General features: G+C 61.2%; 56 protein-coding genes and 1 tRNA gene (2 of these 57 only partly in view). 24 read left to right on the forward strand and 33 right to left on the reverse strand.

The window, feature by feature from the left end; translation table 11 throughout:
• The 3 genes in view from dnaG to HZ994_02925 are tightly spaced (at most 11 nt apart) and all read right to left on the reverse strand, a layout consistent with a single transcriptional unit that may run on beyond the window.
• Positions 1-904: the 5' portion of a DNA primase gene (gene dnaG / locus HZ994_02915; protein ID QTN31321.1), read on the reverse strand. Its footprint begins 989 nt before the window's first position; 904 of the gene's 1,893 nt are visible here — the first part of the coding sequence; the start codon lies at positions 902-904; its stop codon lies off the left edge, out of view.
• A 3-nt stretch (positions 905-907) separates the two neighbouring features.
• A complete protein-coding gene (locus HZ994_02920; protein ID QTN31322.1) occupies positions 908-1,477 on the reverse strand; it encodes an SET domain-containing protein-lysine N-methyltransferase in 570 nt (189 codons plus the stop codon).
• 11 nt (positions 1,478-1,488) lie between these two features.
• Positions 1,489-2,097, reverse strand: a complete 609-nt coding sequence (locus HZ994_02925; protein QTN31323.1) for a hypothetical protein — start codon at positions 2,095-2,097, stop codon at positions 1,489-1,491.
• A gap of 129 nt (positions 2,098-2,226) precedes the next feature.
• Between HZ994_02925 and hflK the strand changes: the two genes are divergently transcribed.
• Complete coding sequence (gene hflK / locus HZ994_02930; protein ID QTN31324.1) at positions 2,227-3,174, forward strand: FtsH protease activity modulator HflK; 948 nt, start codon at positions 2,227-2,229, stop codon at positions 3,172-3,174.
• A 35-nt stretch (positions 3,175-3,209) separates the two neighbouring features.
• Entirely contained in the window at positions 3,210-4,196 is a 987-nt protein-coding gene (gene hflC / locus HZ994_02935; GenBank protein ID QTN31325.1) for a protease modulator HflC, read from the forward strand.
• A gap of 6 nt (positions 4,197-4,202) precedes the next feature.
• On the opposite strand, the gene HZ994_02940 is transcribed toward hflC, so the two are convergent.
• Positions 4,203-4,952 (reverse strand): methyltransferase domain-containing protein, encoded by a 750-nt coding sequence (locus tag HZ994_02940; protein ID QTN31326.1) that lies wholly within the window; start codon positions 4,950-4,952, stop codon positions 4,203-4,205.
• A gap of 36 nt (positions 4,953-4,988) precedes the next feature.
• Complete coding sequence (locus HZ994_02945; protein ID QTN31327.1) at positions 4,989-6,140, reverse strand: DegT/DnrJ/EryC1/StrS family aminotransferase; 1,152 nt, start codon at positions 6,138-6,140, stop codon at positions 4,989-4,991.
• Positions 6,141-6,300: 160 nt separating this feature from the next.
• Between HZ994_02945 and HZ994_02950 the strand changes: the two genes are divergently transcribed.
• On the forward strand, positions 6,301-7,089 hold the full coding sequence (locus tag HZ994_02950) for a glycosyl transferase (GenBank protein ID QTN31328.1): 789 nt from the start codon (positions 6,301-6,303) through the stop codon (positions 7,087-7,089).
• A 23-nt stretch (positions 7,090-7,112) separates the two neighbouring features.
• Positions 7,113-8,174: a glycosyltransferase gene (locus HZ994_02955; protein ID QTN31329.1), complete on the forward strand. Its 1,062-nt coding sequence runs from the start codon at positions 7,113-7,115 to the stop codon at positions 8,172-8,174.
• Here the strand turns inward: HZ994_02955 and HZ994_02960 are convergent.
• The 14 genes from HZ994_02960 to lepB form a co-directional block, all read right to left on the reverse strand.
• On the reverse strand, positions 8,110-8,892 hold the full coding sequence (locus HZ994_02960) for a methyltransferase domain-containing protein (protein ID QTN31330.1): 783 nt from the start codon (positions 8,890-8,892) through the stop codon (positions 8,110-8,112). The genes HZ994_02955 and HZ994_02960 overlap by 65 nt on opposite strands.
• Before the next feature lie 43 nt (positions 8,893-8,935).
• On the reverse strand, positions 8,936-9,946 hold the full coding sequence (locus HZ994_02965; GenBank protein QTN31331.1) for a TIGR00180 family glycosyltransferase: 1,011 nt from the start codon (positions 9,944-9,946) through the stop codon (positions 8,936-8,938).
• Positions 9,947-9,976: 30 nt separating this feature from the next.
• Positions 9,977-10,756 (reverse strand): cephalosporin hydroxylase family protein, encoded by a 780-nt coding sequence (locus tag HZ994_02970; protein ID QTN31332.1) that lies wholly within the window; start codon positions 10,754-10,756, stop codon positions 9,977-9,979.
• Positions 10,757-10,826: 70 nt separating this feature from the next.
• Positions 10,827-12,065 carry a methyltransferase domain-containing protein gene (locus tag HZ994_02975; GenBank protein QTN31333.1) on the reverse strand — a complete coding sequence of 413 codons (1,239 nt, stop codon included), beginning with the start codon at positions 12,063-12,065 and terminating at the stop codon, positions 10,827-10,829.
• Positions 12,062-12,607 carry a dTDP-4-dehydrorhamnose 3,5-epimerase family protein gene (locus HZ994_02980; GenBank protein ID QTN31334.1) on the reverse strand — a complete coding sequence of 182 codons (546 nt, stop codon included), beginning with the start codon at positions 12,605-12,607 and terminating at the stop codon, positions 12,062-12,064. Before HZ994_02980 ends, HZ994_02975 begins: the two co-directional genes overlap by 4 nt.
• Positions 12,604-13,668, reverse strand: a complete 1,065-nt coding sequence (rfbG, locus tag HZ994_02985; GenBank protein ID QTN31335.1) for a CDP-glucose 4,6-dehydratase — start codon at positions 13,666-13,668, stop codon at positions 12,604-12,606. The genes HZ994_02980 and rfbG overlap by 4 nt, the downstream gene beginning before the upstream one ends.
• A 10-nt stretch (positions 13,669-13,678) precedes the next feature.
• The gene (rfbF, locus tag HZ994_02990; protein ID QTN31336.1) at positions 13,679-14,449 is read right to left on the reverse strand and encodes a glucose-1-phosphate cytidylyltransferase; all 771 of its coding nucleotides are present in this window, start codon (positions 14,447-14,449) and stop codon (positions 13,679-13,681) included.
• Complete coding sequence (locus tag HZ994_02995) at positions 14,446-14,775, reverse strand: hypothetical protein (GenBank protein ID QTN31337.1); 330 nt, start codon at positions 14,773-14,775, stop codon at positions 14,446-14,448. Before HZ994_02995 ends, rfbF begins: the two co-directional genes overlap by 4 nt.
• 13 nt (positions 14,776-14,788) lie before the next feature.
• Positions 14,789-16,066 (reverse strand): nucleotide sugar dehydrogenase, encoded by a 1,278-nt coding sequence (locus HZ994_03000; GenBank protein QTN31338.1) that lies wholly within the window; start codon positions 16,064-16,066, stop codon positions 14,789-14,791.
• Positions 16,067-16,118: 52 nt separating this feature from the next.
• The gene (locus tag HZ994_03005) at positions 16,119-17,219 is read right to left on the reverse strand and encodes a glycosyltransferase family 4 protein (GenBank protein QTN31339.1); all 1,101 of its coding nucleotides are present in this window, start codon (positions 17,217-17,219) and stop codon (positions 16,119-16,121) included.
• On the reverse strand, positions 17,216-18,952 hold the full coding sequence (locus HZ994_03010; GenBank protein QTN31340.1) for an Hsp70 family protein: 1,737 nt from the start codon (positions 18,950-18,952) through the stop codon (positions 17,216-17,218). The genes HZ994_03005 and HZ994_03010 overlap by 4 nt, the downstream gene beginning before the upstream one ends.
• Before the next feature lies 1 nt (position 18,953).
• On the reverse strand, positions 18,954-19,337 hold the full coding sequence (locus tag HZ994_03015) for a hypothetical protein (protein ID QTN31341.1): 384 nt from the start codon (positions 19,335-19,337) through the stop codon (positions 18,954-18,956).
• 26 nt (positions 19,338-19,363) lie between these two features.
• Positions 19,364-20,203: a squalene/phytoene synthase family protein gene (locus tag HZ994_03020; GenBank protein ID QTN31342.1), complete on the reverse strand. Its 840-nt coding sequence runs from the start codon at positions 20,201-20,203 to the stop codon at positions 19,364-19,366.
• Between the two features lie 6 nt (positions 20,204-20,209).
• The gene (gene lepB / locus HZ994_03025; protein ID QTN31343.1) at positions 20,210-21,427 is read right to left on the reverse strand and encodes a signal peptidase I; all 1,218 of its coding nucleotides are present in this window, start codon (positions 21,425-21,427) and stop codon (positions 20,210-20,212) included.
• Positions 21,428-21,561: 134 nt separating this feature from the next.
• Between lepB and HZ994_03030 the strand changes: the two genes are divergently transcribed.
• The 3 genes from HZ994_03030 (at position 21,562) to HZ994_03040 (ending at position 27,481) form a co-directional block, all read left to right on the forward strand.
• On the forward strand, positions 21,562-23,811 hold the full coding sequence (locus HZ994_03030; protein QTN31344.1) for an NAD(P)-binding domain-containing protein: 2,250 nt from the start codon (positions 21,562-21,564) through the stop codon (positions 23,809-23,811).
• Between the two features lie 105 nt (positions 23,812-23,916).
• A complete protein-coding gene (locus tag HZ994_03035) occupies positions 23,917-25,359 on the forward strand; it encodes a glycosyltransferase (GenBank protein ID QTN31345.1) in 1,443 nt (480 codons plus the stop codon).
• Complete coding sequence (locus HZ994_03040) at positions 25,343-27,481, forward strand: hypothetical protein (protein QTN31346.1); 2,139 nt, start codon at positions 25,343-25,345, stop codon at positions 27,479-27,481. The genes HZ994_03035 and HZ994_03040 overlap by 17 nt, the downstream gene beginning before the upstream one ends.
• Positions 27,482-28,060: 579 nt before the next feature.
• Here the strand turns inward: HZ994_03040 and HZ994_03045 are convergent.
• Positions 28,061-28,378, reverse strand: coding sequence for a hypothetical protein (locus tag HZ994_03045; GenBank protein QTN31347.1), 318 nt, complete (start codon positions 28,376-28,378; stop codon positions 28,061-28,063).
• A gap of 194 nt (positions 28,379-28,572) precedes the next feature.
• Entirely contained in the window at positions 28,573-28,752 is a 180-nt protein-coding gene (locus HZ994_03050; protein QTN31348.1) for a hypothetical protein, read from the reverse strand.
• Between HZ994_03050 and HZ994_03055 the strand changes: the two genes are divergently transcribed.
• The 4 genes from HZ994_03055 to HZ994_03070 are packed head-to-tail and all read left to right on the forward strand — an operon-like array spanning position 28,751 to position 31,946.
• Positions 28,751-29,686, forward strand: coding sequence for a hypothetical protein (locus tag HZ994_03055; protein ID QTN31349.1), 936 nt, complete (start codon positions 28,751-28,753; stop codon positions 29,684-29,686). The genes HZ994_03050 and HZ994_03055 overlap by 2 nt on opposite strands.
• 4 nt (positions 29,687-29,690) lie before the next feature.
• Positions 29,691-30,011, forward strand: a complete 321-nt coding sequence (locus tag HZ994_03060) for a hypothetical protein (protein QTN31350.1) — start codon at positions 29,691-29,693, stop codon at positions 30,009-30,011.
• Between the two features lie 30 nt (positions 30,012-30,041).
• Positions 30,042-30,983: a hypothetical protein gene (locus tag HZ994_03065; protein QTN31351.1), complete on the forward strand. Its 942-nt coding sequence runs from the start codon at positions 30,042-30,044 to the stop codon at positions 30,981-30,983.
• 18 nt (positions 30,984-31,001) lie between these two features.
• Positions 31,002-31,946, forward strand: coding sequence for a hypothetical protein (locus HZ994_03070; GenBank protein ID QTN31352.1), 945 nt, complete (start codon positions 31,002-31,004; stop codon positions 31,944-31,946).
• Positions 31,947-31,961: 15 nt separating this feature from the next.
• Here the strand turns inward: HZ994_03070 and HZ994_03075 are convergent, their stop codons facing one another.
• The 4 genes from HZ994_03075 to HZ994_03090 are packed head-to-tail and all read right to left on the reverse strand — an operon-like array spanning position 31,962 to position 35,450.
• Positions 31,962-32,546, reverse strand: coding sequence for a membrane integrity-associated transporter subunit PqiC (locus HZ994_03075; protein QTN31353.1), 585 nt, complete (start codon positions 32,544-32,546; stop codon positions 31,962-31,964).
• Positions 32,543-33,550, reverse strand: coding sequence for an MCE family protein (locus HZ994_03080; protein ID QTN31354.1), 1,008 nt, complete (start codon positions 33,548-33,550; stop codon positions 32,543-32,545). Before HZ994_03080 ends, HZ994_03075 begins: the two co-directional genes overlap by 4 nt.
• Entirely contained in the window at positions 33,547-34,329 is a 783-nt protein-coding gene (locus HZ994_03085) for an ATP-binding cassette domain-containing protein (GenBank protein ID QTN31355.1), read from the reverse strand. The genes HZ994_03080 and HZ994_03085 overlap by 4 nt, the downstream gene beginning before the upstream one ends.
• A complete protein-coding gene (locus HZ994_03090) occupies positions 34,329-35,450 on the reverse strand; it encodes an ABC transporter permease (protein QTN31356.1) in 1,122 nt (373 codons plus the stop codon). Before HZ994_03090 ends, HZ994_03085 begins: the two co-directional genes overlap by 1 nt.
• A gap of 190 nt (positions 35,451-35,640) precedes the next feature.
• Here HZ994_03090 and HZ994_03095 point away from each other — a divergent pair, with 190 nt between their 5' ends.
• Both HZ994_03095 and HZ994_03100 read left to right on the forward strand, forming a co-directional pair.
• Positions 35,641-36,393, forward strand: a complete 753-nt coding sequence (locus HZ994_03095) for a prepilin-type N-terminal cleavage/methylation domain-containing protein (GenBank protein ID QTN31357.1) — start codon at positions 35,641-35,643, stop codon at positions 36,391-36,393.
• A 110-nt stretch (positions 36,394-36,503) separates the two neighbouring features.
• Positions 36,504-38,090: an amidohydrolase family protein gene (locus HZ994_03100; GenBank protein QTN31358.1), complete on the forward strand. Its 1,587-nt coding sequence runs from the start codon at positions 36,504-36,506 to the stop codon at positions 38,088-38,090.
• A gap of 38 nt (positions 38,091-38,128) precedes the next feature.
• Here the strand turns inward: HZ994_03100 and HZ994_03105 are convergent.
• Positions 38,129-38,203: transfer RNA gene (locus HZ994_03105), tRNA-Gly, on the reverse strand.
• A gap of 124 nt (positions 38,204-38,327) precedes the next feature.
• On the opposite strand from HZ994_03105, the gene trpC reads away from it, so the two are divergent.
• Positions 38,328-39,113 carry an indole-3-glycerol phosphate synthase TrpC gene (gene trpC, locus HZ994_03110; protein ID QTN31359.1) on the forward strand — a complete coding sequence of 262 codons (786 nt, stop codon included), beginning with the start codon at positions 38,328-38,330 and terminating at the stop codon, positions 39,111-39,113.
• A 10-nt stretch (positions 39,114-39,123) separates the two neighbouring features.
• Here trpC and HZ994_03115 read toward each other — a convergent pair whose 3' ends face one another.
• A complete protein-coding gene (locus HZ994_03115) occupies positions 39,124-40,038 on the reverse strand; it encodes a UbiA family prenyltransferase (protein QTN31360.1) in 915 nt (304 codons plus the stop codon).
• A 106-nt stretch (positions 40,039-40,144) separates the two neighbouring features.
• Here HZ994_03115 and HZ994_03120 point away from each other — a divergent pair, with 106 nt between their 5' ends.
• Complete coding sequence (locus HZ994_03120) at positions 40,145-40,732, forward strand: DUF1080 domain-containing protein (protein QTN31361.1); 588 nt, start codon at positions 40,145-40,147, stop codon at positions 40,730-40,732.
• A gap of 33 nt (positions 40,733-40,765) precedes the next feature.
• Here HZ994_03120 and HZ994_03125 read toward each other — a convergent pair whose 3' ends face one another.
• Together HZ994_03125 and HZ994_03130 are read right to left on the reverse strand one after the other, a co-directional pair.
• A complete protein-coding gene (locus HZ994_03125; protein QTN31362.1) occupies positions 40,766-42,229 on the reverse strand; it encodes an NAD(P)H-hydrate dehydratase in 1,464 nt (487 codons plus the stop codon).
• A gap of 23 nt (positions 42,230-42,252) precedes the next feature.
• Positions 42,253-43,479, reverse strand: coding sequence for a hypothetical protein (locus HZ994_03130; GenBank protein ID QTN31363.1), 1,227 nt, complete (start codon positions 43,477-43,479; stop codon positions 42,253-42,255).
• A 174-nt stretch (positions 43,480-43,653) separates the two neighbouring features.
• Here HZ994_03130 and HZ994_03135 point away from each other — a divergent pair, with 174 nt between their 5' ends.
• The 4 genes from HZ994_03135 (at position 43,654) to HZ994_03150 (ending at position 46,584) form a co-directional block, all read left to right on the forward strand.
• Positions 43,654-44,010, forward strand: coding sequence for a hypothetical protein (locus HZ994_03135; GenBank protein ID QTN31364.1), 357 nt, complete (start codon positions 43,654-43,656; stop codon positions 44,008-44,010).
• Between the two features lie 69 nt (positions 44,011-44,079).
• On the forward strand, positions 44,080-45,162 hold the full coding sequence (locus tag HZ994_03140; protein QTN31365.1) for a GNAT family N-acetyltransferase: 1,083 nt from the start codon (positions 44,080-44,082) through the stop codon (positions 45,160-45,162).
• Between the two features lie 25 nt (positions 45,163-45,187).
• Positions 45,188-45,757 (forward strand): DUF1802 family protein, encoded by a 570-nt coding sequence (locus tag HZ994_03145; protein ID QTN31366.1) that lies wholly within the window; start codon positions 45,188-45,190, stop codon positions 45,755-45,757.
• Between the two features lie 380 nt (positions 45,758-46,137).
• A complete protein-coding gene (locus HZ994_03150) occupies positions 46,138-46,584 on the forward strand; it encodes a 3D domain-containing protein (protein QTN34302.1) in 447 nt (148 codons plus the stop codon).
• Between the two features lie 10 nt (positions 46,585-46,594).
• On the opposite strand, the gene cls is transcribed toward HZ994_03150, so the two are convergent.
• The gene (gene cls, locus HZ994_03155) at positions 46,595-48,040 is read right to left on the reverse strand and encodes a cardiolipin synthase (protein ID QTN31367.1); all 1,446 of its coding nucleotides are present in this window, start codon (positions 48,038-48,040) and stop codon (positions 46,595-46,597) included.
• A 95-nt stretch (positions 48,041-48,135) separates the two neighbouring features.
• Here cls and HZ994_03160 point away from each other — a divergent pair, with 95 nt between their 5' ends.
• From HZ994_03160 to HZ994_03170, 3 genes are all read left to right on the forward strand, one after another.
• Entirely contained in the window at positions 48,136-48,687 is a 552-nt protein-coding gene (locus tag HZ994_03160) for a shikimate kinase (protein ID QTN31368.1), read from the forward strand.
• Complete coding sequence (gene queG, locus HZ994_03165; GenBank protein QTN31369.1) at positions 48,684-49,709, forward strand: tRNA epoxyqueuosine(34) reductase QueG; 1,026 nt, start codon at positions 48,684-48,686, stop codon at positions 49,707-49,709. Before HZ994_03160 ends, queG begins: the two co-directional genes overlap by 4 nt.
• A 154-nt stretch (positions 49,710-49,863) precedes the next feature.
• Entirely contained in the window at positions 49,864-51,264 is a 1,401-nt protein-coding gene (locus HZ994_03170; protein ID QTN31370.1) for an L-serine ammonia-lyase, read from the forward strand.
• Between the two features lie 121 nt (positions 51,265-51,385).
• On the opposite strand, the gene HZ994_03175 is transcribed toward HZ994_03170, so the two are convergent.
• Both HZ994_03175 and HZ994_03180 read right to left on the reverse strand, forming a co-directional pair.
• Entirely contained in the window at positions 51,386-52,834 is a 1,449-nt protein-coding gene (locus HZ994_03175) for a DUF1501 domain-containing protein (GenBank protein QTN31371.1), read from the reverse strand.
• Positions 52,835-52,837: 3 nt separating this feature from the next.
• Positions 52,838-54,751 (reverse strand): DUF1553 domain-containing protein, encoded by a 1,914-nt coding sequence (locus HZ994_03180; protein QTN31372.1) that lies wholly within the window; start codon positions 54,749-54,751, stop codon positions 52,838-52,840.
• A gap of 133 nt (positions 54,752-54,884) precedes the next feature.
• On the opposite strand from HZ994_03180, the gene HZ994_03185 reads away from it, so the two are divergent.
• Positions 54,885-55,385 (forward strand): GNAT family N-acetyltransferase, encoded by a 501-nt coding sequence (locus HZ994_03185; GenBank protein ID QTN31373.1) that lies wholly within the window; start codon positions 54,885-54,887, stop codon positions 55,383-55,385.
• Between the two features lie 60 nt (positions 55,386-55,445).
• Here the strand turns inward: HZ994_03185 and HZ994_03190 are convergent, their stop codons facing one another.
• Positions 55,446-55,799: a cupin domain-containing protein gene (locus tag HZ994_03190; protein QTN31374.1), complete on the reverse strand. Its 354-nt coding sequence runs from the start codon at positions 55,797-55,799 to the stop codon at positions 55,446-55,448.
• A gap of 132 nt (positions 55,800-55,931) precedes the next feature.
• On the opposite strand from HZ994_03190, the gene purU reads away from it, so the two are divergent.
• Positions 55,932-56,471, forward strand: partial view of a formyltetrahydrofolate deformylase gene (purU, locus tag HZ994_03195; GenBank protein QTN34303.1) — the 5' portion only. Its footprint extends 303 nt past the window's final position; the window shows 540 of its 843 coding nt (coding positions 1-540); it begins with the start codon at positions 55,932-55,934; its stop codon lies off the right edge, out of view.

Consider the following 56,471-nt stretch of genomic DNA (forward strand, 5'->3'; position numbering starts at 1 on the left):
TCCTCGCCTGATGCGGGGTGAATGCCGTCCCCTGAGAGGCGATTGCGTTTTCGACACCGCTTTCATGGCACGCGATCGCATCGATCTGCCCCTCACAGATGATCACGGTCTTCTCTTTCAGGATCGCCTTTTTCGCCATGCTTAGCCCGAAGAGCACATTCGATTTCTTGAAGATATCGGTCTCCGGGGAGTTGATGTATTTCCCGGATCGCGGGTCTTCGCGAAGCTGCCTGCCACTAAAGGCGATCACATCGCCGACCTCGTTTCTGATCGGAAACATCAGCCTGTCGCGGAATCTGACATAAATCCCGGCCGCCGGCCTGCTCTCATCCTTGAGAGCGGCCAGGCCGGAGCCAACGAGATCCTTGCCCGTGTATTTCCGCTCCCTGGCCCAATCGAGGAAGGTCTTGGCATTCTCCGGCATCCAGCCGATCTCCCAGCGCTCCGCCATCTCGCGGCCGAAGCCGCGGCTTTTCAGGTAGTCCCGCGCGTGCTGGCAGTCCGGGTTTTTCCTCAGTTGCTCGTGGAAAAACGCGGAAGCCTCACGGTGGAGGTCGAGCAGTCTCCCACGGGATTTCCTAGCCGCCCGTGCGTTTGGATCATCAGGCTCCTCATCGAGATGGACGCCCGCCTTGGAGGCGAGTTTCTTGAGCGCATCCATGAAGAGAAGCCCCTCGTGCTCCATGACGAAGGAGATCGCGTTTCCGCTCTTGCCGCAACCGAAGCAGTGGTAGAACTGATTCTGCGCGCTGACGTTGAACGAAGGGGTTTTCTCATGGTGGAAAGGGCAGTTCGCCTTGTAGTTGGTGCCCGCGCGCTTGAGCGGGATATAGCTGTTGATCAGATCGACGATGTCCGTCGCCGCCAGCACCTGCTCAATCGTTTCCCTGGGGATCAGACCCACGGCTCAGCTCGCTTTCTCCGAGATTTTCCCGCGCCCCAGCTTCTCGTCGAGGATCTCCCATTGGCTGCGGCTGACGATGTAGCCGACGCAGCCGTCCTTTCCGCAGAGGCACGGATGGTCCTCGTAGCAATCGACGTCGAAGCCGTAATCGAAGGTCAGTTCCTCGCCCTCCGCGATGTCGCGCAGGGCATGGATAAATATCCTTTTCCCCTTCGACCAAGCCTCGCAGTTCGGATCGCAGGAGTGGTTGATCAGCCGGGCGTTGTTCCAGGGAACATTGCCGTCGATGTCGTATTTCTTGGTCAGGGTGAAAATGTAAACGGCGGCATCACCGCTGGCGATGGCGCGCTTGTGCTGGGCGGTGCCGCGTTTCGCGCTCTCCTCCTTGGAAATGATCTCACCGACGTATTCGATGATCTTTTCCTCGGGCGCGATGGCGCGCGTGGCATAAACGCCCCTGCCGTGGATTGTGGAACCGCGCACCTCGCAGAGATCGCTCTGCCCGCGCTTCCACATTTCAAGCATCCTCTTATGGAGTTCACGCTCCCCGATATGTTTCATGCCCTTCGCCATGCGCGTTATCCTTACCTGATCTGTTTTTTTTCCAAAGGAGGAAGTTCGAGATCCTGGGGCAAAGTGATGAAAAGGCTGCGCAGTTCGTTCACCGTCACAGCGGAGCCGTCGATGAAGGTCCAGTCGTCCTTGCCCTTGTCGCAGATCGCCACCTGGAAGCCGGTGCTCTCGATGTTCACCGCCACCGGATCGCCCTGGATCATCGCCCGGAATCTGGTGACTGTGGGAACCAGCACCAGCCACTTGGTGAAGCGGAGCTTCTCAACCTGCTCGCCGTCGATCACCTCCACCGTTTTCCCCGGATAAACCTCGAAAGGCCTGGGCTGGCCGGAGGGCTTGAAATCCGTGATCGAGATACCCTGCTGGAGCATCTGTTTCGCAACACCATCAAGCTGCTGCTGGAGCTTATCCATGCCTCCCATCCGCTTCGCACTCCTTTCCTTCCACACGGGATACATCCTCTCGATGGCAACCTGATACCTGCCGAGCACCACTTCCCGGCCAAGCTCCCCCACCGCCTTCACCGCAGCCGCCGTGACCTCGGGAGGCACCGGCTGCGTCTCCACATCCTGGGCGTGGATACCCGCAGACATGGCAAAAATAAGCAGCAGGCGTTTCATGCCAATACACATGCCCCCCTCCGCACCCGTCGTCAACCACCAAGCCGACGTTCCTCGGCGCACATTTTCCCACGGAGTTTTCTCGCAAAGAACCCGCACGGGACCTAGCCTTCTGCCAAACACAGAATCATGCCCCAGAAAATCAGCATCAACTTCGCGGTCATCCGCATCGCCTTCGTGGCGATCCTCCTCCTCATCGGCATCACCAGCAGCTTCTACACCGTTTCGGCGGACTCGCAGGCGGTCGTCCTCCGCTTCGGCAAGCCGCAGTTGCAAACGAAGGGCCCCGGCCTGCATTTCAAGCTGCCCTTCGGCATCGACCGCGCCCTCATCGTGGAGGTGGAGCGCCAGCTCAAACAGGAATTCGGATACGGCACAGACGGAGCAACCAACCAGTGGCAGTATTCCGATCCCGGCGAGCAGGAACTGGAGAAATCCATGGTCACCGGCGATCTCAACGCCGCCCTGGTCGAGTGGGTCGTCCAATACCGCATCGACGATCCCATCCAATACCTCTTCGCCGTCCGCGAGCCTGACGCCACCCTGCGCGACCTTTCCGAGAGCGTCATGCGTGAGATCGTCGGCGACCGCACCGTCGATGAGGTCATCACCGTCGGGCGCCAGGAAATCGAAGCCCTAGCCTCCGAGAAACTCCAGGAAGCCACAGTCGGCTACACCATGGGGCTGCGCATCGAGCAGGTGCAACTCAAGGATGTGAACCCACCCCGCGCCGTCCAGTCCTCCTTCAACGCGGTCAACCAGGCGCAGCAGGACAAGGAAACGGCGATCAACGTCGCCAACGGCGAATACAACAAGGAGATCCCCCGCGCGCGCGGTGAGGCCGACCGCATGATCTCCGCCGCAGAGGGATACGCGAAAAAGCGCGTCAACGAGGCCGAGGGCGATGTCGCCTCCTTCGAGGCTCTTCTCGTCGAGTACACCGCCGCCCCGGAAATCACCCGCCGCCGCCTCTATCTCGAAACCATGTCCGAGATCCTTCCCAAGCTCGGCAAGACCATCATCCTCGACGAGGAAGCCAAAGGCATCCTTCCCCTCCTCAACCTCAGTGAAAAATGAGATTGCGAATTTGAAGAATTGAAAATCGAAAATCCATGAAGAAGCCAATCATCACCCTAGTCGCCATGGCCATCGCCGCCATCGTCTTCGTCCTATACATATGCTCCTACACCATCTCGCCGACGGAGCAGGTCATCATCACCCAGTTCGGCGAGCCCCAGGGCGATCCGATCACCGAGCCGGGCATCCATTTCAAGACCCCCTTCATCCAGGTGGTGAACCGCATCCCAAAAAACATTCTCCCATGGGATGGCAACCGCACCGAGATGCCCACCAAGGACAAGCTCTACATCTCCATCGACTGCTTCGGGCGCTGGCGCATCACCGATCCGCTGGAATACTTCCGCCGCCTCCGCAACGAGCGCTCCGCTGAGTCCCGCATCGAGGACATCATCGGTTCCGCCACCCGCAGCATCATCGGAAAGCACGACCTCATCGAGGTCGTCCGCACCGACAAGGAAAGAAAGCCAGCCAAGGACGAAACCCTTGAGGAAATGACCGAAGGCCAATCCGGCAGCATCGGCATCCTGCCCAGCATCCGCAAAGGCCGCAGCGTCCTTGAGGAGGAGATCATGGCGGACGCAAAGAGCAAGCTGGAGGAACTCGGCATCGAGTTGCTCGACGTACGCTTCAAGCGCATCAACTACGAGCCGGATGTCGTCGCGAAAATCTACGGACGCATGATTTCCGAGCGCCAGCAGATCGCCTCCAAGTTCCGCTCCGAAGGCGAGGGCGAGGCCGCCCGCATCTTCGGCGACAAGGAGCGCGACCTCAATGGCATCTCCTCCGAGGCCTACAAGCAGGTACAGACCATAAAGGGCCAGGCCGATGCGAAGGCCTCCCAGATCTACGCCCGCGCCTACGGTCAGAACCCCAAGGCCGCAGAGCTCTACGAGTTCATCAAGACCATGGAGATGTATCGCAACACCATCGGCAAACAATCCACCCTCGTCCTCTCCACGGACTCGGACTTGTTCCGTTTCCTCAAATCCTCGGATGCCACGGCGGAGGGCGGGGAGTAGTTTCAGCTAACCGGCAGCGACCGCTGTGACCGCCAGCATCCGGTCTGAGCTGCCGGCTTGCTGCAATGAGGGCAGCGCACTGCGGACTACCACATCGGAAAAACCCGCCGCCGCCATCGCCCCCGCAATCTCCCATGGCATGAACAGCGTGATGGGATGACGGACGAGACGGGCCGGCTCCCCATCCACCGAAATGGAATAGCTGAGGGTGATGCTCTGGTTCATGAAGTCGCACTCCGGCGTGACCTCGCGGCGTATGAGACCTCCCTCAAAGCTGTATTCGCGGCAGACCACCGTGGGCGGCTCCGCGATCACGGCAACGGCATTCCATGCCTCCACCACAATGATCCCGCCATCCACCATCCGCTCCCTGGCCGCCCGCAGAAAGGCCAGCAGTTCATCATACGTTGGAAGGCAGTTGACCACATTGAAAAGGCTGGTCACGCACCGGAAATCCCCTTCTCCGAGATCCCTTGCATCCACGCAGTGGAACCGGACATCGGATTCCTTCGATTTCGCCACGGAAATCATATCCCCGGAGATATCGATCCCGGTGACATCGAAGCCTTCCCGGGAAAGCCGGATCGCGTGCGTCCCCGTGCCACATCCGAGATCGAGCAGGCGCACGGCACCTCCCCCGACGCGGCTCCGCAGGTAACCCGTCAGCGCGGCCACCTCGAGATCGTAGCACTTGTGGCCGGTGATGATGTCATAGATCTCTGCGAAAGATTTGCTGTAGGCGTCATCGGGATTCATCGGTGATCGGGCTTCGCGTTCAACAAGCTTCGGGGATCACCGGTTTCCTGCGAAATATCCGCTGATCGAGGCGCAAACCCTTTCCACCACGCTGTCGGGCATCAGGGAGTGGAGCGGCAGCGAAAGGATCTCATGCCCGGCCTTGTCCGTCACGCCCAGGTCTCCCCGGCGTTCTTCCGCAAGCAGGCTGAACCAGTGGCCGGGCTGCCAGTGGATGCCCGTATCGATGCCCTCCGCCTTGAGATGATCCCGGAGCGGCTGGCGGTGCTCCGCCGCAACTCGGATGTAGTAAAGGAACGGGGTGACTTCCGCAAAGTCGGATAGCGGCGTGCGGACTTGCTCCACGCCGGCCAGCAATTCGTTGTAAAGCTTGCAGGCGTCCTGCCTGGACCGGGATATCTCCGGCATCTTCTTGAGTTGCGAAAGGCCGATCGCGGCATGCAGGTTCGCCATGTGGTAGCGGTAACCGATCCTGCTGACATCATACGTCCATGCGCGCTGGTTGCCATACATGACCTTCGCCGGCTGGGACATCCCGATCAGGCGCATCTCGTGCATTTTCGCAACCTCCTCCTCCGTCCTGACCACCAGGGCGCCACCGTCGATCGTGGTGATGGTCTTGACCGGATCGAAGCTGAACATGCACAGGTCCGAGAACGAGCCGACTTTCTTGCCGTTGAGGTGCGAGCCGAAGGAATGAGCCGCGTCGTGAACAACCCGTATGCCGTGTTTCGCTGCGAGAGCGGAAACCGCCCCATGATCCGCAAGGCAGCAATCGTAATCCATCGCCACGATCGCCTTGGTGCGGGGGGTGACAAGCTCCGCCGCCTTCGCGACATCGATGCACAAGGTCTCGTCGAGGATATCGCAGAAAACCGGTTTCGCCCCGGTGGCGAGGATGGCCTGGAAATCCGCTATGTTATTGAACGACGGCGTGATGACCTCATCGCCCGGCCCCACATCGGCGAGAAGGAACGCGAGGTGCAATGCCGAGTAGCCGGTGTTCACGGCAACCACGTGCCGGTCTCGCAGCTCAAGGAACTCCGCCAGCCCGTCCTCGAAGGCACCGACACTCGCACCCATCCCGAGCCAACCTTGCTCCAGGGATTCACGCGCCGCTCCCAGCTCCTCCGGGCCTATCAGGGGCTTGAAAACCGGTATCGTCTCGTTGTTTTTTCCTTCAGCCATCTCGGCGCCGAGATTGAACGGGGCACCATGGCGTGGGAAGCCGAATTTTCCGATCGCGAATCCCGCCATCGCTTCCCGGATCCTGGCGGGCGCCCATTCGTACTTGAATTCATACCCGAACGGGGCGATCAACGCAGCCCACCGAAACATGAGCCACCCCATGCCTGACACGACCCGAAACATCGTCACCTTGAAATGGGGCAGCCGCTACGGTGCGGAATACGTGAACCGCCTCGCGGCTGCCGTCAGGAGGCACACGAAGTGCGAGACCAACATCGTCTGTTTCACCGACGACCCCGCCGGCATCGATGAATCCGTCAAAACATTCCCCATCCCGGAGATCGACCTTCCGCCGGAAAAGGCCGTGACCGGCTGGCGCAAGCTCTGCCTGTTCCGGACCGACCTGCCCATCGAAGGCCTTTGCCTGTTTCTGGATCTCGATATCGTCATCACCGGCCCGCTGGACGGTTTTTTCAGCTACGAGCCGGATCGCATCCCCATCATCCACAACTGGCTCGCCGCCCACAAGACATGGTTCCGCAAGCGCCCGGAAACCGGGAATTCCTCGGTCTTCCGATTTACCGCAAACGAATGCGGATTCGTATGGGATCAGTTCCAGGGCGAGAAGGAGTGGGCTTTGGAAAATTTCCAACCGCCGCAAACCTACCTCACCCACTGCATACGCCCGAAAATGTGCTACTGGCCCGAAAGCTGGGCGCGCTCCTTCAAGCGGCACTGCCAGCCGGTTTTCCCGCTCAACCTCATCGTCTCCCCGAAGCTTCCGGCGGACGCCAGCATCATCGTATTCCATGGCAAGCCGGATCCGGAAGATGTCATCGACGGATACCGTGGGAAAAAAATCCACCACCACACGAGGCCGACCCCATGGGTGGCGCGACATTGGCTCCTGCCGGATGACAGTCCGCAGGGGAAAAACACCGGGCGGTGATGCGTTCGGTGAAAGCCGCCCAAATGCCTGCCGAACATCCAGACAACAGCCCCGCCCAGGCTCCGCGCATCCGTGTGAAGCTCATGATGAAATGCGCGGATGGCGTTGAGACTGAAAACCTGCTGCGGCGTTTCCCCGGCGGGAAACCGAGCTGGGGACGCTGCGACTTCGTCCTAGATTACTCCTCCACGGACTACGACTGGCTGGTTGTCTACGACGACCTGCCATCCTCCCACCGGGAAAAACTCGCCTGCCCGAGGAACCATACGCTGCTGGTGACGGCGGAGCCTTCCAGCATCAAGACCTACGGCAGCGCTTTCCTCGGCCAGTTCGGCCACGTGCTGACAAGCCAGGAGCCATGGGCGATACGCCATCCCAACGCGGTTTTCTCGCAGCCCGCCCTGCTCTGGTTCTACGGGCGCAACGACAGGCGTGGAGCCTATGATACCATGGCCTCGCTGCCCATGATCCCGAAGACGAAGGATCTCTCGACGGTCTGCTCGGCGAAGCGCCAGACACACACGCTGCACCGCACACGCTATGATTTCATCCAGGCGCTGCGGACGCACCTGCCGGATCTCGATGTCTTCGGCCATGGCGTGCGACCCATCGTGGACAAAGCGGATGCGGTGGACGGCTACCGCTATCACATCGCCATCGAGAACCACATCGCGGAGCACCACTGGACGGAGAAACTCGCTGATCCGCTGCTAGGTTACTCGCTGCCGTTCTACTGCGGGTGCCCCAATGCGGCGGACTACCTGCCCGCTGACTCGTTCATCCCTATCAACATGGAAGATGCGGCGGGCACTGCAGAAACCATACGCCTGGCGATCAGGGATGACGAGTGGGCGCGGCGGCTTCCGGCGATTCGCGAGGCGCGGCGTCGCCTGCTGGATGAACTGGGGATGTTCCCCACGCTGGCTCGCCTGGTCGAATCGCGTCATGGCGGATCCGGCGTTGCCGGCGGCGTGATTTCCAGCAGGCGTGCATTGCGCAAATCAAACCCCACGGCGTTTTTCACGGAGATGTATGAGCGCATCCGCAACCGGTCCCACAACCGGCTTTCTTCCCTCCGGGCTTGATGGCGGTGGCCACCAGCTTCTTGCCCTTGGGGCTGCCGTTGAAAAGGCCCAGCAATTGGAAGGCCGCACCGAAAATCCCCTTCAGGGAAAAGGCCGCGCTCTTGTGGCTGCCGACAGAGATCTCCTCGAATCCGGCCTCTTCCAGCGCATCCCTCATCACAAACCATGGCACCGGGTTGATGTGTCCGTCCTTCACATAGTGCCGTGGCAAAAACAGGTCGAACCTCCCCGTAAGGAGGAACGTCATGGCAGACTTGGGGCTGTTGATGTTCGGCGTGGTGATCATCAGGAATCCGCCCGGCTTGAGCGCCGATTTCAGCAATCTCGTGAAATGCCTGGTGTTCTCAAGGTGCTCGATGATCTCGACGGCGACGACCGCGTCATAGGCTTCGCGTTCCGACTCCGGCAGGTCGGCGTTCAGGTCCGCCTGTTTGAAATCGATGTTATCGTGGGAGGCACGGAAATTTTCCGCGACGTAATCCACGGCGGTGACCCGGAAGCCGAGTTCCGCGAGGCGCAGTGAGAGCGCGCCGCTGCCACTGCCGAGTTCCAGAAGGTGGGAGCCCGGCTTGAGGCATTTCGAAAGGTGTGCGGCCACAAACTCGTGGATGCCCCGGTTCGCCAGGATGGGCAGTCCCTTGTAGTCCCGCCCCTTGCGCCCGCCGGTTCCGGAGGCCATTTCCTGATAGTGGGATACCTTGATCGTGGATTTGCTCATCACTGTTTTTTTCAGACATTCCCCCGCCGGACAACCGAAACTTTCACGGATCCATCCCATCCGGGTGCTTATCGATCAGCATCCGAGCGGCGATCCACGAGCGCTGGCTGCGGAAAGGGTGATCCGCACCGAGGCTGCGGCGCTCCAGGAAATCATCGGACTGGAAGCGGTCAGCGATCCTGCGCCAAGCGCGGGAAAGCTCCCTTGCCACCCGCTCGCCAATGCCCCGCTGCGGCTTGCCGGCGGCAAGGTGATGGTAATGCCTGGCGACGAGGGCTTCCGCATCTCCGATTCCCATGCCGGACGTTTCGACCAGGCGTTTCGCAAGCCCCTGAACGAACATGCAATGCTGCTGCCCGCGCGCACCGGCATCCTCGAAATTAGGCCGGTTCCCATAGTTCCCCCCGTGCATCTGGCGGATGCCGTAAAGTGTTGGAGAGAAATGCACCTTGCCGCCGAGGACGTTGAGCTGCGCCAGGAAATGCTCGGGATACACCCGCGCTTTTGCGAAATCCAGGCTATCGACCGTGAGCCGCAGGCTCTCGCGGATCTCATCCGTCCTCTGGACGAAGTAGAAGGTCGAGAACCAGTGCTTCGCGAAATCGCCGAACCTTGCCGCCGCATCATCCTTGGAGACGCTGTAACCGCGGCACAGCACCTCCTTGCTCCCACCCTCCCGCAGCCTGACCTTGGCCGTGGCACCACCGGAGCAAGAATAATCGGGATGGCCGTCCAGGAAAACGGCGCAAGCGGAGACCCCTTCGAAATCCAAAAAATCATCATCCGCACAGAAGACAAGGTAGGGTGTCTTCACCTGCTCGACCGCCCACAGGAACTTTTCAAGGATGGGGATTTCCTTCCTCATGTATTGGAGTTTCAGCGCCTCCCCGGCGGCCTTAACGGTGCTTTCGTTCTCCTTCCATCCGTCCCCGCCCGTCGAGTCCACGACGATGCTTTCAAAACCGCACTCCATCATGCCAAGGTAAGCGACCAGGCGCCTCAGATACCTCTGCCTCTCATGGGTGGGGACCACCACTGTGATGTCCGGATTCATGGTCATTCCTTGGAGCTTGCCCCCCATCATTCATCGGACGCGCTTCAGGAAACCGTGGGGAGCCACGGTGACCGCCAGCTTGTCCTGGATGGGCGTGTCGATCACGAACTCGGGGTATTTGGCGACGAACTCCATGACCGCGGTCTTGGGATTGTTGCCAGGATCCCATGGCCGGTCGCTGAAAAATCCGGCGGGCATGTCCTCGACGAAGGTATCGAACACCACGCAGTAGCTGCCCACGGACACCAGAGGAGCATACGCCTCAAGCTCCGCAAGAACGTGGTCATGGGTGTGCATGGAATCTAGGCAGACCATGATGTTGCCCGCACCGGATGCCATGCCCTTCACCTGCGCGACCGTTTCCGGGGCGACGGAGGAACCCTGCACCATGGCGATGCGGTTTGCGAAGGGATGCGCCTCGATCTCGGCGCGGTTGTGGTCGCGGATGTCTATGTCCACGCCGATGACCTTGCGGGCGGGCTTCGCGGTGTCCAGCGGCACACCGGCCTTGGTCGCCTCCGCAAGATCGAGCAGCGCCAGGAGTGACGCGCTCAGTATCAGCGAGCCGCCGTGCGCGATGCCCGTCTCGATGATCAGATCCGGCTTCACCTCCCAGACGAGTTCCTGCATCGCGACGATGTCCTGCGGATACTGGATGATGGGACGTCCCAGCCACTCGAAGTTGTACACATACTGACGGCTCATCGATTCCTTCAGCCATTGCTGGGAAAGCCGGAAGAAGTCCTGGTCTTCGCCCAGCCGGGCTATCCTTGCTTCTCTTTCTGTCTGGAAATCTTTGATCGGGTTCATGTCGTCTTGGGAAATTAGGGATGGGGCTTGCGGATGGCGAGCGCGATGTTGGTCCGGCGATCCAGAAGGCTTATGGAAGGGAATGGATCGCCAGGCGGGGGACTGCGGTCACGAAGGAGCCTCCCCATCCGCGGATTTCATGGAGCTGGGCGATCACCTCTTCCCTCAGGTTCCATGGCAGGATGACGATGTAATCCGGCTTTTCCCCCATGATGCGGGAAGGCTCCACGATGGGGATCCTGCTGCCGGGCATGAACTTGCCCTGCTTTGCGGGGTTGATGTCCGCGACGAATGAGATCAGGTCGCCGCGTATCCCCGCAAAGTTCATCAGCGTGTTCCCCTTGGCGGCCGCGCCGTATGCGGCGACGGTTTTCCCTTGGCGCTTCGCCTCGATGAGGAATGCGAGGAAATCGTCCTTCACCGTCTCGGCACGGGACTGGAAGGAGGAGTAGGTTTCCGCCAGGGTGAGCCCCGCCGATTCCTCGCGGGAGAGGATGTCATTCACGGACGGCAGCTCGGGCTGGTTCCCGGCGTTGCCAGCAAGCCCTGCGAACACCCGCAGGCTGCCGCCGTGTGTCGGGATTTCCTGCACGTCGAACACGCGCAGGCCGTTCGTCGCGAATACGCGGGCTACGGCGGTGAGGGAGAGATAGGAAAAGTGCTCGTGATATACCGTATCGAACTGGTTGTCGCCGATGAGATTGAGCAGATGCGGAAACTCGAAGGTGGCCACGCCGTGGGGCTTGAGCAGGCGTGCGAAGCCGGAGACGAAGTCGTTGATGTCGGGCACGTGGGCGAGCACGTTGTTGGCGGCGGTCAGATCCGCGCCAAGGCCTTGCCCCACCATTTTTTCCGCAAGCGCGAGCCCGAAGAACTCGCCGATCACGCTGATCCCCTTGGCGCGGGCGGCGGCGGCGGTTCCGGCGGTGGGCTCGACTCCCGTGCATGGGATGCCGCGCTGCTGCACGAATTGCAAAAGGTAGCCGTCGTTCGCTGCAACCTCGACAACGTGGGATGACGCATCCAAGCCCAGCCTGCCCTGCATTTCCGAGACATAAGCCTCGGCATGCGCCACCCAGCTGGCGGAGCAACTGCTGTAATAGGCATACTCCGCATCAAAAAGCTCGTCGGCGGAAGCGGTGTCCTCCGTCTGCACGAGCCAGCATTTGTCGCAGGCTAGCACTTTGAGCGGATAATGGATCTCGCGTTTCGACAAGCTGCCGAGCGTAAGGTACGCGTTGGAAGGCGGTGCGGCACCGAGATCGAGGAAGGGCAGCGTGAGGGGATTGTTGCAGTGGCGGCAGTTCATGGCACTTTTATGAGCGGGTGGGCTCCATCCCTTGCGGAGATGGCGCTGATGGGCAGCGGCCACTCGATGGCCAGCGCCGGGTCGCCGGGATTCAGCCCGCGCTCGGATGGCGCGTGATGTGCGGCGGTATGGAAGTAGAGCATTTCGCAGTCGTCTGTTAGCGTCTGGAAACCGTGGGCAAATCCCTCGGGGATAACCAGTGTTTTGTGATTTCCCGGGCTGAGCGTCTCGGCGTGCCAGCGGTGGAATGTCGGCGAACCGGGGCGCACATCGACGACGACATCAATTACCTCTCCGCGCAGGCAGGAGACGAATTTCATCTCGGCATGGGGCTCCGCCTGGAAATGCATGCCTCGCACGGTGCCCCGCGCTGCGGTGTGGGTCAGGTTGACCTGCAGGATGTGGCGCCCGCCCATGATTTCCGCAAGTTCGTCCGTGCATAGCAGTCGCTGGAGCGATCCCCGGTGATCCCCCAGGAGCCGCCGCTCCAGCACGCGGAGACCTTCCAGCGGGGTGTCGGTGATCTCGAAGCGGTCGCTCATGCGCGGGCTGATTCCTGGTAGTCGTTGATTTGCGCGAGAGTGACTTCATGCATCGCCTCCCCGGCAAGCCATGCGGTGTGCCAGGCGAGGGTTTTTCCCAAAGCCTCGCCCAGCGCCCAACGCGGGTGCCAAGCGAGATGGCGGCGCGCGGAGGAAATGTCCAGCGAGAGCAGACCCGCCTCATGCGGCACATCCGCATCCGCATTGCAGATGACCCGGGCGGTGCCACCCCACGCAGCGGCCAGCCTTTCGGCAACCTCCCCAACAGTGACATTATCGGCAGCTTCCGGACCGAAGTTCCATGCCCCGGCGGCGGCACGGCCAGGCTCCCGCAACAATGCCTCGGCTAGCGCCAGGTAGCCACCCAGCGGTTCGAGCACGTGCTGCCAGGGGCGCACCGCACCCGGGTAGCGGAGCCGAACCGGTTCGCCCGCTGCAAATGCGCGAAGGCAATCCGGCACCAGGCGGTCAGCCGCCCAATCCCCCCCACCGATGACATTGCCCGCGCGTGCGGTGGCGATCCTCACCGGTGAATCCCTGAAAAAGCTGTCGCGCATGGATGCGGTGACGATCTCGGCCGCCGCCTTGCTTGCGCTGTATGGATCATGCCCGCCGAGGCGGTCTCCCTCACGGTACGGATGCACCCATTCGCGGTTCTCATAGACCTTGTCCGTGGTCACGATGACAACGGCCTTGACCGATGGCACGGAGCGCACAGCCTGCAGGAGGTTGGCGGTTCCGATCACGTTCGTAACGAAGGTGCCGAGCGGATCCGAATAGCTAGCCCTCACCAGCGGCTGTGCCGCCAGGTGGAAAACGGCCTCCGGCTGCGCGTCCGACATGGCCTGGCTGAGACGGGCGGCATCGGCGAGATCGGCGCGCACATCCGAAGCGAGCGCGGAAGCGACCCCAGCCACCTCGAACACCGAGGGCTCGGTCGGCGGATCGAGGGCATAGCCATGCACCCTGGAACCAAGCGAGTGAAGCCAGAGGGAAAGCCAGGATCCCTTGAAACCTGTGTGCCCTGTCAGGAAAATGTCCTTGTCTTGCCAGATTGTCATGATGCGTCCCTTACCAGGATTTCCACGGCGCCTTGCCTGATTCCCACAGCGTTTCTAACAGGTTTTTCTCGCGCAGCGTGTCCATCGGCTGCCAGAACCCGTGATGGGTGTATGCTGCCAGGCGCCCTGTTTCCGCCAATGTGCGGAGCGGCTCGTTTTCCCACGAACAATCATCGCCGTGGATGAGGTCGATGCATTTTGGCGACAGCACGAAAAACCCCCCGTTGATGAATCCACCGTCGCCCTTGGGTTTTTCCGCAAAGCCGGTGACCCGCTCCCCGTCCATCTCAAGTGCGCCGTATCTCCCCGGCGGCTGGACGGCGGTCACCGTGGCGTCCAGCCCGTGGGTGTGATGGAACCTGATCAGCGCGGTGATATCGACATCGGAAAGGCCATCCCCGTATGTCATGCAGAAGGCATCCTCATTCTCCAGATACGATGCCGCGCGCCTGATGCGCCCACCGGTCAGGGTCTCCTCGCCGGTATCGATCAAGGTCACCCGCCACGGCTCCGCATTGCGTTGGTGCACATCCATCGTGTTGTGCTCCATGTCGAACGTCACATCCGACATGTGGAGGAAATAATTCGCGAAGTATTCCTTGATGATATAACCCTTGTAACCGCAGCAGATGATGAAGTCGTTCACCCCGTGGGCGGAGTATGTTTTCATCAGGTGCCAAAGTATGGGCTTGCCGCCGACCTCGATCATTGGCTTGGGCTTGAGGTGGGTTTCCTCGGAAATCCGGGTTCCGAGGCCACCCGCTAGGATGACGGCTTTCATGGAAATCTCATGGTATAAGTTTTTGTTTCGATCCAGAGCGCCTGTCTCAGGCATTCCCCTCCGTGCAAACAGATCTCATCAACCCCGAAGATACCGGCATGGCAGCATCTCTCATGCTCGAGGTAGGCGCGGATATCCGGCGAGCAGCAAATATCCTCGACCGGGATGGCCCTCGTGGGGAATTTCGTGAAATCGATGCCCTCGGGGAGATCCGCTACGAGCAGATCCTGCTCACCGGCTCCCGAAGCACCGGGGATCGAAGGCAGCATCCGATGGCTCCGAAGGTAGCGGTAGGGTCTGATGTGGTGGCGTGCCTTGGCGATCATGGTTGGGGGAAAATCACGCCTGGCGGTAACTTACCGGGCGGTTGGCGGGCGGGACAGCGTTGCGGGTGTCCACCAGCGGACACGTGTAGCGGGAGAAATCGTGGGTCTTGTACCCATCGTGGCCGGTCGATAGGACGATCAGGTCGTATTCGTCGGTGAGCGCCACCACGGATTTCCTGCCCGCGTATTCCGCATGCTCGCGGGTCATCGGGATCACGGGCACGTGGGGATCGTGGTAAAACACCTCGCCGCCAAGCGCCTCGAATTTCTCGATAAGCTTATAGGTGGGCGATTCGCGGTCATCATCGACGTTCGCCTTGTAGGCCAAACCTAAAAGCAGGATCTTCGCACCCTTGATCGCCTTGCCGTCGTTGTTGAGGGCTTCGAAACAGACCTTCACCACGTGATCCGGCATGGCAGTGTTGATCTCACCCGCCAACTCGATGAAACGCGTGTGTTGGCCGAATTCACGGGCTTTCCAGCTGAGGTAAAAAGGATCGATGGGGATGCAGTGCCCGCCCAGTCCGGGGCCGGGGTAGAAGGGCATGAATCCGAAGGGCTTTGTTTTCGCCGCCTCGATGACCTCCCAGATATCGATGTCCATCGCGCCGTAAACGACTTTGAGCTCGTTCACGAGGGCGATGTTCACGGAGCGGAAAATGTTCTCAAGGAGCTTGGTGGCCTCGGCGACGCGGCAGGAACTGACCGGCACGAGTTTCTGGATCGCGATGCCGTATACCTCCATGGCTTTCTCAAGGCACTTCGGCGTGAGGCCGCCGACAACCTTGGGGATGATCGCGACCTTGCTGTCGGGATTGCCGGGATCCTCGCGTTCGGGGGAAAATGCGAGGTGGAAATCAACGCCCGCCTTTTTCCCGGATCCCTTCTCCAAAACCTCAAGGAGCTCGCCGTCCGTGGTGCCCGGGTAGGTGGTGGATTCGAGGACGACGATCGCCCCATCCCTGAGGAAAGGCGCGATGGTTTTCCCGGTTTCCAACACATAGCTGAGATCAGGCTCGCGGAAATGGCTGAGCGGTGTTGGCACACAGAGGATGACCGCATCGGTCTCCGCAATGCGGGAGAAGTCCGTGGACGCATCCAGCATCCCAGCCGATGTCTGGGCGCTTATCTCATCGCCCGATACGTGCTTGATGTAGCTATTCCCGGCGAGGATGGCATCGGTTTTCTTTGGATCAATATCCAGCCCGAGAACCTTCGCTCCGGAACGTGCGAACTGGAGGGCGAGGGGCAAACCGACATATCCGAGTCCTACGATGGCAATGTGTCTCATTCGTCGGCCCGATTCTTCTCATGCCGTGGGGGCAGATGGTAGAAGTTTTTTCTCAACGGGTGGATTTGAGCAGATCCGCATACAGATCCAGGGTGTCCCGGCACATGGCTTCGAGAGTGTACATCCCTTCCGCAAGGAGCGGTTTCGGCTTGGAGGCGAGGATGGCTTTGGCAGTCGCGATGAGCCGTCCGGTGTCCCCGAGGGGCACTTTCCCCTCGGGAAAAACATGGGTGAGCAGCTCCCCCACCCCGCCGCAATCGTAGCCGAGCACCGGTTTCCCGAGCGCCATCGCCTCAAGCACGGTGCGTCCGAAGGATTCCGGCTGCTGCGAGAGCGCGCAGACCACATCGCTAACGGCCATGACCTCGCGTACATCGCTGCGGTGCCCGAGGAATGTGACGCGATCCTGCATGCCCAGCTCGGCGAGCTTTTCCCGGAGTTCCCCGAGATATGCCTTTTTCTTCGGATGGGTGTCGCCAGCCACAAGCCCATGAACCCCTTCCAGAGCCGCGATCAGCTTGAAAAAATCACCATGCCCCTTGAGCCGTGTGATCCGGCCGGGCAGAAGAAACAGCGTTTTCCCCTCCAGCTCCGGGTGCCGGGATTCCCATTCCGAGAGCCAGGCTGCATCCGGACGGTATCCGGCGGGATAAGCCCCCGGTTCGATCCCCCTGTGGATCACGGTGATCCTGCTTTCGGGAACCGCCGGATAATTCTCTTGGATATATTGCCGGATGCATTCGGATACGGCGATCACCCGCTCCCCCTTCGTCATCACCGCAGAATAGCGGTTCACGGAATAGAAACCATGGACGGTGCTGACCAAGCGGGGCCGGGTTTCGGGATCCATCTTGCGCCACGCCAGCCATGAGATCCAGCCCGGCACCCGCGAGCGGAAATGGAGGATATCGGGCTTCTCCTTTTCTAACAATCTTCGGAAAGGCCTCGCATGGAACAGCGAGCCCAGGCTTTTCCTATGCACGGGCATTGCAATGTGGCGCGCCCCGGAATGTTCCAATGCCTCCACCAACCTGCCGCCGTTGGAGACCACCACCGCCTCATGCCCATGCTTCACCAGGAAACCCGCCACTTCCAGCGTGCCGCGCTCCACCCCTCCGGAATTCAGCTCCGGCAGCACCTGCATCACTTTCATACGCCCATTTCCCTTTCCAGGGCCTCTGCCATCGCCGCCTCCAGAAGCCTTGCGGCGGCGGCTTCGGTGGCCTGATCGAGCTTTTGCACTGCGGCTTTCAGGGGGTTGGGTGCACCTTTTCCCAAGGCGGCTTTCACCTCGTCATAAGCGGCATTGATTTCCTCCTTCTCGGCTTCCTCCGCCAAGCCCTGGGATAGGAGCATCTCAACGGCGGGCAGAAGCTCCTCGGCCTTGATCCTCGCCTCGGTGAAAATGCGCTCGGACATGTCATCGAACGCATACTCGACGGAGGCGCTCACCATTTCTTCCACCGCCGCGTCATCCACGTTCACCGCAGAGCTTTCGATGTTCACCACCACATCCTTGCCCGTCGAGACCTCCCGCGCCAACACCTCCAGGATGCCGTCCGCATCGATCTTGAACTGCACGCCGATCCTCGCCTGCCCTTTCGGCAACCGTTCCATCTCCACCTCGAATTTCCCCAGCTCCCAGTTGTCCCGTGCCATCTCGCGCTCGCCCTGGAGGACGCGGACTCCCATTCTCACTTGGTTGTCGGCGGCGTTCGTGAACATCTCCCCGGCCTTGCAAGGGATGGTGGTGTTGCGTGGGATGATGACGTTCATCAGCCCGCCAAAAGTCTCGATCCCGAGGCTGAGAGGGGTGACATCCAGCAGAACCATCTTCCGCATCGCGCCGCTCATCACCCCCGCCTGGATCGTCGCCCCCAGCGCGATCGCCTCGTCTGGATGCTGGGTCACATCGACCTCCCGCCCGAAGAAATCCGCCACCGCCGCCCTGACCGCCGGCATCCGCGTGCTGCCGCCCACCAGCACCACCGCATCCAGGTCGCCGGTCTCGAGCCCGCTGTCGATCATCGCCTGGCGGCAGCATTTCAGGGTCTTCGCGATCCATCCCTTGGTCATCGCATCGAGTTCCGCACGCGTGATGGTTTTCGTGAAACTGTTCTCCCCGTCATAGAACGGAATCATGACCTCGCAGACCATCTGATCGGAAAGGGTGCGCTTGGCATTCTCCGCCCCCTCCATGAACTTGCACCGCATGCTCTCGGAAAGTTCCGGGAGGCCATCTGTCAGGAGTGAGAAAATCATCCCGTCCACATCATCCCCGCCGAGCCGGGTGTCCCCATGCGTGGCGAGCACCTGGAAAACGCCGCCCTCCATCTCAAGGATGGTCAGGTCGAAGGTTCCGCCGCCTAGGTCGTAGACGGCCACACGCGCCCTGTCCCTGAGCTTGTCCAGCCCGTAGGCAAGCGCTGCGGCCGTAGGCTCGTTGATGATGCGCAGCACCTCCAGCCCCGCAAGCTCCCCGGCACGCTTCGTCGCGGCACGCTGGGCGTCGTTGAAATAGGCGGGGACGGTGATCACCGCTTTCGAAAGCTCCGCCCCGATCCGCCACTGCGCGATCCGTTTCAGCTCCTTGAGAATCTCCGCGCTCACCTCCTCGGGGCTTTTCCCGACGTGCGCCAGGACGGAGTCCCCGGCCGCATCCGCCCCGATCCAGCGCTTCACGCTGCTGACCACGCGCAGCGGATCGGCCGCCCTGCGCCGCAGCGCCTTGCGCCCCACCTCCACGCTGCCGTCTTTGCCATACCACACCACGCTGGGCATGATGCGTTTCCCCTCCTCGTCCGCCAGGAGGATGGGAAAGCCGGAATCCACCACACCCACAGCCGAATGGGTCGTCCCGAGATCGATTCCGAGGATTGTCTCCAAACTAAGGTATCCTGAAAATTTTCCCGTTCGAGGGATCTTTCGCAAGCTGCCCGGAGCGGAAGCCCTCTACATCGATCACGTTGTAAGGGGCGTAGGGGCTGATCACCTGATTCGGATTGTCCGTGCGCTCAGCGCTCGGATATTGGTCACGCGTCGGCTGCGGGGCGGGCTGCGGCTCGGGGGGCAGTTCCATCCCTGTGCCGTATCGGCCATCCGGCTGTCCGTAGCGATTTTCAGGCTGCTGGTAGCGCCCGCCAGGATAGCTCTGGCGCTGATCCCGCCCATACGGGCCACTACGCGGCTCGGGGCCGACGGGAAGTGGCTCGCAGGAAACGAGGAGCAGGCATCCGGCGAGGCCTGCGGTGATAAGGTGGGGCTTGGTCATGGTTTTCAGACGTTTCTGGGTTCGGTTTATTCGTTCCTTCGCCTCGCGGCAATCAGATGTTTCGAGAGGATAGCCAGTTTGCGGGCTTTTGAAACAGAATAACGCTTCGAGAAAACCTGGAATTTGCCGTCCCGCATCTTGCCCAGGAGAGCCCGGTAGATTTCCGCCATGATCCTCGCGGGGACGAGCGCCGCCCGATCCACCTCAGGCATGATTTTCTCCGCCTCCGCGAAGAGATGCTCCGCCCGCTCCGCCTCGTAGGACATGAGCGCGAGAAAACGGCCGTCATACACTTTCCCGATGAGATCGCGCTCGGAGTATTGAAAGCGGATCAGGTCGTTGATCGGCAGGTAGATGCGTCCTCCGTTCGCCAGATCCTCGCCGACATCGCGGAGTATGTTGGTGAGTTGCAGCGCATTGCCCAGCAGCTCCGCATACTTGTCGGAATCCGCATGCACGCAGCCGAAAATCCGCGTGCACACCAGCCCGACCACGCCGGCCACCTTCCAGTTGTATCTGGAAAGCTCCTCCCATCCCTGGAAACGCTGCACCTCCAGATCCATCCCGCAGCCCGCCACGATATCCAGCAGCCACTCCGCCGGTATCCCCCGCCGCGCCATCATTTGCTCCAGCTCCTTGCCGAGACCATGGCCATCGGAAAAACCTTTCCGTATCCCATCCTCCCACTCCCGGAGAGCCTTCCGCCTCTCCTCCTTCGGCACCCTCGCATCATCCGCGATGTCATCCACCGTCCGGCAGAAGGCATAGAAAATCACCGTGTCATCACGCCTGTCCTTGGGCAGGATCCGCAGCGCGAACGCCAGGTTCGACTTCGCCTTCCAGGTGATCTCAGAGGCGCTTTCCACGGCGGGTCACTTAATGAATCCCCAATGCCCCGTATCGATCGGCCACAGCGAGAACAGCGCCGGGCCGACAAGGTTGAATTCCTTCACCGTCCCCCAGTAGCGCGAGTCGAGCGAGTTGCCGGTGTTGTCCCCCATCGCCGCATACTCCCGGAAACCGGGCCTGGCCTTTTCCTTGGCGAGTTCGAGAACATCCTCGGGGCTTGCGATGTAAATCCTGCGCGTGCTCCCGCGCCGCTCGGCCGGATGGTAGCCTTCGTGATCCTCCCCGAAAGGCGGCTTGCCCTCCGCGACACGCCGTATCCCCGGCTCCAGCGCGATTTTCCCATCCACAAGCAGATCCGGTTTCCTGATCGAAAGCGTATCCCCCGGCACCCCGACAAGCCGCTTGATGTAGTGTGATCCCCCACCCTGCGGCCCGCTCCAGTCCTTGATCCCCTTGATGCCTATCGTATCGAAAACGAAAACCTCGCCGCGTTCCGGCTTGCGGAAATGGTAGGAGAACTTGTCGACCAGCACCAGATCCCCGGTGTCGATGAATCCCTCCAGGAGCACTTGCCCCTTTTTAAGCAATCCACCATTCTTCGCCGCCTCGCCGAGGGCGGCGCGCAGCCCCGCGTCATAGGAAGGGGTCGAGGGAGCGGGCAGCTTGAGCGGCTTTTCGTTGAGGCTGTATAGGTTGGATCTGCTGAAAAAATGCCACCACTGGAAGTCCCGTGCATCCGTCACAAGGCCGTCATCGGTGAGCATCAGCTTCAGGTTCCTGTCGGCATCGTTCACCACCTTCACATAGCTCCTCCCCTTGAGCGCCCACTCGATCATCCTCACGGGGAACGAAGGCCATTCCGCCTCCGGCTGCTGCTTGCCGACGATGCCGTTGAGCGTAGGCTGCATCGAGCCCGTAGGGATGCGGAACGGCTGCAGGTAATACGCGCGCAACCCCAGCGCGATCACGATCGCCACGAACATCACCTCGACATTTTCCTGGAACCAATCCTGCGGTTTCTCGCGAGGCAGGGCGTTGTCGCAGGTCGCACGGAGTTGCTTGGAGGCTTCCGCCACCTTCGAGGTATCCTTGAGCCGTATCGCATCCGCTAGGTCTTTCCGCCGGGACTCGATCTCATCCACCCGCTCCGGGGCAAGCAGATCCCTCTTGTAATCCACGAATTTCTTCGCCCCTTTCACAAGGAGCTTCGCGTTCTTTTTCCAGGCGGGCGTGAAAAACATATGCGCGGAGCCTGCACCGACCGGCACTCACCTGCAAGCCCTATGCCGGGACAGGAAAACATGCTCCGTTTCCCGGAAAAATCTGAATAGCTTCATTCCATGCCCGCTCTCCCAAAAAGTCGGCGAACAAGAACATGCTTTCCCAAACCAAGAGATACACCCGATGGCTCCACGGAAAATGGCCCGCCGGCGGCGTCGAGAAATCCCCCGCCGCCAACGCCGACGGCACCTGCAACCTCCTTGGTGTCCGCATCGTCGGAGACCTCAGCGGTGTCCCCTTGCTGAAATTTTCCGCCGACTCCGGGGCACGCGCAGTGCAAGCCATCCTCGGGGAAAAGGATTTCGAAAAAGGCGGTGACACGCTCGATCTCGCCATCATCGGCGCTGGCGTTTCCGGAATTTCTGCCGCCATCGAGGCCTCCAAAGCCGGGCTGAACTACAGGATCTTCGAATCCGCCGAGGCCTTCTCCACGATCCGGAATTTCCCCCGCAAGAAACCGATCTACGCCTATCCCACCGCGATGACCCCGGCCGGTGACATGCGTTTCGAGTCCGACGTGAAGGAAAACCTGCTAACAGAACTCGAAAAGCAGCAACAGGAATACCGCATCGAGACCACCCAGGCCGCCATCGAAAAGATATCCCGCTCCGGCGGCTTGCTGAAACTCCACATGAAGGGCGAGGAGCCCGTCACAGCGAAGCGCGTCATCATCGCCATCGGGCGCACCGGGAATTTCCGCAAGCTCGATGTCCCGGGCGAAGGACTCGAAAAGGTCTCCAACCGCCTCATCGATGCATCGACGTTCTCCGGCAAGCGCGTCCTCGTGGTAGGCGGCGGTGACTCGGCGATGGAGGCCGCGATCTCGCTGGCGGAAGAGGGGGCGAGCGTCGATCTCTCCTACCGGAAAAAGGAATTCGCACGTCCCAAGCCGGAAAACACCCGGAAACTCAGGAGCCTTGAAGCGGCCGGGACAATCACCCTCCACATGGGCACCAACGTCCAGGAGATCGGAGAAAACGAAGTCACCCTTTGCGGCGAGGACGGATGCTACAAGGTTCTGGAAAACGACCATGTCTTCACCCTCATAGGGCGCGAGGCACCTCTGGATTTTTTCCGGAAATCCGGCATCCATGTCACCGGGGACCGTGGTGCCAGGTGGTGGCTCTCGCTGGCCGGATTCGGCCTGCTGATGGTCTTCCTCTACCACCTCAAGGCCTATGTCGATTTCCTAGGGATCAACGGCACGAACCTCTGGCCCGTTTTCCAATCGCGCGGCTGGTTCCCATTCAACATACCCGTCATCGGCGGTGAAAACGGACTCCTGCGAACCACCCTGAACACCGCCGCCAACGATCCCGGCTTCGTCTTCGCGCTCATCTACACCGCCGTCATCGTAATCTTCGGCATCCGCCGTGTCAGGCGCAGGAAAACCCCTTACGTGAAGCTCCAGACCGCCACCCTCGCCGCATTCCAGGTGATCCCCCTTTTCCTGCTCCCATACATCCTTTTCCCATGGATGGGCGCGAACGGTGCCTTCACCAGCGGCGGCCTCGGCGAGTGGTTCGGCATGACCTTCCTCTCCAACGGCCCGGGCACCGAGCCCACCCAATACTGGCGCGCCTTCGGCTTCATCCTCGCGTGGCCGCTTTTCATCTACAACATCTTCACCGAAGCGCCGCTATGGGGCTGGCTCATCCTCGGCTTCGTCCAGACCTTCGTCATCATCCCGCTCATCGTCTGGCGCTGGGGAAAAGGCGCCTATTGCGGCTGGATCTGCTCCTGTGGGGCGATGGCCGAGACCCTCGGCGACCAACACCGCCACAAGATGCCGCACGGCCCGAAGTGGAACAAACTCAACATGCTCGGCCAGGCCATCCTCGCACTCGCCCTGGCCGTTCTACTCCTTCGCATCGCCGGCTGGGTATTCCCGCAGGCCGGCATCAACGGAATCGTCATGGGGCTCACGGAAAAATGGTCCCCGTTTTCCTACAAATACATGATCGACCTCTGGCTCGCGGGAGCCATCGGCTACGGCCTCTACTTCCATTTCTCCGGCCGCGTCTGGTGCCGCTTCGCCTGCCCGCTCGCCGCGCTGATGCACATCTACGCGCGCTTCACCCGCTTCCGCATCTTCGCCGACAAGGACAAGTGCATCTCCTGCAACGCCTGCACCACCGTCTGCCACCAGGGCATCGATGTCATGGCCTTCGCCAACAAGGGCAAACCCATGGAAGACCCCCAGTGCGTCCGTTGCTCCGCCTGCGTCCAAAGCTGCCCCACCGGTGTCCTCGACTTCGGCCGCTTCGGGAGCAAGGGCGAGAAAATCTTCGACACCCTCCCCGCCTCCCTAGTCAACCTTGCCGAACGGAGAAAACCCAAATAAGCACAACCCCGGCCACAGGAATCCGATCCGCGCTAATCCGTGGTTCCCCTCCATTCACCAGCCCAGCCTTGGCGCCTTGGCGTCTTCGCGGTTCAACCCTCTGCCATGCTCGCCACCATCGCCTTCGCAATCTACCTCGCCTGCTGCGCGGGGATGCTGCTCTACGGCATCAACTGCTACGTCCTCGTCTTCCTCTTCAAGAAAACCTCCGCCAGAAAAAATCCCCGCCGCCACCTCGCCGAGCTCCCGAAAGTCACCACCCAGCTCCCCATCTACAACGAGCTCAACGTCGCCGCCCGCGCCCTCCGCGCCATCGCCGCCTTCGACTACCCCGCCCACCTCCACCAGATCCAGGTGCTCGACGACTCCACTGACGAGACCCGCACCCTCATCGACCGAACCGCCGCCGAGCTGCGCGAAAATGGCATCTGGATCGATGTCCTGCGCCGCGAGATCCGCACCGGCTACAAGGCGGGCGCACTCGCCGATGCCATGCCCGCCGCCCACGGCGAGTTCATCGCCATCTTCGACGCGGATTTTGTCCCGGCTCCCGACTTCCTGAAACAACTCCTCCCCCATTTCACCACGGAGAAAACCGCCCTCGTGCAGGCTCGCTGGGATCACCTCAACCGCGATGCCTCGCTGCTCACCCGTGCCCAATGCATCGGCATAGACGGCCACTTCGGCATCGAGCAACCCGCCCGCTGCGGCAACAGGCTCTTTCTCAATTTCAACGGCACGGCCGGAATCTGGCGGCGCTCCGCCATCGACGACGCCGGCGGCTGGACCGCCGACACGCTGACCGAAGACCTCGACCTCTCCTACCGCGCCCAGCTGAAAGGCTGGCACCTTGAATACGTCCCGGAAATCACGGTTCCCGCAGAGATCCCGGAAACCTACTCCGCGTTCAAAAGCCAGCAGTTCCGTTGGGCGAAAGGATCCATCCAGACAGCCATCAAGCTCCTCCCGCAGATTTTCCGCTCCGACCTCACAGCCTTCGCCAAGATCCAGACCGTCTTCCACCTCTGTGCCTACGGGATGCACGCCCTGATGCTCGCCGTCGCCCTCCTCGCCCTGCCAGCCATCGCCTACCTCGGCGGCGGGATCCCACCATACATCCTCGTCATTTTCATCATCCCTCTCCTAGCCGCCACCCTCGGCCCATCCGTGCTGTACATGGTCAGCCAGCACTCGCTACGCCCCGCCGATTGGAAGAAGACCATCCTGCTGCTTCCCGCCCTGGTTCTGTTAGGCTTCGGGATCTGCATCTCCAACACCCGCGCCGTCCTCGAGGCCATCCTCGGCATACGCAGCGGATTCGTCCGCACACCCAAGCGCGGTGAGAACACCTCGAATAACTACGCCCCCTCCGCCAGCCTGGTGCCGCTGCTGGAAATTTCCGCCGCCGCCTATTGTGCCCTCACCCTCGTCATCTACGCCCGCCACGGCGAGTTCGGCATCCTCCCTTTCCTAACCCTCTACGCCGCAGGCTTCGCCCTCGTCGGCATCTGCAGCCTCCGCGAACAGTTCGATGCAAGGAAAGCCTGAGCCTCCCGGAGAGCCGCGCCTTTGGCCGGTTTCTTCCCGCACCTTCGCATGGGGGGCATCCATCGCCATCATCGCCGCCGCCTGCGCCGCATGGTCATCCCTCCCCTCCCTCGGTTCCTGCCCCATTCTCCGCGTCGCCATCTTCGCCGCCATGGGCATCGCCATGCTCGGCAGCGTCTTCCTCTTCCCGGACGGCCCCGACCGCATCGCCCTCATCCTCATCCCCGCGATCCTGCTCCGCATCATCCTCTGGCCCGCCCCGGTTTCCGACGATGTGAACCGCTACCTCTGGGAAGGACAACTGGTGGCCGCCGGGGAAAACCCATACGCCGCCCCAGCCGACGATCCGCGCTGGGAATCCCTCCACGATTCCACATGGCAGGCCATGAACCACCGAGACCGCCCCACCGCATACCCTCCCGGCGTTCAGTGGATCATGGCCGCCACAGCCACCATCTACCCCTCCCTGAAATCCTTCAAAGCCCTCGCCCTCCTCGGCGACATGGCAACCCTGCTCCTGCTATTCGCCCTGCTCCGCGATAACACCGCCCCCCTGCGCTGGGCCGGTTTCTACGCCTTCAACCCCGTCGTCCTCATCGCCTTCGCCGCCGAGGCCCACTTCGACAGCCTCATGGCCGCCGCGCTGTTGGCCGCAATCCTCGCAGCATCTCGAAATAAAAAATCCGCATGGCTGTGGCTAGCCCTTGCCGTCCAGATCAAGCTCGTCTGCCTCATCCTCGCCCCGCTTTTCCTCATCCCATTTCTCAGGTTCATTCGCTTCCATACGCGCCCATTTGGCGAAGAGCATGGAAATTTCCAGTTCGCCTATCTCCGCTTCGCTCCGGTTGTGGTCCGTCTTCTCCTCTTTTCCGCAATCCTCATCCTGCCCAGCCTACCGTTCCTGACAGCCTTGCCGCAATGGCTCCACGGTGTCGGAAGCTTCGCCACCGCCGGTGATTTCAACGCCCCGCTCTTCACTCTCCTCGCCTCCACAGGACTCGCCTTGGGGATGGTGAAAAACATCTGTCTCGCCACCTTTGGCGTTTCCGCCGCTGCCATCCTCATCGGCCGCTGGAAAGGAATGCCCTTGATCGATTCCTGCCTCTGGATGCTTGGCACTCTCCTCGCCTGCTCCCCCATCGTTCACTTCTGGTATCTCGCATGGCTGCTTCCCCTCACCGCCATCCGCCCATCCTTCGCATGGACCACCGCCTCGATCACCATGGCCGGATATTTCATCGCTTGGTGGACACAGGAAAACCTTGGCTGGTGGGGCTACGGCCACAGCATTGCCACGGTCATCTGGCTCCCATGGTTCCTCGCCGCTCTCGCCCAACACCGCCATCTCCCTGCCCGCGTGCGCAGCTCCTTGGACTGCGGCAGCCCTGCTGCCGCTTTGGGCGATGCAGCCTGCTGCGAGCCGCATTTCGCCATCGTCATCCCCGCGCTTGAAAACACCCCATCCCTGACGGATTTGCTTCAAACCATCCGTGAGGAACTCCCCGACTCCGAAGTCATACTTCCCACCCCCTCACCCCATTTTCCACAAATCCCCAACACCCGCCATATCCCCGCCCCCCTCGGTCGCGGCAACCAGATCGCCGCCGCCATAGCGACCACCACCGCTCCCTGGATCCTCATCGTCCACGCCGATGCCACACCGCCCCCCGGCTCCGCAAAACATCTGTTAGAAGAAGCCAGGAAACACCCCCAAGCCTCCCTCATCGTCCCGGGCCAGCGCTTCGATGATCATACACCGGCCACCCTACTCATCGAGGCGCTCAACGAACTGCGCGTCGTCTTTGGCGGGATCGCCTTCGGGGACCAGACCATGCTCATCCGCCGCTCGGCTATCGAAGCCGCAGGAGGCTTCCCCGCCCAGCCGCTCATGGAAGACGTCGAGGCCAGCCTCCGCCTCGCCACCCAGGGCAGCATCCTCTACCTCGGCCGCGAGTGGAAAGTTTCCGCAAAAAAATGGCAGGGCAATTTCCTCAAACGCTTCACCCTCGTCATCCGGCTCACCGCCACCTACCAGCTAGCCCGCCTCCGCAGCCCCGCCCACGCCGCCGCCGTCTCGGAGAGCATGTATCGCGAATACTATCCTCAAGAACTGGGAGGATGATAGTCGATCGGATAAGTATTCCACGCCGTCACAGCCAGCAATACGTCCCTACCCGATTTGCGATCATTTTCGGTTTTCACGCTTGTCATCAAAAGCGTTTTTCAGGTTTTATCTAACTATCCACTCTGGTGGACGGGAACTTCAAAAGCCCGAATACCGCGTAGCGGAAAAGGACATTCTCTCCACCACCATCCACGAACAGGGCGGGCGCACGGTAACGATCCGGGAAATCAAGCCCATCGCCCTCCTCGCCAGCTGCATGTCATGGGCGAAGCACCGCCGCCAAGCTCCACCTGCGCCTCAACCTCCAGACCTTCCTGCCCTCCTGCGCCATCATAGAGGAAGCCTCCGGTATGGCAACCGCCTGCGGCATCCGCCGGAACGTCGTTGGATTGAGCATTTAGGTTTGGTTCTACCGGAGAGAAGTTTTTCGGTGAATCGCCTATCAGGTAAACGGGCAACACATCCCCCACACCTACGTAAGCGGTCAACAGAACCCCTCTATCCATCCCCGGGGCGATTTGCGTATGCTACCCGGTCATGTCCGATTCGGACCACCCCACCACAAGTATCATCAAGTCAGACCGCACCGGGCGCACGCGCTATACCCGCCAATACAAAGCAGGAGATTCTGGCCGCGTTCGACTCCAGCAGTTTGAGCACTCCGCAATTCGCCGCGCAATGCGGCATCAAGTATCCGACCTTCGCCTCCTGGATCGCCGCGGCAAAGCGCGATGGCAAGCCTTCCACCTGAGCGACAAGCGGCCCGACATTCCTGCTCGCCGAAGTCGCCGCGTCTCCCGGGGCGCTTTCCGCCGCGCTTGAAGTCCGCCTGCCCTGCGGAGCCGTCGCGTGGGTTTCATCCTGCGGCCAGCTTCCGCTGCTCGTTGAACTCATTCGCCAACTCGCCTGACCCGACGCCATGCTAACCTTCAACGGAAGCCTCAAGGTCTATGTCGCGCTGGAGCCATGCGACATGCGCAAAAGCTTCAACACGCTCGCCGAGCTCGTCCGCAACAATCGTAAGTTCCCAGGAAGTTAGAACAGAGTGCAGCAACTACGGGGGTTCGGGATGGGAAAGGGGCGTTCATTCAGCTCTTAACCGCCTCACCGCCACCTACCAGCTCACCCTCCTTCCAGGCGGCCACACTTCGCATCGGATTCATCCATCCGGACAATGCTTGGGGATTGCCTGCCGCCCCTTGCGCCTTTTGAGCACGGTTGTTTTTTGATTGCTTGCTAAGCTCCGTATCGTTAGGTTTCCATTTCATGAAAGCGTTGTTCACAGCCTTTATGGCCATCTGCCTTGGCTCATGCCAAAAGGGCGGTGAGGACAGTGTCTGGTGGGGCAACGAAAAGACCATCATCGAGCTCCGGAACCAGCTGGAACTCGCCAGTTACCGGGCCGATAAAGCGCATCCCGGAGATGATGCGGAAGCCGCTGCCCGTGCTTCGGTAAATCCCGCTGCGCTGAGGGGCGAGATCGAGACCCTGGCGCATGGCAAGGCTCAGCTAACCAGGGAAATCGCGGCCATGAAAAGCGGTTGGGATGATTTCCGGCGATCCGTGCTCAATGATAGCAGAGTCCAGGCAAGCGGTAAGACCTTCGCCACATTCGTGGCTGCGGACGGCAGGGCTTTCAAGGAAGCCAAGGTGACCGAAATCGACGACAGCGGCGTATCCATCGCCCATGCCAGCGGTACGGCGCGACTTCGTTTCGGCGATCTCGATCCGGAGTGGCAGCTGTATTTCGGACTCGACGCGGAGCTGGCGAGGAAATCCCACGAGGCGGAGGCGGAGGGAAGGCTTGCCTACGATCGGCGCATCGACAGGCAGATGGCCGTGATCGCCGAAAAGGAAGCCGGTGCCAGAAAAGAACGGAAGAAGGAGGAGCAACGCCTTGCAGAAGCCAGGGCTATCGCATCCTACGCAAGGACTACCCCAGCGAGTTCGCTTTCCGCATCGATCGGAGGCCTCGGGGAAACATCCAGGGTTTACGGAAGCCGCCGCTATGGGGGTTATTCCAGTTATTACAGGCAGCCCACCGTCCGTTACAGCTACGTTCCCTACTGCGGATCTCACCGCCAGGGGATTCCGATTTTCGGCTCGTCCGCTCCGGGTAACTACAGCGGCTGGGGATGCGCCCAGGCCGTACCAGTGCGCCCCCCTATCCAACAAGCCATCCAATGGAAGCCCGCCCAGTAGAATCATGAACCTTACCACTCAACTCGCCGCCCTCTCCGCTTGCCTGCTCTTCGTTTCCTGCGGGGAGGATCCGGAACTGGTCCGCAAGCACGGCGAACAGGAGGCGGAGATCGCCAAGCTGAAAGGGGAACTCGCCCTGGCCGAAGAACGCCTCAAGAACCTACCCGAGGACAAGACGTCCGAGCTGAAAGCGGCGGAGAGCGAGACGAGGGCGCTGCAGGCGGAACACACGAAACTTACCCAAGAGGTGGCGGATCTGGAAGCGGAACACAAGTCCCTCAGGGAGGAATACGAGGCGTATCAGCGCAAATACGCTCTCCGCTGACATCCGCACCAACATCCAATCAACAGTCACATGGCATTCAACGATCTTTTCACAAGCGCAAGGGGACCCGGGGTCATAGGCATGATCATGGCCCTCATCGTCCTCCTCGGCTTCGGCCTGCTCTTCATGTTCGCTTTCGAGGAAGGCTCGCAGGGCGGCGGACGATCCCTCGCATCTGTCATCCGCGAGAACACCAGCGTGATCGCGAACCTGAAGTCGGATATCGCCAGCGGTGCCTCAAAAATGGATCAGGCACCAAGGCTCAAGGAGATTTCCTCGAAGCTTTCCTCATCGGTTTCGCTCAACAAATCGCTCTCCTTGCAGATTTCCGAAAAGAAAAATGAGATCGCCGGGCTGAAGGAGAACCTCGCGGTGCTGGAAAGGGAATGGGAGGATTACAGGAACACTTACCGCTCTTTCGTGCGGGAAAAGGCAGGCGGAACATCCATGCCGGAGCTCAAGACGAGCGACGGCACGGTCTATGTGGATGTGGATATCCGGAGCGTTTCCGCCATTGGCATGGACATCCGCCATCGCGACGGATTCAAGCGGATCGGCTTCGAGGAACTCCCGGCGGATCTCCAGGATTACTACCAGTTCGACAAGGATCAGATGCATGCCGAAGCGGAACGTGAGGCCAAGGTGCGCCTCAAGCATGACAAGGCGGTGGCAGCAGCCGGCAGGGTTGCCGATGAGCGGAAGGCCGAGGAGATGGCCAAAAAAGCCCAGGAAAACCGGGAAAAGACATTGCTGGCCATCGCGGCGAAGGAAAGCCAGGCAAAGGCCATCGAGGACGAGATAAGCCAGATCGAGCGGGATATCGTGGCCGCCGAGGCTGCGGCATCTGCTGCGAGGGCGGCAGGGAAAATGCACCTCAACAAATCCGGCAGCCTGCGCGGCACATTGAATTCGAAGCGCAACGCCCTCTCTCAGCTTCGGGCCGAGATCCTGCGCCTGCAATCCTCCATCTAACAGCCATTTCCAGCCGGAATGAACTCCGACAACCACAGCGGAATCATCTGGTCGCTTGCCTGCCTGATCATCCTTACTCTCGGCGCGGTTTTACTCGCAACACTCGTTGACCGGAAGCACGGAGCTTCGAAGTTGCGGAGCAGCTTGCTCGGGCGGATCGCGGACGGTGAGCACAACCTCGGGAACCTGCGCGACGAGTTGGAATCCCTGAACGCAAGGTATGACGCAGCCCAGGATCTCGCAAAGCGGAGCGCTGCGGGTGCCAGCTCCAAGGGCAAGCTCGCCTCGGAAATGCGAAGTTCTGTGGAGTTGCTGCGGGCAAGGTGCGAGGAATTACAGGCATCCATCCCGAAGCTCAGGGAGGAATACGGGGCTTACCGCGAGAGCTACAGAAAAAAGGCCTGGCTGGAGGCCTCAGGCGAGAGAATCGGCAATCTTTTGCTGAAATCGGGGCGTAGCTTCGAGGACGTGACCATCAGCCGGGTGACTCCCATCGGAATTGAGATAAGCCACGCCAACGGCATCGCCAGGATCGATTCGCAGGATCTCGGCGGTGAGTTCGCCGAGCGCTTCCAATGGGACGAGAAGGAACGCGCCTTGGCGCTCCAGAAGGAGCTAGCCAACAGGGAACGGATCACCCGCGTCGCACCGGCCGAGCCGAGCCCGCCCGTGGATGCGCCCGTGGAAATTTCCGGGGAGGAGCTGGAAAAAATCCGCAGCCAGGTGAGGGCGCTCCAAGCCAAGGCCATGACACTCAAGGGATCGATAGGGACGGCGGAAAGGGAGAGCCGCTATGCCAGCAACCGCTCGGTTCCAGGCTCCCTGCGGACATGGGCCGAACAGGCGATGATACTAAAGTCGGATCTGGCGCGCACCGAGGCATTGCTCGCCCTTGCCAAGGACAGGCTGCGGGCGGCAAACCCCAGCGATCCCCTACTGCTGTGGACGCCCGCCATGCGCTAAACGGGCAGCCGCATTTCACAGGCTGCGAGTGATCGCCCGGGAAAGGCGTGCCAGCGCCTCGTTCATCGCCTTGACACGGACGGACAGCTTGGCGGCCTTGGCATCCGTCGACTCGGTGATGGGGACGGATGTGCGGAAGGACTTCGGAGCAGCATCACCGCCGCCTATGGGCTGAAGCTTCCAGGTGCACTCCAGAAGCAGCGAGCCGTCCGGCTCCGGATCGAAACGCTCGATGCGGATCTCCACGAGCGAGCTGTAGTCCCGGGTTATGAAATTGCCCGATGGCTGGATGTTCGTCGAGCCGGTGAGGCGGCGCAGGTTGTCCGCCATGACACGGGCGATGCCCGCATCGAGTGGCTCTGACCAGAGATCTTTTTCATGGATCTCCAGCCTGCCATCCCCGGTGCGGGTGATGAGCTCGCTGCGGTCCATGTAAGGCGGGAGCGAGGGGCGGGCTATGGCTACGGCGGGCGCAGCGGAAACCGGCGTGCGGGATACGATCGGGGAATCCAGCAAATGTCGCACAGGGCTGTCGGAAACAGGCTGGAACACGGTGCAGGCGGTCAGGAGGAACGCTAGGGTCAAGGCTGGGATTTTCATTCGGATTTCTTGCCGCGCAGCAGGCTGCCCGGGTTGCGTTTCAGGTCGTTGGAAAGCTCCCGCAGCGTGCGGGATGCGGCCTCCGTCTCGTGGAGCAGGTTCTGGAAATCCAGCAGCAGCGGAGACCTTGGATCCGTCACCTTGGAAAGCTCTGCCGTCGCCTTCTCGATCTGGTCGAGGCTTACCTTGGTTTTTTCGGCAACCTCACGGATATCGGCCAACAAGGGTTCCATGTTCTCATTGCCCTTGGCGCTGATTTCCCGGATATCCTTGAGCGCCTGATCGAGGTTCGCGAGGGATTCCTTGATTCGGCCGTCCGAGGTGATTTCCCGGACATCGCTGGTGATGGCGGTGAGGTTCTCATTCATTTCCTTGAGATCCAGCCCGCCGATCTGCTCCTTCGCCCCTTTGAGCACATCGCGCATTTCCATGATCAATCCGCCGAGATCCAGGTCGTTGATCTTTTTCAGCCCGTCGGTGATGCCTGAAATCAGCTCGTCGATCTCCGTGGGTATGGTGGGGACGACAGGATATTCGGGCTCGCCCGGCTGCGCGTAGGTGAAGCCCTGAACATTCGGCACTATGTCAAACTCGATGTAGAGCTGGCCGGTGACAAGGCTCTGCTGTTTCATCCCGGCACGCAGCCCCTGCCTGACCGCCATCGCCACCCCCGCCTTGGTGGAGAAATCAAGCGTCCCGGCTCCGGCCCCGCCCACGCTTTTCAGGTCTTTCGCGGTTAGCTCGACGACGACCGGGATGATCTTGCGGTTGCCCGCGGGATCGATGATCACGCTGATGGAGGAAACCCTTCCGATGCCAACCCCGCCGAAGCGCACATCGGAACCGACTTGGAGGCCGTTGACGCTTTTGTCGAAATAGAGGAGCACCTTGTGCGTCTTCTCGAAGTATTTCCCAGCGCCCAGCAGCACCAGGGCGGCGGCGACGATGAGCAAGCCCACCAAAGTGAACAGGCCTATCATCGTGGAACTGGCTTTCTTGCTCATGCTTGTCTGCGGTTGGCTGATGTATCGCCGCGGCTCAGGAAAATGCGCACGGCCTCGTTGTCAGACCGCTCCCGAAGTTCTCCGGGATCACCGGTCGCACCCTGTTTCCTAGTTTCTGTATCCAGGAAAACCGAGTTGTTGGCGATTGCAAAAATGCTGGCCAGCTCGTGGGTGACGATCACAAAGGTGGATCCAAGCGAGTCCCGCAGGCTCAGGATCAGCTCATCGAGGCGGCTCGAACTCAGCGGATCGAGCCCGGCACCGGGTTCGTCGAGGAAGAGGACATCCGGATCCAAGGCCATCGCACGGGCGATCCCCGCCCGCTTGTTCATCCCGCCGCTGACCTGCGCCGGATAGTAATCCTCATAGCCGGAGAGCCCGACGAGAGCGAGCTTGTAGGCGGCCAGATCACGGATCTCCGCCGCGCCGAGATCCGTGTGTTCCTCCAAGGGCATTGCGATGTTTTCCGCAAGTGTCATCGAAGACCACAAGGCACCGGATTGGTACATGACCCCGAATCGACGGATGAAGGACAGTCGCCCGGCGGCATCCGCGGCGGTGAAGTCGTGGCCATCGTGGTACACCGCGCCCCGCGCCGGCTCCTTCAGGCCTATCATGTGCCGTAGCAAGGTGCTTTTCCCGCAGCCGCTGCCCCCCATGATGACGAAGATGTCCTTGTCCATAACATCGAAGTTGAGGTCTTCCATCACCACAAAATCCCCGTAGGACATGGTCAGGCCCCGGACGGAAATCTTTGCGCTTGGATCGACTTTTCCCATCAGATGTCCAGCAAGGTGAAAATGACCGCAAATGCGGAGTCCAGGATGATGACGGAGGTGATGGAAGCGACGACCGCCCGTGTCGTCGCCTGTCCCACGGCCGAGGAGGATGAGCCGGAATTCATTCCCTGCATACACCCGGAAATCGCGATCGCCGCACCGAAAAAGACACTCTTGAAAACGCCCAGGGAAGCCTGGGTGAGATCCACCGTGGTCAGCATTTCCGTCCAGAAAAGCTGCGGTGGGATCCCCACCCACGCCGCCACCAGCATCCCCCCGAGTATGCCGATCACGTTCGAATACACTGTCAGGATGGGCATCATCAGCACCAGCGCGAAAAGCCTCGGCAGCACAAGGTAGTCGAAGGGATTGAAGCCGAAGGTCTTGAGCGCATCGATCTCCTGGTTTGCGTTCATGCTGCCGATGTGGGCGGCGAAGGATGCGCCGGTGCGGCCGCTCATGATGATGGCTGTCATCATCACCCCCATTTCCCGCACCATCGCGATCCCCACCAGATCCGCGACGTAGAGACTGGCTCCGAAGCTCGCCAACTGCACGTTCCCAACGAACGCCAGTATCATGCCGATGAGGAAACTGATGAGCGCCACGATGGGCAGGGCGTCGACCCCGCAATCCTGCACGACTGCCCAGAAATCGCCGCTGCGGAAACGTGCCCGCCCGGTGAAAAACCGAAGCATCGCCAGAACGGCATCGCCGACGAACTCCAGCATGGCTAGCAGCGCCCCCCACGCAGCGCTTGCGCCCGCGCCGAGCCGCCCCAGACCATGGGGCGCCGCGCCGCGGGATTTCGCCTCGCTCCTTTCAGGCACCTTGGTGGCAAGCTCAAGGAGCTTGCGCAGATTCTCAGGCAGCCCGTCGAAAACCGGTTCTTTCACCCCGGATTCACGGAGCTTGCCCAATAGGTAGGCAGGCAAGGTCGAGTCGAAGGAGCCGAGCCGCTCTGCCTTGATTTCATCCGGCCAAGCGCCTACCGCATCTCCAGTGATCTCAGGTTTGCCACCCGCCATCCAATCGCCCGCAAGGGTCAGCGAAAGAACACCGCCTGCACTTTCCCAAACGGCTCGCGGTGGTATGGATCTGTCCGCCTTGTCGCTGTTCATACCTCGGGAAAATCACAGGAAAGGGCTTTTCGCCGTTCAATCCGCCAAACATCTTGGCCTTGCGGCCCAGGGATGGCGAGCCGGAAATCCCCCCGCCAAGGACATCGCGCGACCCTCCAATGCAAGCGCACGATTTCCTCAAGAAAACATCGTGTGATTTCCCAAAAGCGGCATATTCTCCATGAAACCCATGATATCCGCAAGAATCCCTTCCGCATACGGAAAGCGCAATCCGAACCCAGGATTCACCCTGGTTGAGCTTCTCATAGTGATCGGCATCGTCGCCGTGCTGGCCTTGATCAGCATCCTCGCCGCAAGAAAATTCATGAACAAGGCGATGGAAACCAAGTCCCTCAACACGATTCGCCAGGTCGCCACCGCGAACATGGCCTACGCCCAGGAAAACAACGGCGAGATCAACGTGGTGCGTGTGGATTCGGAAACCCAGGTCGAACGCAGGCCAGGCCGCGGATATGTTGCGGACTCCTTCTGGGGCAGGATCACACCGTATCTCTTCTCCGACATCGCATATTCAAGCGCAAACCAACCCAAGCTGGCCGCCGACATCAAGCAGCGGCTGCTCACCTTCCACGGCACCACGAATATCAATACGATGGCGAAAACCTTCCAGAGGGACGTGCCGATCTACGGGGGCGACGGCTCCGGCATCAAGGTTCCCTACACATTCAGCACCTATCTCGCCCCATGGAACAGGATCGTCAAGACATCCACCGTCGCTGACCCCGCCCAAACAGCCTACATGACGTTCGGTTCCTACCGTTTCAACGAGAACGACATGTCCGAATACAGCCCGCATGTATCGCCCCGCATCCCTCAAAAACGGGTCGATTTCTTCAGCAACCGCAAGGCGGCCATCATCTTCCTCGACGGGCACCTTGAAATGGTCGGCACCCCCATGCCGAAACGCCGTTTCGGCCAGTAGCGGAGGGATTCCAGCGGCATGTCGCCGCCTTGTTCGCCAGGAACATCGGATAGCCGTGCTTTCTTTTCTCGACGGCATTGAGAAGTGCCGGGATGATGGCGACATTCCAGATGAGCCGTAAAATCCAGCCCGCCGCGAGTTCCATCGCCCTCCTGCTATCCCTGCAATGCGCTCTCCCGCTCCATGCCGGGGAGGCTCCCTTTTTCACCCCTGAAAAGGACAGGAAAGGAATGCAGGGCGGACTCCCCACCGACCCGAAGCTCCCCAACGTGCTGATCCTCGGCGACTCCATCTCCATCGGATATACGCCCGCCGTGCGCGATGGACTCAAGGGCAGGGCAAACCTCATCCGCCCCAAGGAGAATTGCGGTGACACCCGCATGGGCTTGGCGGGGATCGACAAGTGGCTGGGTGACACGAAATGGGATGTCATCCATTTCAACTGGGGGCTCTGGGATCTCTGCTACCGGAATCCCGAATCGAATTCCCAGGGCAAGCGCGACAAGGCCAACGGCACCATCTCCATACCCATCCCCGCTTACGAAAAAAACCTCGAAAGCCTCGTCACCCGCCTCAAGCAAACCGGAGCCACCCTGATCTGGGCCAACACCACCCTCGTGCCTGAACACGAGGTGGGGCGTGTCGCCGGGGACGAACTCCGATACAACGCCGCTGCCGCCCGTATCATGGAAAAACACGGCGTGCGGATCAACGACCTCCGCGCCCTCACGGGAACCTTCGGCAAGGAAATGTTCAGCGGCCCGGGTGATGTGCATTACACGGCGGCCGGCTCAGCGAAGCTCGCCGAGCAGGTCGTCGCGGAGATTTCCAAAGCACTCCATAACGGCGGTGTCATCGACACCCATGTCCACCTCTACGATCTGGCCCGCCCGGAAGGAGTGGGCTGGATCCCCAAGGACAACGAGAAACTCTACCGCAACCACCTCCCCGCAGACCACGAACCCATCGCCAAGGCCAACGGGGTCACCGGTGTCGTGCTGGTGCAGGCAGGCCAGAGCCTCCCTGACAACCAATGGAACCTCGACATCACCGCCCACAACAAATCCCTCTATCGCGGCGTCGTCGGGAACCTCTCCCAAGTCATCGGAACGGATGCTTTCCTCCCCCTTTTCGGCAAGCTCTGCCAAGACCCGCGCTACCTCGGATACCGCCTCTCCGGACGCAACGGCAGATCCATGGACGGTGCCTTTTTCCGCGATCTCAAACTGACCGCCGAAGCCGGGAAAAGCGTCGATTTCCTCCTCGGCGACTACACCCTGCGCGATGTCGCCACCGTCGCCAGGCGCATGCCCTCGCTGCGCATCATCGTGGATCACTTCGGGGGTGTCAGGCTCGATGGAAAACCGCTCCCGGAGGAATGGATCGCGGAGTTCCGTGCCGTGGCGGAGTTCCCCAACGTCCATTGCAAGGTCTCCGCCCTCTACGGCCGCGTTGCCGAACAGCCTGCGCCGACCGATCTCGCCTTCTACAAACCTGTCCTTGATCTTGCCTTCGACGCCTTCGGCGAGCACAGGCTCATCTACGGCAGCGACTGGCCGGTCACAAAAACCACAGGCGACTACGCCTCCGTCCTGAGGCTCACCCGCGAATACTTCCAACCCAAGGGACCAGCCATCTGCGACAAGCTTTTTCGCCTCAACGCCGAAAAATTCTACGCAATCCCTCCGATGGAGTGAACTGCACCGCCACCGGAAACGGTTGGGCGCAAAAAAAATGGAGCGGGCGATGAGATTCGAACTCACGACATCCACCTTGGCAAGGTGGCGCTCTACCACTGAGCTACGCCCGCGTCGCTATGCGCGTGCGGAGTTGTTACCCTACCGCCGGACGGGATCAAGAGAATTTTGGCGAAATTTCGGGAAAATATCCTCCACACATCCGCATCGGGAGCCTACCCATGCGCAACTGCAACCATGACCGACAAACTTGCCGAAATCATCGCCACCAAACACACCGAGGTGGAAGCACTGCTGCCACGCGCCGCTCACCTCCGCGCCGCAGCACTCCAGCGCAACGATTTTCGCGGCTTCCGTGCCGCCCTCGACCGCGGGCCGTCCCAGCTTGCTCTCATCGCGGAGGTCAAGAAAGCCTCGCCGTCCGTCGGGCTGATCGATCCGGACTTCGACCCCATCCGCCAGGCCGGGCGCTACATCGATGGGGGCGCATCCTGCCTCTCCATCCTCACCGATGAGAAGTATTTCCAAGGATCGCTCGGCTATCTGTCGAAAATCTCCGAATTCTCCCCAATCCCCCTGCTGCGCAAGGATTTCACCATCCACGAGACCCAGATCCATGAGGCGGTCATCGCAGGCGCGGATGCCATCCTGCTCATCGTTGCCGCGCTCGATGATGAACTCATGCGCCGGCTCTACGACGAGGCGAAATCCTTCCAGCTCGATGTCCTCGTGGAAGTCCACGACCTCCCTGAAATGGAGCGCGCCCTGGAACTCGGCGCGGATCTGATCGGCATCAACAACCGCAACCTCAAGACTTTCGAGGTCGACATGGCCACCACCGAGCGCCTGGCCGAGGAAGTGCCGGATGATGTGATCCTCATTTCCGAAAGCGGGATCAAGACCCATGAGGATGCCCTCCGTGCGCTCAACGCCGGGGCGAACGCCCTGCTCATCGGCGAGACACTGATGCGCGCCGATGATCCCTCCCGCGCCATCGAGGGCTTCATGGAACTGAGCCTCTAGCCCACCCCGATCAGGTCGCGGGGGCGAGACGCTGCAATGCCCGGCCAAGGATGAAGGCCAGCGGGGGCAGGAAAACCGCGATCGAGAACATCGGGTCGAAGGCGGCTACCCTTCCCAATCCCAGCCAGATCAGAGCCATTGGCAAAAGGATCACCCAGTCCACCAGCGGGATGCCGGCCAGCAAGGCCGAAACATGGGACGGAACTGGCGACTGGTATTTCGTGAGGCACAGCGCCATCCATATCGAAAACGGCACCAATCCGACCCAGCCCACGTTCGGCATGATCAAGATGGGGAGCACGGCGGCGATCAGGCCTGTGGCCGCCAGCAGCAGCATCGACCTGTGCTTCATCTCACCCGGCACCTCCGCCCGGGATTCCCACCGCGCACTCATCGAAAGCACGACGATGTAGAGAAGCAGGGCCAGCGCCGGCAATAGGGCTGGCCCGGCGATGCTGCCGCGCATCGCCACGTAGCCGAGCACAGGCAGGCAGGCGCGGCACAAACCCATCGGGATCACCGACCATGCGGCGGTTTTGTGGATTTTCGTGTAGAGCGCGATGAGGCTCACCAGAACCGCCGAGACAATCACCGCGCCCCAGCCATGGATCCCTGCGAGGATCATCCCCACGGCGATCCCGGCAGATGCGAAGTTCAGATACTCGTGGGGCCAGAACAAGCGCCTGGGCAAGGCTCGCTCCGGGCGATTGGCGATGTCCCAGTCCCGATCCGCCCAGTCGTTGAGGAAATTACCCGCCACATAAAAAAGCACCGCCGCAACCATCAGAAGCCACGGCCAGGAGAAATCCGCCCCCGACTCCACACTCCCCAGCAGCACCCCGACCCCGAGGTTGCTCACCACGCTCGGCACGTTCGCGATGCGCGCGGTGGAAAGGAGCGCATTGATTTTCGATCCGGGTCTCATCCGCACAAAGCAGTACGCAAAGGGTTCACAAGGCAAGTACCGCTTGCCGCTTGCGCCAGAGGCCTGAACATGCGATTGGTCAACCATGTTGAAAATCTTCGCTTTTATGCTTACTTGCTCCCTTCCGGGTTTCTCCGATAGCATCCCGCTCTTCAACGGGAAGGACACCGCAGGCTGGGAGTTTTCAACTCCGGAGGGGAAAGCCGCATGGTCGGTGAAGGATGGGGTGCTCGCCTGTTCCGGTGAGCCCATCGGCTACATCCGCACGGAAAAGGAATACGAAAACTACAGCCTGACCCTTGAGTGGCGGTGGCAGGCAGGGGCGGAAAAGGCCAACAGCGGCCTGTTGCTCCACATCTCCACCCCCAACGCCGCCGGCCCCTGGCCCAAATGCATCGAGTCCCAGCTTGGCCAAGGCAACGCAGGCGATATCTGGACGATTGGGGAAAAGGCTGTCGCGAAGGGAGTGAACAAGGGCGGCCGCTGGATCCGCACCGCAGACCCCGCAGAGAAAACCCCCGGCGAATGGAACACGATGACGGTCACTTGCAAGGGCGATTCGCTCACCATCACGGTCAACGGCGTGACGGTGAACGAGGCGACAGGCCTCAGCGCCGCCAAAGGTGCCATCGGCGTGCAGTCCGAGGGTTCTCCCATCGAGTTCCGCAACATCGTTCTCACCGCCATCGAGTGAGCCGATCCCACGCGCCGCCTCGTCTGCCGGGAATCAGCGGCACGCACTTCCCCAGTCACGCAAGGCCAGGCCGAGCTGGCCCGCTGCACTCGTAGCGGTGGATGGGCTACCCTTTTCCGAAAACGAAATCTCCGCCGCCCTGCCGCAGAGCCACGCGCCGAGCGCGGCGGCATCGAAGGCATCCATCCCGCCGGCCAACAAGGCTCCCAGCACCCCGGAAAGCAAATCGCCCTGCCCGCCGTTCGACATCGCGGGCGTGCCGGTGGAATTGATCCGCAGTGCCGTCCCTCGTTTCGCGATGATGCTCCTCGCGCCCTTGAGCAGAAGCACGGCTTCCCTTTCCGAGACAAAAGCCCGCGCGGCATCCTCGCGGGAAAGCCCGCAAAGCCCCGGAGCCAGCCCTGCGAATTCACCGGGATGAGGGGTCAGGAGGTGGAGGCTTGAGAGTGGGATTCCACGCGCAGCAATCAGCTCGAGCGCATCCGCATCAATCACTGCAGGGACTCTCGCGGTCGCGACAAGCTCCGCCAAACCGTCCGCAAACCCACCCGCCACCCGCCCGAGGCCAGGCCCGATGACAAGCGAATCGTATCTTTCTGTTAGCAAGGTTGCGGGATCATCGCAGGCAACGAGCATCGCCTCAAGAGGCAGGCGTGCGAGCATCGCATCGCAGGCGCGGGAGGGGGCATGAAGAGTGACCAGCCCGCCGCCCGCACGGATCGCGCCAAGTGCGGAAAGCAAGGCCGCCCCAGTGAACTGCGGTGAGCCGGCAAGGATGCCAACCCTGCCCGCCATACCCTTGTGGAAATCGAAAGGCCGCGGCCTTTTCCCGAAGCCCATCGCCTGCGGGCATACCAATTCCATGTCCCCGGCACCCTGCGCCTCCAATCCATCGACAGGCACGAGATGGAGGGTTCCGCACGCATCCGCCGCACGGCCCATGAGCAGTCCGCGCTTCGCCGCGCCGATCATGAACGTGGCATCGGCGGTGACAGCCCCGGGAAAAGCCACGCCGCTGTCCGGATCGGTGCCGCTGGGCACATCGACCGCCGCGATGAGGGCCCCGCGCCTACTGCGGAGCAACTCCATCTCCGCAATCATCCCCGCGATCGCACCGCGCGGAGCCCCTTCCGCGCCCATCCCTAACAGCCCATCGATCAGCAGCAAGGGGCCGGGTGGCGCGTTCACGGAATCGACGGGAACGAGATCCTGCAACTGCTCCCTGGCGAGGGGGGCCCATTGATCCGCAGGAAAGGCGGCACGGACGGAAACGTCCCAGCCGAACTCATCTCGCAAGACCCTGAGCGCGATCAGCGCATCGCCGCCGTTGTGGCCTTTTCCCGGATAGGCGATGGCCGCACCCCTTTTTGGATATGCGTTGCCGAGAGCCTGCCCGAGCGCATGGCCTGCCTTGGCCATCAGCTCGGATTCGGGGATTCCGGCGGCCATTGCCCGTGCCTCGATCGCCCGCATTTCCTCCACTCTGACCGCCTTCATGGATGCCAATCTGCCATGGATCTTCATGGCTTCCAATCCGGAAGCGTCTCCTCCAGGATTGCGGCGATTCGTTTCCTCTCGGATGCCGCGAGCCAATCAATGCGCTGATCCCCCCCAGCCAGCGCCACGCGCATTTTCGCAAGCACCAGCGATTTCACCGTGGGTGGCAGGCTGCGGAATGCATCCGAATAGATCATGAAGGAACAACGCCGCTTGAAGATCCGCCCGTAGAGCCGGAAATCCGCGAGCGATTCGCCTTTCGCTGTCTGCGGATACCGCGCGATCAAGGCGTTCTGAAAGGCCGCATTCCCCTCCACGCCCTCCCCCAGATCCGCCTCGTCCTTGAAGAACATGCAGTCGGTGATTTTCTCTGCCCAGGATTCCGCCACGCTGCCTGCAGAGCCTTTGTCGGGATCGGCCGACGGATCGATGATCCCGGAAAAATGGCGTGATCGGCGGTAGTTCATCGAGGCCGCGTTGAGCAAGGTGTGCATACGGCACTGGTGCTCCAGCACGAGCAGGGCGACGATGTCGCTGGTTGGGCGGAGATACCTGGTGACATCGATCTCCGACCTCAGGTCGTCCATTTCCGCGCGATCAGGATGGCTCCCACCATCCTCGGTGAAAGTCCGGTTGCCCAGATGAGGCATGGCGCTGCGGCCGGTGACATACCAGCCGCCCCAGCGCTCCGCGATAGGCGTTTGGTCGGTGACATCCGTGGTGCCGAGGTGCAGCAAGGGGTGGCCTGCTTCATCGGCGAAAACGGAACGGATCAGCAGACCCGGGACATTTTCGGTGCGAGCCGTCGCGTGGCAGGACATGCAGTTGTTCGTATCCCGCTGGATTTCCAATCCGCCCTTGCGATCCGTCCCGACGAAGTAAAACACCGGCCCGAGCACCGGATCCTGCACCACCGCCTCGATCGCCCCGCCGGGGACATAGCCGACATAGGCGTTTTCCGAAAAATACAGGGCGCGCGGGTTGCCGGGGTTGATGAGATCGTTCTGGAGGCTGGTCTTCGAAAACACCAGCACCTGGGAGTCAGCCGGGACATCCAGGACATTGAGCACATAACGCAGGCGGGTCAGGGCATCTCCCGGCGGAACCTCCATTTCCCCCTTGGAAAGCAGGGCGAGTTTGTCCGTGGCTTTTGTATCCGAGTAGTTGAGCGGCGCACGATCCCAGAAATCCACGTGACCCTGCGCCCCGGCGCCCGCCTGGAGGCAGGCGCTTAGCGAGAGACCGATCACGGTTTTACGGAAAACACGCACAAAGCGGATGATACGCTTCCTTGGACTGAACCCTACAGTCGTTTTCGCCCAAACACTGCGCATGGATTGCCATGCCAAAGGGAAACACGGATCTTTCCTTTGTTTTCCCCCTCATGCTGCTATAGTTGTCATGAAATAAAAATTACCAAAGCCATGCCATTCGAACTAACAGAAGACCGCAAGATGAAAGACCTGATAGGAAGGGTCGGGGACGATGTTTCCCAACTGAGGAGCGATATCGCCTCGCTGTTCTCACACACGGGCCGCCACGCCCTGCCAACAAGCGCCCGCGAGCTGCGAGCACAGGCGAGGGAACGCCTCAGCGCAGGCGGTGAATACGCCGCAAGCTACCTCCGCGAGCATCCGGGCCGCTCTTCCGTGGGGATATTCGGCGGACTGGTGCTGCTAGGTGCCGCCGGAGCGGGGATCTATTATCTTTGCAAAGGAAGGCTCCCCTGCTGCGGCGCTGCCGCCTGCTCCGGCAGCGTAGCCGATGAAGGGACCGAATGACCCCGGCCCCCCTCACCTGATCCGTTCATTCGCCTTTATTTCCTCAAAGCGCCCGCTAGTCTCCGTCCCGTGGTCGAGAAAAGTGACTTGCGCGCCGTCCTGCAATACATCCCCCAGTTCCGGGGCAAGATTTTCTGTGTCCTCATCGAGGCAGGCCTTTTGCCAGAGCCGGCCGTCGCGGAAACCCTTCTCGATCTGGCCGTATTGGAAGATCTCGGGGTGAAGCTCGTCCTCGGTGTCCTCGGCGGCGACCTGAAGGATCTCTATGATTGGACCCTGGAATGCGAGATCATGGCCGCACGCGTCACCCGCCCCATCGAGGACGAGGAAGCGGCCCAGGAGGTGAGGGAGATCCTCCAGCGCGGCCAGTCGGCGATCATCGACGCATCCGGCATCGGCCCGCTGGATCCCAAGGTTGTCGCTTTCGCGAAGCGGATCGGGGTTTCCAAGGTCATCGCGCTGCTGGAAGAGAGCATCCTGGTCAACGGCCAGCCCGCGCATGCAATCCGTGCGGCGGATGTGCCTGCCGTGCTGGAAAAGGAAAATGTCCGGGGCAGCGACCTGCTCCTCGCCGCGGCCGCAGCCTGCGAGAGCGGCGTGCCCCGCGTCCATGTGCTCAACGGCAGGCAGCAGGGTGTGCTGGTGGATGAGCTTTTCTCCAACGAAGGCGTGGGCACCATGATCCACGCCGACAGCTACCGGGTCATCCGCGAACTCCGCGAGGACGACATCCCCGAGTTGCTCGGCATGATTGGTCGCGTGGTCCGCCGCACCAAGCTGGTGCCCCGCAACTACGAGGACATCCATGCCAAGATCACTGATTACCGGGTCATGACGATCGATGACAACGTCGTCGGCTGTGTCGCCCTCCACGAATACCCCGGGGAAAACTGCGCAGAGGTCGCCTGCCTTTACGTCAAGCAGGCGCACGAAGGCCGCGGATACGGCGTGGAACTCGTCGCCCATGCGGAGAAAATCGCGATGGAGCGCGGCGTCCCGCGGGTCTTCGCCCTGACCAACCGCGCCGCGGATTTCTTCCGCCGCGCCGGATATGCGCAGAGCGATCTGATCGCCCTGCCCTCACCCCGCCGCGCCCAGTTCATCGCCAGCGGCCGGGATTCCCTGGTCTTCGAGAAATCGTTTTCCGAATAACCCCCACTCCAACCCCCATTTTCCCATGTCCATCGCATTCAAGGAATGGCAGGTCGTCTGCGACGCTCTCGCCAGCGGCCGCCAATCGATACTCCTCCGCAAGGGCGGCATCCACGAAGGCCGCGCCGGGTTCAGCTTCGCCCACGAAAGGTTCTATCTTTTCCCCACGAAATTCCACGCCCAGGCGGGATACGTCCGCGAGGGCGATTTCACCCCGGAGCGGGAGTGGCAGGTCGGCGACAGCTTGCGCATCACCCACCATGCCGTCGCCTCTTTCGCAGTGACGCTCACGGATTGGGCCCAGCTTGAGGCGCTGGGGCCCTATCATATCTACACCGAGGAGACCCTGCGGGAGCGCTTCGACTGGGAGGGAAAGGGCATGGCATCCGGAAGCATCCACCTCGCCCTCGTTCGCGTCTCCAAGCTGGAATCCCCCCTTGAGCTGACCTATGAAAAACGCTTCGGCGGCTGCCGCTCATGGCTGGAACTTGAGCCGCCGGATCCCGAAAACGCCTTACCTGTGCTAACCCAGGATGTATTCTCGGCATTATCGGACACGATTTCCCGTATCGCCGGAAGCTCCGCAAGCCCCTGAAACCCTTGGTTTTCGGCAAATATTTCATATTTCCTAAATATCTTGATTTTTTTCCATTGCCGTATCCGATCGGGATAGCTAGAAACACAAGTCTTTTGGCAAAAAACCAAACTCGCAAGCCTGCCTCCTTGCGATCCCTTAACCCCACGTTTGCCAACTCACCGCAAAACATGAGATTATCCCATCTTTCCGCGCTGGCCGCCATCGCAGCCCTGCCCTTCCTCGCCAGCTGCGGGTCCAACATCAACATCGTCTCGAAAGGCGATATCAAATCCCACGGCCACGGGATCAACTATCGGCCCAGGCAGGACTTCAATGTCCCGCCCGCCTCCTCCGCCCTCCTCGCCGCCGCATCCGCCAAACCGAAGGACAAGCACTCGATGCCGATCTACTCCTTCTCCGAGCGCAACCGGGTGGTGCGCACCACCGCCTACACCTGTTCCGAGGACGATCATATCGTCTACGGCAGCAAGAACGCCGCAGGCACCAACCTACGCTATTCCGACCGCGTCCGCAGCGCCGCCGCCGATTGGTCGTTCTACCCGGTCGGCACCGTATTCCGGGTGAAAGGCATGAAGCAGCTCTACGTCATCGATGACTACGGCTCCGCCCTCACCGGCACCGGAACAATCGACATGTACCAACCTTCCAAAGACCTCATGAACCAATGGGGTCGCCGCAACGTCGAGATCAGTGTGGTGCAGTGGGGATCCTTCACCCGCAGCGCGGAGATCCTCAGCAAGCGCACGTCGTTCTCCCATTGCCGCCAGATGCTCGCGAACATCACCCGCCAGCGCCCGGATCTCGCGAAATTCGCCTCCCGCTGATCTCCCGCCTTCACTGCAACGGAGCCATCAGCCTAGCGGCCCGGCACGCCGCCCTGAACAGGAACGGCTTTTCCGCAAACTCCCCTTCCAGCACCTCCACGCTGGAAGAGAAGTCCCTTTCCAACATCCCCTTGACCTGCTCCACAAAAGCCGCATCGGAGACAAATGCAGTGATCTCGAAGTTCAGGCGGAATGAGCGGTTGTCCAAGTTCGCCGTGCCGACAGCCGCCATCCTCCCGTCGATGAGCATCACCTTCTGGTGCAGGAAGCCCCGCTGGTAGCGGAATAGCTTCACCCGGTAGGGAATCGCCTGCTCATGGTATGTGTAGGAAGAAAGCCAAACCAGGATATGGTCTGGACGGTCGGGCAGCATGATGCGGACATCGACACCGCGTATCGATGCGAGTTGCAAGGCAGCCATCACCCCCTCGTCCGGCACGAAATACGGGCTCGCGATCCACAGCCTCTCCCGCGCCGTGTTCGCCGCCTCACACACAAGAAGCTTCCAGGAATCCAGCGGATCCGCCGGGCCGGTCGGGATCACGGCGGCAATCTGGTCCGCGTCCCGTCCCTCCCCCGCCCACTCCAGCTCCGGCACCCTGTCACATGCCCAGAACCAGTCCTCAAGGAAAACAAGCTGCACCGCCTCCACCGCAGGCCCGCGCATCATCAGGTGGGTATCGCGCCAGGCCCCGAATTTCTTGTTCCTCCCCAGATACTCGTCGCCCACGTTCAGCCCGCCGATGAACGCCGTCTTGCCATCGATCACCACGATCTTGCGGTGGTTGCGGAAATTGAGCTGAAGCCTCGACCACCAATGCCGGTTCGCGCCAAAGGACTCGCACTCCACCCCGGCATCCTCCATTTCCCCGAGGAAGGTGGATGACAGCTTGTGTGAGCCTATCTCATCGAAAAGGAAATACACTTTCACGCCCGCCCTCGCCCGCTCGATGAGAGCCTGCTGGAATTTCCCGCCCACCCTATCGTTCTTCACGATGAAGAAATTCACGCATACGTGCTTCTCGGCAGCCGCGATCGCCTCGAAGAGCCGTGCGAAAGTCTCATCGCCGTCGATCAGCAGATCCAGGTCGTTGCCGCGGGTGAAAGGCAGCCCGCCAAGCTCTTCCGCCGCCCGCTCGAAGGCATCCTCCTCAGGAAGGTTCACCGCATAGCGGCCGAGGCGCCCGTGCATGTCGGAGGCCAGCCTCCGCAGCTCCACGTCGTTGCTGCGCCGCGCGCGGACATACCCGGAGAACTTGCTCCTGCCCAACAGCCAGTAGAGCGGGATCGCCAGGAACGGCATCGTCAGCAGGGAAACCACCCAGGCGATCGTCCCCTGCGAGGTTCGCGTGTTCATCAGGGCGTGCAGGATGTGCAGGAATCCGAAAACATAGAACGCCACGATCCCAAGCAGGCCGAGCAGGGTGGTTGGATCGATGTTTACGAACTCGGGCATTCGAAGACCCTAGGCGGTTTCCCAAAATGGACAAGCTGCGGAGCAAAACGATTTTGCGGCTTCTACCATCCCCGGCACGGTTGTAGGATCACGCCATGAATCAAACGGAACCGACACCGAAGAACATCGTTCTGATCGGCTTCATGGGCAGCGGCAAATCCACCGTTGGGCGCGAGCTCCACCAGCGGCTGGGTTATCCCCTGACAGACATGGACCATCTCATCGAGCAGACGATGGGGAAAAGGATCACCGAAATCTTCAAAGAGCATGGCGAGCGCGCATTCCGCGATTTCGAGACCCTCCAGCTCATCGAAATCGCGAAAAGGACGGACACCCGCCACATCATTTCCACCGGCGGCGGCATCGTCATCCGCCCGCAGAACCGCTCGCTCCTCCGCAAGCTCGGATACGTCGTATGGCTCCACGCACCGGAGGATGTCATTTTCGAGAGAACCTCCCGCAACCGCGACCGCCCCCTCCTGAACGAACCCAATGCCCGCGAACGCATCACCGAGCTGATGGCCGAGCGCAAGCCGTGGTATCAGGAAACCGCCCACCTCCGCATCGATACCGCAGGGCTGGATTCCAGCGAGATCGCCACCGGCATCCTGGAGAGCGCACGCTACTTTTTCACCCAGCCCGTATGAGCGCGGAAACCGTGAAAGCCTGGGCGGCGGAGCTCGGCTTCGATGACTGCCGCATCGCCGCGGCGAAAACCGCGACACACGCGGACGATTTCCACGAATGGCTCGCAGATGGCCGCCACGGCGAGATGGCCTGGCTGGAGCGCAACCCCGCCCGCCGCTGCGATCCACGCGAAGTGCTGCAAGGCTGCAAGTCCGTCATCACGCTCGCCATCAACTACTACACCGGCCAATCCCCCTTTCCGGAAGGCCATCTGCAGGGCTACCGCATCGCGCGCTACTCCTGGAACGACGACTACCACGATCTCGTCGAGAAGCGCCTCGCGGAATTCAACGCGAAGCTCATCACGCTCGGCGGCACCCAGCGCTACTACGTCGACACCGGCCCCGTGCTCGAGCGGGATTTCGCCACCGACGCCGGCCTTGGCTGGAACGGGAAATCGACCGTCCAGATCCATCGCCGCCTCGGCACATGGTTCTTCCTCGCCGAGCTGCTCACCACCCTTGATCTGACGGCTGACCAGGCCTTCGGGGATCACTGCGGCAAATGCACCCGATGCATCGCCGCCTGCCCAACCCACGCCATCACGGCCCCCCACAAGCTCGACGCCCGCCGCTGCATCTCCTACCTCACCATCGAGCACAAAGGCTCCATCCCCTTGGAATTCCGCCGCGCAATCGGCGACCGCATCTATGGCTGCGACGATTGCCTCGATGCCTGCCCGTGGAACCGCTTCGCGCAACAATCCCGGGAAATCTCCTTCCGGGCCCGCCCGGAAATCTTCTCCCACACCCTCCGCGACTTCCTGTCCATGGATCAGGAAAATTTCTCCCGCATCTTCGCCAAATCTCCCATCAAGCGCATCAAGCGAGCCCGCTTCCTCCGCAACGTGTGCATCGCCCTTGGCAACACAGGAACCCCCGAAGACCTCCCCGCGCTCCATCTCGCCGCCGCAGACCCCGATCCCCTCATCTCCGAACACGCCGCATGGGCCATCCCGGAAATCCGCAACAGGTGGCCATGAGGACGCAAGCCTCGTTGGAACCATCACAGGCCTTCCGATTTGAGGCCTGTGATGGAAAGGTGGTCTTGTCCAGCAGCCGGCACATGATTCACTCTTGGTTCGGGGAGCATTACAGCAAAAGTCCGCCGCCACACCGGAAACAACCAAATCGCCCATGAGCCGCAGCCCCGATACATCGCACAGCCTGGCCGTCCACTTCTCCATCCTGGATTTCTTTTCCATCGGCATCGGCCCGTCCTCCTCGCACACGGTCGGCCCCATGCGTGCGGCGGCCGCTTTCGCGAAGGGGCTTGGGGGCAAAGCGGTTGCCCGCGTGCATTGCAAGCTCTACGGCTCGCTGGCCGCCACCGGAAAAGGCCACGGCACGGACGGCGCGCTGATCCTCGGCTTCTGCGGGGAGCTGCCGGAGACTGTGGATGTCGATGCGATGCCGGAACTACTCGAAACGATACGGGCGGGAAAACGCCTGAAACTTCCCGATGGCAGGGAGATCGGCTTCACGGAAAAGGACGACCTCGATTTCGCCCGGATGAAGGCGCTGCCAAGGCACCCGAACGGGATGCAGTTCACCGCCTTCGACGAAGCGGGAACGATCCTCGCAGAGGACGTGGTCTATTCGCTCGGCGGTGGTTTCATCCTCAGCGAGAAGGATTGGGAGAAAACTCCGGCGGGCGCGCCCGTGAACATCCCCTACCCCTTCGAAAGCGCAAAGGATCTGCTGGATCACTGCATCGCCAGCAAGCTTTCCATTTCCGGCCTCATCCTCGCCAACGAGGCGGCCTACCGCCCCGAGGCGGAAACCCGCGCCCGCCTCGATGCGATCTGGGCCGCGATGCGCGGTTGCATCAAGCGCGGCATTTCCACCAGCGGGATCCTGCCCGGCGGACTCAAAGTCTCGCGCCGGGCCAAGGATCTTCATCGCCATCTCCTCACCGTGGAGCAGGAGTCGTCCGGAGATCCGCTGGCGGTGCTCGACTGGGTGAACCTCTTCGCGCTCGCCGTGAACGAGGAGAACGCCGCGGGCGGCAGGGTTGTCACCGCGCCCACCAACGGCGCGGCCGGGATCATCCCCGCCGTGCTGGAATACGCCGTCCGTTTCCGGAAATCCCCGCATCCGGACGGCGTCCACCGTTTCCTTCTCACCGCCGGTGCCATCGCCACTCTCTACAAGAAAAACGCCTCGATCTCCGGGGCGGATGTCGGCTGCCAGGGCGAGGTCGGCGTCGCCTGCTCGATGGCGGCCGGGGCGCTCACGGAATTCCTCGGTGGCAGCCCGCAACAGGTGGAGTGCGCGGCGGAGATCGGCATGGAGCACAACCTCGGCCTCACCTGCGATCCCATCGGCGGCCTGGTGCAGATCCCCTGCATCGAGCGCAACGCGATGGGCAGCGTCAAGGCGATCAACGCCTCCCGCCTCGCCCTCAACGGCAAGGGCGCGCATTTCGTATCCCTCGACAAGGTCATCCGCACCATGAGGGACACCGGCCGCGACATGAAAACGAAATACAAGGAAACCTCGCGCGGCGGCCTCGCGGTGAACGTGGTGGAGTGCTGAGTGGAGTAGGCGCGACATCGAGCCTTGAGTTCGGGCGGGTGCCGCCATCCGCAGTGGGAAAGATCCTGCAGTCGGCGGGGAGGCCGGCGGGGAACCCAAGGCGCGGCGACGCGCCTAGTCCTCACGCGAATACATCCCGCAAAGCTTTCCCATGTCCGTCGCGGGTCGCGTAGAACGGGCGGCTCTCGATGTCGAACTCGGTCTTGGGGCTGATCCCCATGGCGGTGAAAATGGTTGCGTGGAGATCCTCGATGCTGACCGGCTTGTCAGCGAGGCACGGCCTCTCATCCGCGGTGGCACCGTAGAGGAAACCTTTTTTCATCCCGCCGCCGAACATCACGACGGATGACCCGCCGGTGAAGTGCCGGTGCAGGCCGTAGTGCTTCATTTCCTTGAGCACATCAGTCTTGGCACGGGATTGGTCCTTTGCGCTGGAGCCCGGCACACCCTCGATCATCATGTCGCGGCTGAACTCGCTGGCGATGATGACGAGCGTGCGATCCAGCATCCCGCGCTCCTCCAGGTCCTTGATGAGACGGGCGATGGGGCGGTCGATCTGCTGCTTCATCCGCTCCGCCGTGGTATGGCCGTTCTCGTGCGTGTCCCAGTGGAGAAAGGGCACATACTCGGTGGTGACCTCGACGAAGCGGGCGCCGTTTTCAACAAGCCTCCGCGCCAGCAGGCAGCCCTGGCCGAACTGTCCGGTGTCATATTCGTCAAACACCTCTTTCTTCTCCTTGGAGAGGTCAAAGGCCTCGCGTTCCTTGGAGCCGAGCAGGCGGTGGGCGTTGTCGAGCGAGCGAAGCATGGATTCCTGGTGGTAATCGCTCAGCTGCTCCGACTTCGGCGAGTTTTTCAGGAGATCTTCCAAGGCCTTGTAGCGTTTTGCGAAACGATCCGGGGACATTCCGCCCGGCGGCTTCACGGCCTGCGATGCCTCATGGGGGAAAGGCAGGTTCATAGGGCCGAACTCGCTGCCGAAAAAACCGCCGGTTGTGAAGGCTTTCAATTCCTCGCTCTCCCCCACCCCTTCGAGGCGCTGGCCGATGTTGATGAAGGGCGGCATGACCTCGTTGCGCCCGCCCAGCACCTTTGCCATCCATGCGCCGATGTGCGGGGCGGCGACGGTCTGGGGCGGCACGTATCCGGTGTGCCAGTGGTATTGGTGGCGGGAGTGCAGGATGCTGCCCAGATCCGCCTGGACGTGGGAGCGGATCAGGGTCGCGCGATCCATCACGGAGGCGATGTTTTCGAGGCCTTTGCAGATCTTGATGTTGTCCACCGCCGTGTCGATGGCGGGGAAGGTGCTGATGATTTTCTCAACCGGGGTGCCCACCTCGTAGGGGAGGTATGCCTTCGGATCGAAGGTCTCGGGGGCGGCCATCCCGCCGGCCATCCAGAGCAGGATGCAGGAATCGGCGGTGGCCGCCGGATGGATGGATTTTCGCTCCGCCGCCATGGAGCGCGGTGCGCCGCCGAGGAAAGTGGCGGCGGTGCTTGCGCCGAGCGCGCGCAGGAAGTTGCGCCGGGTTTGCTGCGGGAGCGCTTCGTTGTACCAATCGGGGTTCATGGTTTAGTTGATGTAATGGAATTCGGGCAGCATGAAGACGGACCAGAGGAAATCCTCCGTATCTTCGGCGGATGGCTTTTCGCCTAACATCGAAAGGCCGATGGCTGTTTCCTCGGTCGTGGGTTCACGGGAAACGGAAGCACGGAAAACCTTCCGGATCAAATCCTTGGGTTGGGCATCGTTCCCAATTTTCACCGCCCCATCCCGGATCAGCCCCGCAAGCTCCGGGCCGTTGGAAAGATTGATCGCCTCCAGGGTGGTGACCGAATCCGGCCGCGAGGTGACGACCTGGTCCCGGTTCGGGCGGCCCAGCGCGGCCTGCAGGGAATCGCGTTTCCCGAAAGCCGTGCGGATGGGTCTGTCGTCCCATTTTTGCAAGCCATGGGTCTCCATGACCACCGCGAGTTGTCCACCCGCGCCGCCTTTCTTGAAAGCCGCGCCGTCAGCCTTCTGCCAGACACCGGTGACGCTGCGTATCGCATCCAGGAACTGCTCCGCCGTCATCCGTTTCCGGACGGGACCGCGGAACACGTATTCCGCATTCTCGTCCTCACGGATTTCCGCGCGCGATTGGTAGGTCTTCGATGTCGCTATGAGGCGCAGCACGGATTTCAGATCGTAACCGGACTCAACGAGATGGTTCGCAAGGAAATCCAGCAGATCCTCGCTCCATGGGGCCGTATTCATCGCATCGACGGGATGAACGATGCCACGGCCCATGAGCTGCGCCCAGAGGCGGTTCACGATGGTGCGCTGCATCCTGCCGTTATCCGGATGGGTCATCAGGTCGGCGAGCTGTTTCAGGCGCTCGTCGCGGGGCTTTGCCGGATCGATCTGGCCGAGTTCCGGGAAAAGCCATGAGGCGACGGCCATCTCGCCGGTGGGCTTGTCGCAGCGCTCGAGTTCCATGGGTTTTTCCGAATAGATTGCGGCGAGCCCGTATGCCTCTCTCAAAGTCCAGCGGTCGATGAAGCTGTCATGGCAGGAGGCGCACTTCATGTTGATGCCGAGGAAAACCTGCGAGACGTTCTGGGAGAACTGTATCTGTGTCGTCTGGCTGGCGTTTACCTCGCCTCGCCACGTGATCCCGTCGATGAAACCGCGCGACTCCTTAGTCGGTGCGACGAGCTCCCTGACGAATTTGTCGAAAGGCTTATTTTCTAACAGCGAGGGGTACAGCCATCCGGTGACCTGCTGGCGCCCGCCGGTGATGAAGCCCGTGCCGCCGTAGTCGTTGCGCAGGAGGTCGTTCCAGAAAGTCATCCAATGTTCCGCGTAGCCCTGGTTATCGGCCAGCAGGCGGTCTATCACCGCGGCCCTGTCGAGCGGCTTGCCCGGGGAAATCATCGCCACCAAATCCGGCGAAGGCGGCAGGCCGACCAGATCCAGCGAGGCTCTGCGGAGAAAGGTGGAGTCATCCGCCGCGCCCTGGAATCTGATGCCCTCGGCCTTGAAATGCTCCGCCACGATCAGGTCGATCGGGTTCGCACCCTTTGGTCCGGCGGGCAGCTTGACCGGGCGGGGCTTGAGGGGTGGCTCGTAGCGGTCTTTGGCAAAGGTGAAACCCTCTTCCCACGGTAGGTCGGCGGCGATCCAGCGTTTCAGCGCATCGATCTCGGCGGCATTCAGCGGGGCTTTCTTTTTCCCCGGAGGAGGCATCCTGAAATCGGGATCCTCATCGGTCAGCACCTCGATGAGCAGCGAGGCATCCGGATCGCCGGGCTCCAGCACATCGGCCTCAAGCAGCATGGCGCGGGTGTTCATCGAAAGCCCGCCCTTGGATTCATCCCCGCCATGGCATTCCACGCAATGTTTTTCCAAGATGGGAATCACCTCATGGGCGAAATCGATCTCGGCACGGAGCGACAGGGCAGCCGTGAGGGTAACTGCGGCGTGAAGGACTATGCGTTGCGTCATCGTTGATGCTTTTTCGAAGTAGCGGAAGGAATCCGGATCACGTTTACCTGCCTCCGGGTAACAATATTTCATGGGAAGGGCCGAGGGGAAAATCCTTTTTCAGGCAACTGCGAACTGAAACCATGCAGCCGCGATGAGCGACGACGCGAGAACAGCCACGACCGTCATCCACCTGGAGATGTGTGCACGGGGATGCTTCGCCCCAAGCCCCGCCCGCGATGGGCTGAGTGTTGAGAGGATCATGCCACCAAATCCTGCTAGAAACCTGGAGCTCTACAAACGGGTCGGGGCGCAATGGCAATGGACGGACAAGCTGACCTGGACCGATGCGGATTGGCGAAGATATGCCAGCCGGGACGAGGTGCTCACCTATGTGGGGCGGCTCGCGCAGCAGGAGATCGGCTATTTCGAACTGGAAGTGCAGGACGCTGGAAATGTCGAGATCGCCTATTTCGGGCTGTTTCCGGAACACATCGGCAAAGGCCTCGGAGGGGCATTCCTTTCGGCGGCGGTTCAAATTGCCTGGGAGCTTCCGGGAACCGAGCGGGTTTGGGTGCACACCTGTGCGCGGGATCACCAACATGCTCTGGCGAATTACCTGAAACGAGGCTTCGCTCTTTTCGAAACGCAGTGATCCGGGAAAACAGCGGCAATGCAGCCTTCGATATGCGCGGGAAACCGATGGGTGCAACGGCTAACCGAAGAACGTATCCTCATGCCGGTAAGGCGGGGCGCAGCTGCATAGGAACACCAGATCACTGGTGGCCGTGATTTCATGCCATGCGCCGGGTGGGATCAGGATGGAATCCCCCGGGCCGACCTCGCGGGTCTCACCTTCGATTTCCATGATGCCCGCCCCTGAGGTGATGTGGTAGATCTCCTCGCTGTCTTTATGGTAATGGCGCTGGGTCGATCCGCCCGCAGGGATGCAGGCCTCGGCGAGACTCTGGTTTTTCACCGGGGCGTTGGCGAGATCCAGCAGGCTCGTGATCGTGGAGCCGTCCTTGGTGGTGAACGGCGTTTCTTCTCTGCGGTTGCGGATTTCCATGGCGCATGGGGAAACTACCCTTACGCAGGCTTGTCACCCAAGGTTTTTCCAGCAAACTTTCGCTCTCCCTTCCCCTCGGTGGGATATGGAGTGTACCATTCAACGCCCCAAGAACCTGTGCGCCCCGGCCTCATACTCAAGCTGTCATCGCCCGACCAGTCCGGGATCGTTGCGAAAATCGCTTCCTACGTGGCTTCGCATCGCGGCAACCTGATCGAGTTCAGCCAGTTCTCGGATCAGGTCGGGAAAAAATTCTTTGCGCGGCTGGATATCGACACCTCTGAACTGGATGTCACTGTGGAGGATTTCAAGGCAGGCTTCGGCACCCTCGGCCGCTCGCTGAGAGCCACATGGCATTTCCGCACCCTGCCATACAAGATGCGCACCGCCCTGCTGGTGACCAAGACCGACCACTGCCTCAACGAGATCCTGCTGCGCACTGAGCTGGGCGAGCTTCCGGTCGAGATCACCTCCATCATCGCCAACCGCGAACATTGCGCCCCCATTGCCGCACGCGCCGGGCTGCCTTTCCACCACATCGACATGGACGGAGACCGCCGCGAAAAGGGCTTCGCCCGGATCCGCGACCTGCTCATTGCGCAGGATGTGGAACTGGTCGTCCTTGCCCGTTTCATGCAGATCCTGCCGGACAGCTTCTGCACGGAGTTTTCC

The sequence above is a fragment of the Akkermansiaceae bacterium genome (genome assembly GCA_017798145.1).
GTDB lineage: Bacteria > Verrucomicrobiota > Verrucomicrobiia > Verrucomicrobiales > Akkermansiaceae > Luteolibacter.

Coding starts and splice junctions, on each gene's coding strand:
- HZ994_02920 (QTN31322.1), bottom strand. CDS start 1,477: ATGGCGAAGGGCATGAAACATATCGGGGAGCGTGAACTCCATAAGAGG.
- HZ994_02925 (QTN31323.1), bottom strand. CDS start 2,097: ATGAAACGCCTGCTGCTTATTTTTGCCATGTCTGCGGGTATCCACGCC.
- hflK (QTN31324.1), top strand. CDS start 2,227: ATGCCCCAGAAAATCAGCATCAACTTCGCGGTCATCCGCATCGCCTTC.
- hflC (QTN31325.1), top strand. CDS start 3,210: ATGAAGAAGCCAATCATCACCCTAGTCGCCATGGCCATCGCCGCCATC.
- HZ994_02940 (QTN31326.1), bottom strand. CDS start 4,952: ATGAATCCCGATGACGCCTACAGCAAATCTTTCGCAGAGATCTATGAC.
- HZ994_02945 (QTN31327.1), bottom strand. CDS start 6,140: ATGGCTGAAGGAAAAAACAACGAGACGATACCGGTTTTCAAGCCCCTG.
- HZ994_02950 (QTN31328.1), top strand. CDS start 6,301: ATGCCTGACACGACCCGAAACATCGTCACCTTGAAATGGGGCAGCCGC.
- HZ994_02955 (QTN31329.1), top strand. CDS start 7,113: ATGCCTGCCGAACATCCAGACAACAGCCCCGCCCAGGCTCCGCGCATC.
- HZ994_02960 (QTN31330.1), bottom strand. CDS start 8,892: ATGAGCAAATCCACGATCAAGGTATCCCACTATCAGGAAATGGCCTCC.
- HZ994_02965 (QTN31331.1), bottom strand. CDS start 9,946: ATGAATCCGGACATCACAGTGGTGGTCCCCACCCATGAGAGGCAGAGG.
- HZ994_02970 (QTN31332.1), bottom strand. CDS start 10,756: ATGAACCCGATCAAAGATTTCCAGACAGAAAGAGAAGCAAGGATAGCC.
- HZ994_02975 (QTN31333.1), bottom strand. CDS start 12,065: ATGAACTGCCGCCACTGCAACAATCCCCTCACGCTGCCCTTCCTCGAT.
- HZ994_02980 (QTN31334.1), bottom strand. CDS start 12,607: ATGAGCGACCGCTTCGAGATCACCGACACCCCGCTGGAAGGTCTCCGC.
- rfbG (QTN31335.1), bottom strand. CDS start 13,668: ATGACAATCTGGCAAGACAAGGACATTTTCCTGACAGGGCACACAGGT.
- rfbF (QTN31336.1), bottom strand. CDS start 14,449: ATGAAAGCCGTCATCCTAGCGGGTGGCCTCGGAACCCGGATTTCCGAG.
- HZ994_02995 (QTN31337.1), bottom strand. CDS start 14,775: ATGATCGCCAAGGCACGCCACCACATCAGACCCTACCGCTACCTTCGG.
- HZ994_03000 (QTN31338.1), bottom strand. CDS start 16,066: ATGAGACACATTGCCATCGTAGGACTCGGATATGTCGGTTTGCCCCTC.
- HZ994_03005 (QTN31339.1), bottom strand. CDS start 17,219: ATGAAAGTGATGCAGGTGCTGCCGGAGCTGAATTCCGGAGGGGTGGAG.
- HZ994_03015 (QTN31341.1), bottom strand. CDS start 19,337: ATGACCAAGCCCCACCTTATCACCGCAGGCCTCGCCGGATGCCTGCTC.
- lepB (QTN31343.1), bottom strand. CDS start 21,427: ATGTTTTTCACGCCCGCCTGGAAAAAGAACGCGAAGCTCCTTGTGAAA.
- HZ994_03030 (QTN31344.1), top strand. CDS start 21,562: ATGCTTTCCCAAACCAAGAGATACACCCGATGGCTCCACGGAAAATGG.
- HZ994_03035 (QTN31345.1), top strand. CDS start 23,917: ATGCTCGCCACCATCGCCTTCGCAATCTACCTCGCCTGCTGCGCGGGG.
- HZ994_03040 (QTN31346.1), top strand. CDS start 25,343: ATGCAAGGAAAGCCTGAGCCTCCCGGAGAGCCGCGCCTTTGGCCGGTT.
- HZ994_03045 (QTN31347.1), bottom strand. CDS start 28,378: ATGAGTTCAACGAGCAGCGGAAGCTGGCCGCAGGATGAAACCCACGCG.
- HZ994_03055 (QTN31349.1), top strand. CDS start 28,751: ATGAAAGCGTTGTTCACAGCCTTTATGGCCATCTGCCTTGGCTCATGC.
- HZ994_03050 (QTN31348.1), bottom strand. CDS start 28,752: ATGAAATGGAAACCTAACGATACGGAGCTTAGCAAGCAATCAAAAAAC.
- HZ994_03060 (QTN31350.1), top strand. CDS start 29,691: ATGAACCTTACCACTCAACTCGCCGCCCTCTCCGCTTGCCTGCTCTTC.
- HZ994_03065 (QTN31351.1), top strand. CDS start 30,042: ATGGCATTCAACGATCTTTTCACAAGCGCAAGGGGACCCGGGGTCATA.
- HZ994_03070 (QTN31352.1), top strand. CDS start 31,002: ATGAACTCCGACAACCACAGCGGAATCATCTGGTCGCTTGCCTGCCTG.
- HZ994_03075 (QTN31353.1), bottom strand. CDS start 32,546: ATGAAAATCCCAGCCTTGACCCTAGCGTTCCTCCTGACCGCCTGCACC.
- HZ994_03080 (QTN31354.1), bottom strand. CDS start 33,550: ATGAGCAAGAAAGCCAGTTCCACGATGATAGGCCTGTTCACTTTGGTG.
- HZ994_03085 (QTN31355.1), bottom strand. CDS start 34,329: ATGGGAAAAGTCGATCCAAGCGCAAAGATTTCCGTCCGGGGCCTGACC.
- HZ994_03090 (QTN31356.1), bottom strand. CDS start 35,450: ATGAACAGCGACAAGGCGGACAGATCCATACCACCGCGAGCCGTTTGG.
- HZ994_03095 (QTN31357.1), top strand. CDS start 35,641: ATGATATCCGCAAGAATCCCTTCCGCATACGGAAAGCGCAATCCGAAC.
- HZ994_03100 (QTN31358.1), top strand. CDS start 36,504: ATGAGCCGTAAAATCCAGCCCGCCGCGAGTTCCATCGCCCTCCTGCTA.
- trpC (QTN31359.1), top strand. CDS start 38,328: ATGACCGACAAACTTGCCGAAATCATCGCCACCAAACACACCGAGGTG.
- HZ994_03115 (QTN31360.1), bottom strand. CDS start 40,038: ATGAGACCCGGATCGAAAATCAATGCGCTCCTTTCCACCGCGCGCATC.
- HZ994_03120 (QTN31361.1), top strand. CDS start 40,145: ATGCTTACTTGCTCCCTTCCGGGTTTCTCCGATAGCATCCCGCTCTTC.
- HZ994_03125 (QTN31362.1), bottom strand. CDS start 42,229: ATGAAGGCGGTCAGAGTGGAGGAAATGCGGGCGATCGAGGCACGGGCA.
- HZ994_03135 (QTN31364.1), top strand. CDS start 43,654: ATGCCATTCGAACTAACAGAAGACCGCAAGATGAAAGACCTGATAGGA.
- HZ994_03145 (QTN31366.1), top strand. CDS start 45,188: ATGTCCATCGCATTCAAGGAATGGCAGGTCGTCTGCGACGCTCTCGCC.
- HZ994_03150 (QTN34302.1), top strand. CDS start 46,138: ATGCCGATCTACTCCTTCTCCGAGCGCAACCGGGTGGTGCGCACCACC.
- cls (QTN31367.1), bottom strand. CDS start 48,040: ATGCCCGAGTTCGTAAACATCGATCCAACCACCCTGCTCGGCCTGCTT.
- HZ994_03160 (QTN31368.1), top strand. CDS start 48,136: ATGAATCAAACGGAACCGACACCGAAGAACATCGTTCTGATCGGCTTC.
- queG (QTN31369.1), top strand. CDS start 48,684: ATGAGCGCGGAAACCGTGAAAGCCTGGGCGGCGGAGCTCGGCTTCGAT.
- HZ994_03170 (QTN31370.1), top strand. CDS start 49,864: ATGAGCCGCAGCCCCGATACATCGCACAGCCTGGCCGTCCACTTCTCC.
- HZ994_03175 (QTN31371.1), bottom strand. CDS start 52,834: ATGAACCCCGATTGGTACAACGAAGCGCTCCCGCAGCAAACCCGGCGC.
- HZ994_03180 (QTN31372.1), bottom strand. CDS start 54,751: ATGACGCAACGCATAGTCCTTCACGCCGCAGTTACCCTCACGGCTGCC.
- HZ994_03185 (QTN31373.1), top strand. CDS start 54,885: ATGAGCGACGACGCGAGAACAGCCACGACCGTCATCCACCTGGAGATG.
- HZ994_03190 (QTN31374.1), bottom strand. CDS start 55,799: ATGGAAATCCGCAACCGCAGAGAAGAAACGCCGTTCACCACCAAGGAC.